This window comes from Phytoactinopolyspora alkaliphila (assembly GCF_010550695.1).
In the GTDB taxonomy this organism is placed as follows: Bacteria; Actinomycetota; Actinomycetes; order Jiangellales; family Jiangellaceae; genus Phytoactinopolyspora; species Phytoactinopolyspora alkaliphila.
Map to the genome: position 1 here is coordinate 173,943 of NZ_JAAGOB010000005.1, position 55,125 is coordinate 229,067.

59 protein-coding genes, 3 tRNA genes and 1 other RNA gene (2 of these 63 running past the window's edge) are annotated in these 55,125 nt (G+C 65.9%); 24 read left to right on the forward strand and 39 right to left on the reverse strand.

Going from position 1 to position 55,125, the window contains the following annotated elements:
• The 5 genes from G1H11_RS10935 to G1H11_RS10955 form a co-directional block, all read left to right on the forward strand.
• Positions 1-58, forward strand: the final stretch of a protein-coding gene (locus G1H11_RS10935) for an ABC transporter permease (RefSeq protein WP_163818599.1). The gene continues 1,598 nt to the left of window position 1, outside the view; the window shows 58 of its 1,656 coding nt (coding positions 1,599-1,656); its start codon lies off the left edge, out of view; its stop codon occupies positions 56-58.
• 125 nt (positions 59-183) lie between these two features.
• Positions 184-933, forward strand: a complete 750-nt coding sequence (locus tag G1H11_RS10940) for a phosphatase PAP2 family protein (protein ID WP_216843658.1) — start codon at positions 184-186, stop codon at positions 931-933.
• 10 nt (positions 934-943) lie between these two features.
• On the forward strand, positions 944-1,924 hold the full coding sequence (bagA, locus tag G1H11_RS10945; protein ID WP_163818600.1) for an ATPase BagA: 981 nt from the start codon (positions 944-946) through the stop codon (positions 1,922-1,924).
• Positions 1,921-3,072, forward strand: coding sequence for an ArsA family ATPase (gene bagB, locus G1H11_RS10950; RefSeq protein WP_216843659.1), 1,152 nt, complete (start codon positions 1,921-1,923; stop codon positions 3,070-3,072). Before bagA ends, bagB begins: the two co-directional genes overlap by 4 nt.
• A 91-nt stretch (positions 3,073-3,163) precedes the next feature.
• Positions 3,164-3,619, forward strand: coding sequence for a hypothetical protein (locus G1H11_RS10955; RefSeq protein WP_163818601.1), 456 nt, complete (start codon positions 3,164-3,166; stop codon positions 3,617-3,619).
• 45 nt (positions 3,620-3,664) lie between these two features.
• Here the strand turns inward: G1H11_RS10955 and G1H11_RS10960 are convergent, their stop codons facing one another.
• The gene (locus G1H11_RS10960) at positions 3,665-6,127 is read right to left on the reverse strand and encodes a transglycosylase domain-containing protein (protein WP_163818602.1); all 2,463 of its coding nucleotides are present in this window, start codon (positions 6,125-6,127) and stop codon (positions 3,665-3,667) included.
• Positions 6,128-6,343: 216 nt separating this feature from the next.
• Between G1H11_RS10960 and G1H11_RS10965 the strand changes: the two genes are divergently transcribed.
• On the forward strand, positions 6,344-6,637 hold the full coding sequence (locus G1H11_RS10965; protein WP_163818603.1) for a WhiB family transcriptional regulator: 294 nt from the start codon (positions 6,344-6,346) through the stop codon (positions 6,635-6,637).
• Positions 6,638-6,703: 66 nt separating this feature from the next.
• On the opposite strand, the gene G1H11_RS10970 is transcribed toward G1H11_RS10965, so the two are convergent.
• On the reverse strand, positions 6,704-7,402 hold the full coding sequence (locus G1H11_RS10970) for a YrzE family protein (protein WP_163818604.1): 699 nt from the start codon (positions 7,400-7,402) through the stop codon (positions 6,704-6,706).
• Between the two features lie 141 nt (positions 7,403-7,543).
• Here G1H11_RS10970 and G1H11_RS10975 point away from each other — a divergent pair, with 141 nt between their 5' ends.
• Positions 7,544-7,825, forward strand: a complete 282-nt coding sequence (locus G1H11_RS10975; RefSeq protein WP_163818605.1) for a hypothetical protein — start codon at positions 7,544-7,546, stop codon at positions 7,823-7,825.
• On the opposite strand, the gene G1H11_RS10980 is transcribed toward G1H11_RS10975, so the two are convergent.
• The 3 genes from G1H11_RS10980 to G1H11_RS10990 all read right to left on the reverse strand — a co-directional run bounded on the left by G1H11_RS10980 (position 7,822) and on the right by G1H11_RS10990 (position 10,020).
• A complete protein-coding gene (locus G1H11_RS10980; protein WP_216843660.1) occupies positions 7,822-8,835 on the reverse strand; it encodes a serine hydrolase domain-containing protein in 1,014 nt (337 codons plus the stop codon). The two genes, G1H11_RS10975 and G1H11_RS10980, sit on opposite strands and share 4 nt — an antisense overlap.
• A gap of 98 nt (positions 8,836-8,933) precedes the next feature.
• Positions 8,934-9,010 (reverse strand) — tRNA-Pro (locus G1H11_RS10985).
• A gap of 89 nt (positions 9,011-9,099) precedes the next feature.
• A complete protein-coding gene (locus G1H11_RS10990) occupies positions 9,100-10,020 on the reverse strand; it encodes a metallophosphoesterase (protein WP_163818606.1) in 921 nt (306 codons plus the stop codon).
• Between the two features lie 74 nt (positions 10,021-10,094).
• On the opposite strand from G1H11_RS10990, the gene G1H11_RS10995 reads away from it, so the two are divergent.
• The gene (locus G1H11_RS10995) at positions 10,095-10,547 is read left to right on the forward strand and encodes a GatB/YqeY domain-containing protein (RefSeq protein ID WP_163818607.1); all 453 of its coding nucleotides are present in this window, start codon (positions 10,095-10,097) and stop codon (positions 10,545-10,547) included.
• Between the two features lie 69 nt (positions 10,548-10,616).
• On the opposite strand, the gene G1H11_RS11000 is transcribed toward G1H11_RS10995, so the two are convergent.
• The 7 genes from G1H11_RS11000 to ffs all read right to left on the reverse strand — a co-directional run bounded on the left by G1H11_RS11000 (position 10,617) and on the right by ffs (position 17,274).
• Positions 10,617-11,687: an aspartate-semialdehyde dehydrogenase gene (locus G1H11_RS11000; protein ID WP_163818608.1), complete on the reverse strand. Its 1,071-nt coding sequence runs from the start codon at positions 11,685-11,687 to the stop codon at positions 10,617-10,619.
• Complete coding sequence (locus G1H11_RS11005) at positions 11,684-12,961, reverse strand: aspartate kinase (RefSeq protein ID WP_163818609.1); 1,278 nt, start codon at positions 12,959-12,961, stop codon at positions 11,684-11,686. The genes G1H11_RS11000 and G1H11_RS11005 overlap by 4 nt, the downstream gene beginning before the upstream one ends.
• 116 nt (positions 12,962-13,077) lie before the next feature.
• Entirely contained in the window at positions 13,078-13,668 is a 591-nt protein-coding gene (locus G1H11_RS11010) for a DUF5063 domain-containing protein (RefSeq protein ID WP_163818610.1), read from the reverse strand.
• Entirely contained in the window at positions 13,661-14,260 is a 600-nt protein-coding gene (gene recR, locus G1H11_RS11015) for a recombination mediator RecR (protein ID WP_163818611.1), read from the reverse strand. Before recR ends, G1H11_RS11010 begins: the two co-directional genes overlap by 8 nt.
• 15 nt (positions 14,261-14,275) lie before the next feature.
• Complete coding sequence (locus G1H11_RS11020) at positions 14,276-14,665, reverse strand: YbaB/EbfC family nucleoid-associated protein (protein WP_163818612.1); 390 nt, start codon at positions 14,663-14,665, stop codon at positions 14,276-14,278.
• Positions 14,666-14,787: 122 nt separating this feature from the next.
• Positions 14,788-17,112 carry a DNA polymerase III subunit gamma and tau gene (locus tag G1H11_RS11025; protein ID WP_163818613.1) on the reverse strand — a complete coding sequence of 775 codons (2,325 nt, stop codon included), beginning with the start codon at positions 17,110-17,112 and terminating at the stop codon, positions 14,788-14,790.
• Positions 17,113-17,177: 65 nt separating this feature from the next.
• An RNA gene (gene ffs, locus G1H11_RS11030) (signal recognition particle sRNA small type) lies at positions 17,178-17,274 on the reverse strand.
• A 125-nt stretch (positions 17,275-17,399) separates the two neighbouring features.
• Between ffs and G1H11_RS11035 the strand changes: the two genes are divergently transcribed.
• Positions 17,400-17,487 (forward strand) — tRNA-Ser (locus G1H11_RS11035).
• A 74-nt stretch (positions 17,488-17,561) separates the two neighbouring features.
• Here G1H11_RS11035 and G1H11_RS11040 read toward each other — a convergent pair.
• The 8 genes from G1H11_RS11040 to G1H11_RS11075 all read right to left on the reverse strand — a co-directional run bounded on the left by G1H11_RS11040 (position 17,562) and on the right by G1H11_RS11075 (position 23,356).
• Positions 17,562-18,812, reverse strand: a complete 1,251-nt coding sequence (locus tag G1H11_RS11040) for a tyrosine-type recombinase/integrase (RefSeq protein ID WP_163818614.1) — start codon at positions 18,810-18,812, stop codon at positions 17,562-17,564.
• A gap of 9 nt (positions 18,813-18,821) precedes the next feature.
• Complete coding sequence (locus tag G1H11_RS11045) at positions 18,822-19,043, reverse strand: excisionase family DNA-binding protein (RefSeq protein WP_216843662.1); 222 nt, start codon at positions 19,041-19,043, stop codon at positions 18,822-18,824.
• A 20-nt stretch (positions 19,044-19,063) separates the two neighbouring features.
• Positions 19,064-20,614, reverse strand: a complete 1,551-nt coding sequence (locus tag G1H11_RS11050) for a replication initiator (protein WP_216843663.1) — start codon at positions 20,612-20,614, stop codon at positions 19,064-19,066.
• Positions 20,611-20,898, reverse strand: coding sequence for a hypothetical protein (locus G1H11_RS11055; RefSeq protein WP_216843664.1), 288 nt, complete (start codon positions 20,896-20,898; stop codon positions 20,611-20,613). The genes G1H11_RS11050 and G1H11_RS11055 overlap by 4 nt, the downstream gene beginning before the upstream one ends.
• Positions 20,895-22,337, reverse strand: coding sequence for an FtsK/SpoIIIE domain-containing protein (locus G1H11_RS11060; protein ID WP_163818616.1), 1,443 nt, complete (start codon positions 22,335-22,337; stop codon positions 20,895-20,897). Before G1H11_RS11060 ends, G1H11_RS11055 begins: the two co-directional genes overlap by 4 nt.
• Entirely contained in the window at positions 22,337-22,582 is a 246-nt protein-coding gene (locus G1H11_RS11065; protein ID WP_163818617.1) for a hypothetical protein, read from the reverse strand. The genes G1H11_RS11060 and G1H11_RS11065 overlap by 1 nt, the downstream gene beginning before the upstream one ends.
• Before the next feature lie 88 nt (positions 22,583-22,670).
• Complete coding sequence (locus tag G1H11_RS11070; RefSeq protein WP_163818618.1) at positions 22,671-22,943, reverse strand: hypothetical protein; 273 nt, start codon at positions 22,941-22,943, stop codon at positions 22,671-22,673.
• Positions 22,940-23,356 carry a plasmid replication, integration and excision activator gene (locus tag G1H11_RS11075; protein WP_163818619.1) on the reverse strand — a complete coding sequence of 139 codons (417 nt, stop codon included), beginning with the start codon at positions 23,354-23,356 and terminating at the stop codon, positions 22,940-22,942. The genes G1H11_RS11070 and G1H11_RS11075 overlap by 4 nt, the downstream gene beginning before the upstream one ends.
• A gap of 220 nt (positions 23,357-23,576) precedes the next feature.
• On the opposite strand from G1H11_RS11075, the gene G1H11_RS11080 reads away from it, so the two are divergent.
• A complete protein-coding gene (locus tag G1H11_RS11080; RefSeq protein WP_163818620.1) occupies positions 23,577-24,731 on the forward strand; it encodes an NsdA family TPR-like regulatory protein in 1,155 nt (384 codons plus the stop codon).
• On the opposite strand, the gene G1H11_RS11085 is transcribed toward G1H11_RS11080, so the two are convergent.
• A complete protein-coding gene (locus G1H11_RS11085; RefSeq protein ID WP_163818621.1) occupies positions 24,691-25,278 on the reverse strand; it encodes an NUDIX domain-containing protein in 588 nt (195 codons plus the stop codon). The genes G1H11_RS11080 and G1H11_RS11085 overlap by 41 nt on opposite strands.
• A 550-nt stretch (positions 25,279-25,828) precedes the next feature.
• Between G1H11_RS11085 and G1H11_RS11090 the strand changes: the two genes are divergently transcribed.
• The gene (locus G1H11_RS11090) at positions 25,829-26,560 is read left to right on the forward strand and encodes a hypothetical protein (RefSeq protein WP_163818622.1); all 732 of its coding nucleotides are present in this window, start codon (positions 25,829-25,831) and stop codon (positions 26,558-26,560) included.
• Between the two features lie 468 nt (positions 26,561-27,028).
• On the opposite strand, the gene G1H11_RS25225 is transcribed toward G1H11_RS11090, so the two are convergent.
• From G1H11_RS25225 to G1H11_RS11130, 8 genes are all read right to left on the reverse strand, one after another.
• A complete protein-coding gene (locus G1H11_RS25225; protein ID WP_216843665.1) occupies positions 27,029-27,583 on the reverse strand; it encodes a hypothetical protein in 555 nt (184 codons plus the stop codon).
• 181 nt (positions 27,584-27,764) lie between these two features.
• On the reverse strand, positions 27,765-28,679 hold the full coding sequence (locus G1H11_RS11100; protein WP_163818623.1) for a DNA-processing protein DprA: 915 nt from the start codon (positions 28,677-28,679) through the stop codon (positions 27,765-27,767).
• A gap of 234 nt (positions 28,680-28,913) precedes the next feature.
• Positions 28,914-29,252, reverse strand: a complete 339-nt coding sequence (locus G1H11_RS11105; protein ID WP_216843666.1) for a winged helix-turn-helix domain-containing protein — start codon at positions 29,250-29,252, stop codon at positions 28,914-28,916.
• A 173-nt stretch (positions 29,253-29,425) separates the two neighbouring features.
• On the reverse strand, positions 29,426-29,587 hold the full coding sequence (locus G1H11_RS11110; RefSeq protein ID WP_163818624.1) for a hypothetical protein: 162 nt from the start codon (positions 29,585-29,587) through the stop codon (positions 29,426-29,428).
• The gene (locus G1H11_RS11115) at positions 29,587-29,928 is read right to left on the reverse strand and encodes a hypothetical protein (protein WP_163818625.1); all 342 of its coding nucleotides are present in this window, start codon (positions 29,926-29,928) and stop codon (positions 29,587-29,589) included. Before G1H11_RS11115 ends, G1H11_RS11110 begins: the two co-directional genes overlap by 1 nt.
• On the reverse strand, positions 29,925-30,233 hold the full coding sequence (locus tag G1H11_RS11120; RefSeq protein ID WP_163818626.1) for a hypothetical protein: 309 nt from the start codon (positions 30,231-30,233) through the stop codon (positions 29,925-29,927). The genes G1H11_RS11115 and G1H11_RS11120 overlap by 4 nt, the downstream gene beginning before the upstream one ends.
• A gap of 545 nt (positions 30,234-30,778) precedes the next feature.
• Complete coding sequence (locus G1H11_RS11125; RefSeq protein WP_163818627.1) at positions 30,779-31,162, reverse strand: DUF5615 family PIN-like protein; 384 nt, start codon at positions 31,160-31,162, stop codon at positions 30,779-30,781.
• The gene (locus G1H11_RS11130; RefSeq protein ID WP_163818628.1) at positions 31,152-31,574 is read right to left on the reverse strand and encodes a DUF433 domain-containing protein; all 423 of its coding nucleotides are present in this window, start codon (positions 31,572-31,574) and stop codon (positions 31,152-31,154) included. The genes G1H11_RS11125 and G1H11_RS11130 overlap by 11 nt, the downstream gene beginning before the upstream one ends.
• Positions 31,575-32,151: 577 nt before the next feature.
• Here G1H11_RS11130 and G1H11_RS11135 point away from each other — a divergent pair.
• Positions 32,152-32,934, forward strand: a complete 783-nt coding sequence (locus tag G1H11_RS11135) for an inositol monophosphatase family protein (protein ID WP_163818629.1) — start codon at positions 32,152-32,154, stop codon at positions 32,932-32,934.
• Positions 32,935-33,056: 122 nt separating this feature from the next.
• Complete coding sequence (locus G1H11_RS11140; protein ID WP_163818824.1) at positions 33,057-33,305, forward strand: hypothetical protein; 249 nt, start codon at positions 33,057-33,059, stop codon at positions 33,303-33,305.
• A 105-nt stretch (positions 33,306-33,410) separates the two neighbouring features.
• Here G1H11_RS11140 and G1H11_RS11145 read toward each other — a convergent pair whose 3' ends face one another.
• Positions 33,411-33,812 (reverse strand): MerR family transcriptional regulator, encoded by a 402-nt coding sequence (locus G1H11_RS11145; protein WP_163818630.1) that lies wholly within the window; start codon positions 33,810-33,812, stop codon positions 33,411-33,413.
• A 57-nt stretch (positions 33,813-33,869) separates the two neighbouring features.
• On the opposite strand from G1H11_RS11145, the gene G1H11_RS11150 reads away from it, so the two are divergent.
• Positions 33,870-35,078 (forward strand): MFS transporter, encoded by a 1,209-nt coding sequence (locus G1H11_RS11150; RefSeq protein WP_216843668.1) that lies wholly within the window; start codon positions 33,870-33,872, stop codon positions 35,076-35,078.
• A 55-nt stretch (positions 35,079-35,133) separates the two neighbouring features.
• Here the strand turns inward: G1H11_RS11150 and G1H11_RS11155 are convergent, their stop codons facing one another.
• Positions 35,134-36,048 carry a nucleoside hydrolase gene (locus G1H11_RS11155; RefSeq protein WP_163818631.1) on the reverse strand — a complete coding sequence of 305 codons (915 nt, stop codon included), beginning with the start codon at positions 36,046-36,048 and terminating at the stop codon, positions 35,134-35,136.
• A 331-nt stretch (positions 36,049-36,379) separates the two neighbouring features.
• Between G1H11_RS11155 and G1H11_RS11160 the strand changes: the two genes are divergently transcribed.
• Both G1H11_RS11160 and G1H11_RS11165 read left to right on the forward strand, forming a co-directional pair.
• Positions 36,380-37,450 (forward strand): Gfo/Idh/MocA family protein, encoded by a 1,071-nt coding sequence (locus G1H11_RS11160; protein WP_163818632.1) that lies wholly within the window; start codon positions 36,380-36,382, stop codon positions 37,448-37,450.
• A gap of 18 nt (positions 37,451-37,468) precedes the next feature.
• Complete coding sequence (locus tag G1H11_RS11165; protein ID WP_163818633.1) at positions 37,469-39,568, forward strand: hypothetical protein; 2,100 nt, start codon at positions 37,469-37,471, stop codon at positions 39,566-39,568.
• An 84-nt stretch (positions 39,569-39,652) separates the two neighbouring features.
• Here the strand turns inward: G1H11_RS11165 and G1H11_RS11170 are convergent, their stop codons facing one another.
• Positions 39,653-40,822: an endo-1,4-beta-xylanase gene (locus tag G1H11_RS11170; protein ID WP_163818634.1), complete on the reverse strand. Its 1,170-nt coding sequence runs from the start codon at positions 40,820-40,822 to the stop codon at positions 39,653-39,655.
• A 362-nt stretch (positions 40,823-41,184) separates the two neighbouring features.
• Here G1H11_RS11170 and G1H11_RS11175 point away from each other — a divergent pair, with 362 nt between their 5' ends.
• The gene (locus tag G1H11_RS11175; RefSeq protein ID WP_163818635.1) at positions 41,185-41,553 is read left to right on the forward strand and encodes a hypothetical protein; all 369 of its coding nucleotides are present in this window, start codon (positions 41,185-41,187) and stop codon (positions 41,551-41,553) included.
• A 38-nt stretch (positions 41,554-41,591) separates the two neighbouring features.
• Here the strand turns inward: G1H11_RS11175 and G1H11_RS27015 are convergent, their stop codons facing one another.
• Genes G1H11_RS27015 through G1H11_RS11190 form a run of 3 tightly spaced genes read right to left on the reverse strand, consistent with a single transcriptional unit; the run spans position 41,592 to position 44,820 of the window.
• The gene (locus G1H11_RS27015) at positions 41,592-42,566 is read right to left on the reverse strand and encodes a carbohydrate ABC transporter permease (protein ID WP_216843669.1); all 975 of its coding nucleotides are present in this window, start codon (positions 42,564-42,566) and stop codon (positions 41,592-41,594) included.
• Entirely contained in the window at positions 42,563-43,534 is a 972-nt protein-coding gene (locus tag G1H11_RS11185) for a carbohydrate ABC transporter permease (RefSeq protein ID WP_163818636.1), read from the reverse strand. Before G1H11_RS11185 ends, G1H11_RS27015 begins: the two co-directional genes overlap by 4 nt.
• A 5-nt stretch (positions 43,535-43,539) precedes the next feature.
• Positions 43,540-44,820, reverse strand: a complete 1,281-nt coding sequence (locus G1H11_RS11190; protein ID WP_163818637.1) for an ABC transporter substrate-binding protein — start codon at positions 44,818-44,820, stop codon at positions 43,540-43,542.
• 335 nt (positions 44,821-45,155) lie between these two features.
• On the opposite strand from G1H11_RS11190, the gene G1H11_RS11195 reads away from it, so the two are divergent.
• The 3 genes from G1H11_RS11195 to G1H11_RS11205 all read left to right on the forward strand — a co-directional run bounded on the left by G1H11_RS11195 (position 45,156) and on the right by G1H11_RS11205 (position 48,851).
• Positions 45,156-45,887 carry a phytanoyl-CoA dioxygenase family protein gene (locus tag G1H11_RS11195; RefSeq protein ID WP_163818638.1) on the forward strand — a complete coding sequence of 244 codons (732 nt, stop codon included), beginning with the start codon at positions 45,156-45,158 and terminating at the stop codon, positions 45,885-45,887.
• Between the two features lie 91 nt (positions 45,888-45,978).
• Positions 45,979-47,874, forward strand: a complete 1,896-nt coding sequence (locus G1H11_RS11200; protein ID WP_163818639.1) for an alpha-amylase family glycosyl hydrolase — start codon at positions 45,979-45,981, stop codon at positions 47,872-47,874.
• The gene (locus tag G1H11_RS11205) at positions 47,871-48,851 is read left to right on the forward strand and encodes an alcohol dehydrogenase catalytic domain-containing protein (protein WP_163818640.1); all 981 of its coding nucleotides are present in this window, start codon (positions 47,871-47,873) and stop codon (positions 48,849-48,851) included. Before G1H11_RS11200 ends, G1H11_RS11205 begins: the two co-directional genes overlap by 4 nt.
• On the opposite strand, the gene G1H11_RS11210 is transcribed toward G1H11_RS11205, so the two are convergent.
• A complete protein-coding gene (locus G1H11_RS11210; RefSeq protein WP_163818641.1) occupies positions 48,843-49,892 on the reverse strand; it encodes a LacI family DNA-binding transcriptional regulator in 1,050 nt (349 codons plus the stop codon). The two genes, G1H11_RS11205 and G1H11_RS11210, sit on opposite strands and share 9 nt — an antisense overlap.
• Positions 49,893-50,119: 227 nt before the next feature.
• Between G1H11_RS11210 and G1H11_RS11215 the strand changes: the two genes are divergently transcribed.
• The 3 genes from G1H11_RS11215 (at position 50,120) to G1H11_RS11225 (ending at position 52,231) form a co-directional block, all read left to right on the forward strand.
• Positions 50,120-51,040 (forward strand): helix-turn-helix domain-containing protein, encoded by a 921-nt coding sequence (locus G1H11_RS11215; RefSeq protein ID WP_163818642.1) that lies wholly within the window; start codon positions 50,120-50,122, stop codon positions 51,038-51,040.
• A gap of 159 nt (positions 51,041-51,199) precedes the next feature.
• Positions 51,200-51,490: a type II toxin-antitoxin system VapB family antitoxin gene (locus G1H11_RS11220; protein ID WP_163818643.1), complete on the forward strand. Its 291-nt coding sequence runs from the start codon at positions 51,200-51,202 to the stop codon at positions 51,488-51,490.
• A 201-nt stretch (positions 51,491-51,691) separates the two neighbouring features.
• Complete coding sequence (locus tag G1H11_RS11225) at positions 51,692-52,231, forward strand: LytR C-terminal domain-containing protein (RefSeq protein ID WP_163818644.1); 540 nt, start codon at positions 51,692-51,694, stop codon at positions 52,229-52,231.
• A gap of 135 nt (positions 52,232-52,366) precedes the next feature.
• Here G1H11_RS11225 and G1H11_RS11230 read toward each other — a convergent pair whose 3' ends face one another.
• From G1H11_RS11230 to tadA, 3 genes are all read right to left on the reverse strand, one after another.
• On the reverse strand, positions 52,367-53,860 hold the full coding sequence (locus G1H11_RS11230) for a potassium/proton antiporter (RefSeq protein ID WP_163818645.1): 1,494 nt from the start codon (positions 53,858-53,860) through the stop codon (positions 52,367-52,369).
• A 180-nt stretch (positions 53,861-54,040) separates the two neighbouring features.
• Positions 54,041-54,130: transfer RNA gene (locus G1H11_RS11235), tRNA-Ser, on the reverse strand.
• A gap of 69 nt (positions 54,131-54,199) precedes the next feature.
• Positions 54,200-54,688 (reverse strand): tRNA adenosine(34) deaminase TadA, encoded by a 489-nt coding sequence (gene tadA / locus G1H11_RS11240; RefSeq protein ID WP_246211244.1) that lies wholly within the window; start codon positions 54,686-54,688, stop codon positions 54,200-54,202.
• A gap of 95 nt (positions 54,689-54,783) precedes the next feature.
• On the opposite strand from tadA, the gene upp reads away from it, so the two are divergent.
• Positions 54,784-55,125 carry the 5' portion of a uracil phosphoribosyltransferase gene (gene upp, locus G1H11_RS11245; RefSeq protein WP_163818646.1) on the forward strand. The gene runs 300 nt beyond the window's last position, so 342 of the gene's 642 nt are visible here — the first part of the coding sequence; the start codon lies at positions 54,784-54,786; its stop codon lies off the right edge, out of view.

Consider the following 55,125-nt stretch of genomic DNA (forward strand, 5'->3'; position numbering starts at 1 on the left):
AGCCTTGACGTGGTTGGGGCTCGCCGGATTCAAGCGACGTGATCTTACGACGACGTGAACGGGCATATCGACAGCTTGTAGGGGAAGATAGGCGGCGTGACTGTTACAGAAGAGAGCCCCGGCCCGGTGCTGGAGGAGGTTTCTCCGGCACCGGGTCGCCCGCCATCCTCGGCATGGAGGCGCGTGCTCAGCCACGTCCGAACGCCGCGTCGGCCAGCTCTGATCGCGGAGTTGCTTCTGGTCGGTGTCACGTACATCGTGTATTCGCTCATTCGCAATTCCGTGCCGGAGCAGGCCGGAGAGGCGATGCGGCGCGGCCTGGAGCTGTGGCGCTTTCAGCAGGGCATCAACGTCGATGCCGAGCTCTGGATCAACCACACCGTCAACGGCGTCCAGTGGCTCGTCGTCCCGATGAACTATTTCTATGCGGTCATGCACTTCCTCGTCACCGGTGCCGTCCTGGTGTGGCTCTACTGGCGGCACCCGGGGCGGTACAGCCCGGCGCGGACTGTTCTGGCCATCACGACGGTGCTGGCCCTGATCGGCTACTACCTCTTCCCGCTGGCACCGCCCCGGCTCCTTCCCGGTGAGGGCTTCGTCGACACCCTTCGGGTCCACGAGACGTGGGGCTCATTGACCTCCGGTGACCTGCAGGCACTGTCCAATCAGTATGCGGCGATGCCGTCCATGCACGCCGGCTGGTCGCTGTGGTGCGGCATCTTCATCGTGATCTTCGCGCGACGACGCTGGATCCAGACGCTGGGGGTGTTGTACCCGCTGGCCACGCTCGTGGTCATCATGGCCACGGCCAACCACTTCGTCCTGGATGCCGTGGGCGGATGGGCCACGCTCGGTATCGGCTTCCTCCTGCAGCGGCTCCTTCACGGCAGGCTGCCCCACGGCTTCGCCCGTGAGGTGCCCGCACTTACGTAGGCTTTCGGGTATGGGCGACTGGGAAGGCGTGCGGCTGCACGTGGTCACCGGCAAGGGCGGAACCGGCAAGACCACGGTGGCCTCGGCGCTGGCGCTGGCGCTGGCCGGCGGAGGACGCAAAGTCTTGCTGGCCGAGGTCGAGGAACGTCAGGGCCTGGCCCAGCTGTTCGACGTGGCGCCGCTGACGTATGCGGAGCGGCGAATCGCTCCCGCAAGCGGGGGCGGCGAGGTCTACGGACTGGCTATCGACGCTCGTGAGGCGATGTACGAGTACCTGGCCATGTTCTACCGGCTGGGACGGGCCGGCCGAGCCCTGGACCGGGTGGGCTTCGTCGACTTCGCCACCACCATCGCGCCCGGGCTGCGGGACGTGCTGCTGACCGGGAAGACGTATGAGGCCGCACGCCGCAAGGACGCACGCGGCGAGCTCGTCTACGACGCCGTGGTGCTGGATGCTCCGCCCACGGGCCGCATCACCCGCTTCCTGGACGTCAACACGTCGGTTTCATCGCTCGCGAGGGTGGGGCCGATCCACCGCCAGGCCAACTCGATCACCACGCTGGTGCACAGCCCGTTGACCGCGGTGCACGTGGTGGCGCTACTCGAGGAGATGCCCGTGCAAGAGACCGTGGACGCCGTGGCCGAGCTGCGCGCGGCCAAGATCCCGCTGGGTGCCGTGATCGTGAACCAGGTTCGGGAGGCGCACCTGGCGGGTCGCGAGCGAACCGCGGCACGGAGCGGCAAGCTGGACCGGGACATGATCGCCGAGGGTCTCAAGGCAGCGGCGTTGCCCTTCTCCAACGTGCTCGTCGACCAGCTGTGCACCGAAGCGGCCGGACATGCTCGCCGGCTCGAGTCCGAGCGGAGGGCACGGCAGGAACTGGCCGCCCTTGACCGGCCCATGTACACGCTGCCGCGCGTACCCGGCGGAATAGATCCCACGGCCGTATACGAGTTCGCGGAGACGTTGACCGAGCAGGGCGCTTCGTGACCGCACATCATCCCCCGCGGCGGCGGGCGCGCCTCGACGTCGACCGGCTTCTCGACGACCCGCGCACCCATGTGATCGTCTGCTGTGGCTCAGGTGGGGTGGGAAAGACGACGACGGCGGCCGCTATGGCTCTCAGGGCCGCTGAGCGCGGCCGCAAGGCCGTAGTGCTGACGATCGATCCGGCCCGCCGGCTGGCACAGTCGATGGGCCTCGCCGAGCTCGACAACACGCCGCGTCCGGTGCGTGGCGTCGACTCCTCCCAGGGTGGCGGGCTCGACGCCATGATGCTCGACATGAAGCGGACGTTCGACGAGGTGGTGGAGGCACACACCACGCCGGACCGGGCCAGGCAGATCCTGGCCAACCCGTTCTATCAGGCGCTCTCCTCCTCGTTCGCCGGAACGCAGGAGTACATGGCCATGGAGAAGCTCGGCCAGTTGCGGCAGCGCGGACAGTGGGACCTCATCGTCGTCGACACACCGCCCTCCAGATCGGCGCTCGACTTCCTCGACGCCCCGGAACGGCTGGGCTCATTCCTCGACGGCCGGCTCATCCGGCTTCTCGGCGGGCCGGCCAGAGCCGGTGGCAAGGCTTACCGGAAGGTCTTCCAGGCCGGCTTCAACGTCGTAACGGGCACACTCACGAAGGTGCTCGGCGGTGACCTCCTGCGCGACGTCCAGACCTTCGTCAACGCACTGGACACGATGTTCGGGGGGTTCCGGGAACGCGCCGACCAGACATACGCCCTGCTGAAGCGACCCGAGACGGCGTTCGTGGTCGTGGCGGTACCGGAACAGGACGCGCTACGGGAGGCGTCGTACTTCGTCGACAGGCTGTCGGAGGACGCGATGCCGCTGGCGGGACTGGTGCTGAACCGGGTGCACCACGCCAGCGGCGGCATCAGTGAGGAGCAGGCCATCGCCGGAGCGGAACGGCTGGAGGAGGCCGGAGAACACCACCTCACCGCCTCCTTGCTCCGGCTGCACGCTGAACGGCTGGAGTCCGCGGCGCGGGACCAGCGCAGCGGGGATCGCTTCGTGGCGGCCCACCCGGAGGTGCCGGTGACGCATGCCGCCGCCCTGGCCGATGATGTTCACGACCTCGCCGGCCTGCGTCAGATCGGCGATCTGATGGCGACACCGACCTGAGGAGCCGACATCATGCTGCAACTGATCGACCTTGTCAGACCTCGTATTTCCCACACGGGCCGCTAGGACTATGAGACCCGGATGGCGCACGGTGGCGGCACTCAGCGTTCTGAGCGCCGCCACGCTGTGTGCCTGCAGCTTGACAGAATCCGCGCTCGACGAGGCGACATCGAGCGCACGGTGGTCAGCGTCGAGTCTCCAGGCGAATCTGTCCGACGTTGCGCCACGCGGGCACGCGGAGATCAAGGACCACATAGAACGCCACAACCGCGCAGATCAGTCAATCCGGTACGGCGACTATCTGGAGATCAATCCGAAAACCGGCGCCGTCGATGCCGTGGTCCCTTCCCGCACCCAAACCGGCGGCGGGTTGTTCGCAGAAGACGAGACTGTCGTGCTCTGCGTCACATTCCTCATCAACCTGGCCGCAGGTGAGGTTTCGATTGTCGACACCGCATGCCCAGATGAAATACGCGACCCCGGCTACGATAATCCTGGCGAGTACGATGTCGGCAGTGCTACTGAAGTGACCCTCGAGGACGAATGATCGGACGGCCACGGCCTCGGCAGTGTCGGTTGATCAGCTAGTGCGTCAGTCCCAGCCGCCGTTGTCGTCATCGTCATCGTCGTCGTTGTTCCCGTTGTTTCCGTTGTCCCCGCCGTTGTTGTCGTTAGGCAGCCGTGGCTCCCGATCCTCCGGGATCCGGAACCTGTTGTCGTCGTCATCATCGTCGTCGTCATCGTTCTGGCCAGGCGGGACGCCGTTGCTGACGGATAGGCGGATGGTGGTTCCGGACGGGGCCTGCGAGCCTGCACCAGGGTTAGTGCGGACGACGCGGCCCTCCGGTAAGTCCGATTGGATCCGCTCCGCCACGGTCGCCGAAAAACCCTCGTCCTGCAGGGTGCTGATCGCTTGGTCGGAACTCATTCCCCGCACGTCGGGAACGGTGAGCGAGATGCCCTGGATGACGCTGCCGTCGGGCTTCTTGAAGTCCTTCTTCGGCTCGTCGTCGAGGACGTCGTCCATGAACTGCTTCCACACCGGGCCGGGCAGGCAGCCACCACAGGCGTTGGCGACGACTTCGCCGTTGAAGCTCATGCCGTGGAGGCTTCGGAGCTGCCCGCCGTTGTCGGGGTCGCCGTCGACGTCGGCCACGGACACTGCGGTGGCCAGCTGAGGCGTGTATCCGACGAACCAGACGGCGATGGCGTCATTGGTGGTGCCGGTCTTGCCTGCCGCGCGGCGGCCGTCGTCGAGCTGCATCCGGCCACCGGTGCCGCCAGAGTTGTGGATGACACCTTCAAGCACGGAGTTGATTGCGTCGGCCACCGGCTTCTCCAGGACCCGTTCGCAGTTTGGTTCGGTGCGGTCGACCAGAACGTCGCCGTTCTTGTCCTTGACCCTCAGCACCGCCGTCGGCTCACAGTGCCGGCCCCGGTTGGCGAAGGTCCCGTATGCCTGGGCCATGCCGAGCGGCGAGGTTTCGTTGGTCCCGAGGACCATCGCGGGCATCACTTCGTAGTCTTTGCCGTCCGCTCGCCCCGCCCCCATCGCCTCGGCCAGCATGGCAGGCTCACACAGACCCGTTTGCACGGCGAGCTGAGCATAGTAGGTGTTGACGGAACCCTCCGTGGCCTCCGGCAGGTTGATGTTTCCGCGGGGGCCGTCGTAGTTCTTCGGTTCCCAGGGGGCCGAGACCGGGTACGGGCCGTCACAGTCCCGGAACTGGTTCTGCGGGATGCTGATCTGCGCTGGTGAGCTGAACCTGGTGTTCAGGCTGATGCCCTGGTTGATGGCCGCAGCCAGGAACCACGCCTTGGCGGCTGAGCCGGGCTGCATACCCACGCTGCCGCCCATGTTCCTGTTGACGGCGTAGTTGATGTTGCTGACGCCTTCGCCTTCGACGCCGTACTTGCGCGAGTTGGCGAGTGCCTTGATGTGCCCGGTCTCGGGCTCCACCGAGGCCAGGGAGCCGACGGCCGTGTCGGTGGGCGCCACCCTCTCCGAGACCGCCTTGTCGGCCGCCTTCTGGACGTCGCGGTCGAGCGTGGTCTCGATGGTCAGCCCGCCGTTGTACAGCGCGTGCTCGCGCTCCTCGGGTGTGTCGCCGAGCTCCTCCATCTGGCGGATCTCGTTGACCACGTAGTCGCAGAAAAACCCGGCGGAGGAGTCGACGCAGCCGTTGGAGATACTGGTGGGATCCAGGTTCAGGTCCGTCTGCCGCGCCTCGGCAGCATCAGCCTCGCTGATCTTCCCCGTTTCGGCCATCCGGCCCAGCACCACGTTGCGGCGCCCCAGTGCGGCCTCCGGGTTGCGGTTGGGATCGTACTGGTTCGGGCTCTGCACGATTCCGGCCAGCATGGCGGCCTGCGTGACCGTCAGCTTCTCCGCACTGGTGGAGAAGTAGGTGCGGGCCGCGGCCTCGACCCCGTACGCCCGGGAGCCGAAGTAGGCGATGTTGAGATAGCGCTCGAGGATCTCCTCCTTGGAGTACTCCTGCTCCACACTGATGGCCATCCGGAGCTCGTCGAGCTTGCGCTTGTAACCGTCGATGCCCTCGCTGGCCAGTACGCTGGCGCGCTCCTCGGAGGACTCCGCCTGGGAGAGTCGCACCTGCTTGACGTACTGCTGGGTGAGCGTGGAGCCACCGCCCTGGGTCTCACCGGCCTCGACGTTGCGGGCCAGGGCTCGCAGTGTGCCCTGGAAGTCGATGGGCCCGCGCTCGAAGAAGCGGTCGTCTTCGATGGCGAGGATGGCGTCGACCATGTTCTCGGAGATCTTGTCCAGCTCGACGTAGTGACGGTTCTCGTCGAAGAACCGCGCCAGGATCTTGCCGTCGGCATCCCGGATGCGCGACGTCTCGGACAGCTCGCCGGGTTCGAAGTCGAGCTCCATCTCCCGGAACCAGTCAGAGCTCTCCCGTGCGCCAAGGCCCAGCGCGCCCACCACCGGCAACGCGAGGCCGGCCATGAGGATGCCGCACAGGGCACTGACACCGATGACAAGGAAGATTCTGCGGATGTTGGACACCACGGCAGCTGGACTGAACCCCATGTCAGAAAGAGTAGTCGTTGATCGTGCTATCACAAACCGCGCCCGGGCGCGCACTCGATATCACACCGGGGGGCTATCGCGCAATGGTCCAACCGAATGACCGCAATCGGTGCGATCAGGGTCTAGCCGTGACTATGATCTTTGCATAGGGTCATACCTAGCAAGTAAAGGTGGCGAGTGGTTGGGCACTTGCCCAGATCACGGGGGTGGTTCTGGATGACACTGGTGAAGGATTGGATGAGCGAGGCGGCGTGCCGAAGCACGGAGCCGGACGAGCTCTTCGTTCCAGGGGCCGCGCAGAACAGGGCGAAGGCGGTGTGCTTCGGATGCCCGGTGCGCACCGAGTGTCTCGCTGACGCGCTCGACAACCGGACGGAGTTCGGTATCTGGGGCGGCATGACGGAGCGAGAGCGGCGGGCGTTGCTGCGTCGTCGTCCCAACATCGACTCGTGGCGAGCGCTTCTCGACGAAGCGCGTAACCGCTACGAAGACATGAGCGTCGCCGGCTGAGCGTAGTGAGTCCCCGCTCCCGGCGAGGGAGCGGGACCACTCAGCTGAATCGGCGCGCGTTTTGGATCATCGCCGTCGTCCCGGGCGGGTGTCGCCAGGCTCACCGTGGCGGGCGTCCGCGTCGGCGTCGCTCAGCCGGGCATCCGGTTCCCTCGGGCGAGCGTCCGTTTCCGTCGCGCGTGCGTCCGCTCCACGATGCCGCGGGTCGGCGTCGTCGCCGCGCGGCCTGTGGTCGCGCTCGTCGGAGTGGGCCTCGTGCCGGCCGTGCCGATGCTCATCGATCGCAGCCGTCTCGGTGACGGCCACCGTCGGGCTTGCCATCCCGCCCCCGATCAGGCCTCCGACACCTGCAGCGATCAAACCGATCAACAGCGAGAGGAACGTCGCCCACAGGGTTCCCGCTCCGAGCTCAGGCAGCGGCGTGGTGAACGTGTCGAACAACCGCAGCGACTGGGGGATCGAGAACGCGGTCGCGACGACGAGAATCAGCCCCCAGACGAGCACGCCGTGCATCAGGCCGGTTCCCGCGCCGGGTGTGCCGGAAAGACCGCCGGCGATGATCCCGGCTACAAGCAGCGCGACCACCGCGGTTGCGAACGCGAACCAGTGCAGGTTGTCCGCTATGGCGTCGACGTTCCCGCCCTCGCCCCACGCGACCCAGAGAGATGACAGCAGAATCATCAGCGCGAACCCGATGACGGCTCCCGCCAGGACCGCACTCCAGCGTACGAGGCTAGGTCCGATCAAGGGCTCTCTGATTGCCATGTCGATCACGCTCCTTCGAAGTTCGCCAGAGCTGATGGAGGCGCAATACCCGTCCAAAATACGAACAAACGGGGACGTTACGGGATCTTAATTGGCTGTCACGACTGGCGATCATGCGAACATATGTTCTACAGTCCCGATATGCGGGGGATGGAGGATCGGGAGCGACCACCACATCTCAAACACGAACAGGCCATACTCAACCATCACTGGCCCAGCCGGCCGCGTGACTATGCGCTGCATGAACCAGGGATCGCGGTCCGGGTACGGCTCATCTGGGAACGTGACGGGGAGCAGTTCATCGAGGGTGTGGCCCGCCGGTGGGATGCCGACCACGTGTATGTGGAGCTCAAAGACACCAGAAGTCAGGCCAACGGCGTCTGGCTGAAGCCGCAGGACGTCTACCGCCGCTCACCGGACTAGTGGAAAAGCTCGGCCATCATCCGGATCACCGGCCAGGCGCCCTCCGAGCTGTTGCCGAGCACGCTGACGGTGGTCGACGTCTCAGGGTCGTGGGTGGACCGGAACGAGGCGCCCGCGTCGTAGCCCTCGATCACGATGGCCCGTCCCGTGCGGTGCAGCCAGAAGCCCATGCCGTATCGCAGATCCTCCGCGGGCACGTCGTGGCGGGGCTGGATCATGGTCGCGACGGTTGCACGCGACACGATGCGGCCGGACATCAACGCCTGCCAGAACCGATGCAGGTCTGCTGCGGATGTGTAGATGCCGCCGTCGCCGTTGCCGAGGACGGGAAGGTGGAGCAAGTTCGACCGATCACCCTCGGCATACAGGTAACCGAGCGCTGCATCGGCAGGCAACTCGTCGGAGCGGAGGAATCCGGTGCCGGCCAGGCCGGCCCGCTCGCACACGTCACGCTCGACGAGCTCATGGAACGGGCGGCCGGCGGCGCGTTCGGCGATGAGCGCCAGGACGACGTATCCACCGTTGCAGTAAGCGAAGCGCTCACCCGGGGTGAAGGACTGCGGATACCCGTCGATAACGGGAACGAACGCCTCGGTGCTGTCCAGCCGGTGTACCGGCACCGGCAGCACGTAGTCTTCGACTTCCCAGTCGGATTCTTCGTCGAGGTAATCGCCGATGCCCGAGGTGTGGGTGAGGAGATGTTCGACGGTGACCTCGTCGTCGATGAGTGGCAGATCGTCGGCGAGGAATCGCCGCACGCGGTCGTCAAGGCCGATGACGTCGTCCTCGACGAGTCGCATCACGGCGAGCGCGGTGAATGCCTTGCTGCCGCTCGCTATCGCAAAGCGAGTGTCGACGGATATCGGGATCCGGTGTGCCCGATGGGCGAAACCGTACGCCCGATCGAAGACTCGCCGGCCATCGACATCGACGGCGACGACTCCGGTGAACGAGTCCTCCGCGGCGGCGGCCGCCAGCGCGTCCTCATCGATCAGCTCATAGCCGGACAATATCTACCTCGCAGTCACGATCTACGCCACTTCGCTGACATGGAACAAGCGAAGGACCCCGACGATGCCGGAATCCTTCATTGACGTGCGAGAATAGCTGGTCGGGGTGACAGGATTTGAACCTGCGACCTCTTCGTCCCGAACGAAGCGCGCTACCAAGCTGCGCCACACCCCGAAACCTGCCGAGTCAGCATATCTGAGAAGGCCGCCGTTCCTGAAATCGGACCGGAAGCGCGCGATCCGGCCCTGCTCCAGGCGGTGGACTCAGCCCTCGACCAGGGTCAGCAACGTTGCCTCAGGGGCGCAGGCGAAGCGCGCCGGTGCGTAGGGGGACGTGCCGAGGCCGGCCGAGACATGCATCCAGGCAGCGCCTGGGCCGCCCTCCGCCGGATGCCGGGACACGCCCTTGACCCGGGCCGGATCGAGATCACAGTTGGTCACGAGTGCGCCGTAGCCCGGGACGCAGAGCTGACCACCGTGCGTGTGCCCGGCCAGCAGGAGCCGGTAGCCGTCGTCGCTCATGGCGTCCAGCACACGCAGATACGGTGCGTGTGAGACCCCGACGGTGAGATCGGCGTCGCCGTCGGCTGTTCCTTCCGGATAGCGATCGCGGCGCAGGTGGGGATCGTCGACGCCGACGAAAGCGAGACGCCGGCCGTCCACGGTGAGCTTGCCGTGGCTGTTGGTCAGGTTCAGCCAGCCGGCGTCGGTGAAGGCGTCGCGTAGCTCTGTCCACGGCAGATCTGGCGCCTGGGGCCGGGCGACGGTGCCCTTCACCGGGAGGAGGTACGAGACGGGGTTCTTCGGCTGCGGGCCGTAATAGTCGTTGGAGCCGAAAACGAAGACTCCGGGCGTGGCGAGCAACGGCTCCAAGGCGTGCAGAACCGCCGGGACGGCCGCGCGGTGAGCCAGATTGTCCCCCGTGTTGACGACGACGTCCGGGTCGAGCGCCGCGAGCCGCCGGACCCACTCGATCTTGCGCGACTGGTGGGGCGTGAGATGCAGATCCGAGATGTGCAGCACCCGCAACGGCCTGCTGCCCGGTGCCAGGACCGGGACGTCGAAACGACGCAGGCGAAAGGCGCGCACCTCATAGCCGGCGGCGTAGGCCAGCCCCCCTGCCGCTAGTCCGGCGAGGCCAAGAGCTGTTCGTTTGGCGAATCCCACTCGCCAAGATTGCCACATGGACCGCGAGATCTTCGCATCCTCATTGTCGATCGATGAAGGTTACGGTCGGCTGACACGGCAGACTATGACGCATGGCTTCTCTCAAAGATCGAATCAAAAGTGATTTGACCGACGCGATGCGCGCCCGCGACGACGTCCGCAAGGGCACGTTGCGGATGGTTCTCTCCGCCATCGGCACCGCGGAGGTCGCCGGACAGTCCGCGAAGGAACTCAGCGATGACGAGATCACGGCCGTCCTGACCCGCGAGCTCAAGCGTCGCAGGGAGGCGGCCGAGGCGTTCCGTTCCGGTGGCCGGGCGGACAGCGCCGACCAGGAGGAAGCTGAAGCGGCCATCATCGCCGAGTACCTTCCGACGCCTCTGTCCGACGCGGAGCTGGCCGACTTGGTCGATCAGGCAGTGGCCGAGGCGGGCGCCGAATCGCCCCGTGACATGGGCAAGGTGATGAAGGTGCTGCAGCCGAAAGTGGCCGGCCGGGCTGAGGGACGCGTCGTCGCCGATGCCGTCAAGGCGCGCCTGAGCTGACGCATCGTTGCGTCCTGCAGAGCGAGGGCCCAGGGCCACGCTTTGCAGGACGCAACGAAACGGCTGCGGTCAGCTGGCGGTGGTCATCTCGGCGGCGACGAGCTCGGCGATCTGGGCGGTGTTCAGAGCGGCGCCCTTGCGCAGGTTGTCGCCGCAGACGAACAGCTCCAGCGAATGCGGGTCATCCAGCGAGCGGCGGACCCTCCCCACCCAGGTGGGGTCGGTGCCCACCACGTCAGCCGGAGTGGGGAACTCGCCACGCGACGGGTCGTCGTACAACACCACGCCGGGAGCGTCACGGAGAATCTCCCACGCCTGCTCGGTGGTGACCTCCCGGGCGAACGTCGCGTGCATAGAGACCGAGTGGGTGGTGACGACCGGGACACGTACGCACGTGGCGGAGACCTTGAGATCGGGAAGGTCCAGGATTTTGCGAGACTCGTTTCGGATCTTCAGCTCTTCCGAACTCCAGCCGTCGTCCTTCAGCGATCCAGCCCAGGGCACGACGTTCAGCGCCAGGGGCGCGGGGAACGGTCCCAGATCATCGCCCACGACCCGGCGTACATCGCCGGGCTGCGATCCGACGTCGCGGTTGCCCGCCACCTTGCTCAGCTGATCGTGCAGGGTGTCGATACCGGCCTGCCCCGCGCCGGAGGCAGCCTGGTACGAGGAGGCGAAAAGCTGAGTCAGCTCGAGCTCGGCGTGCAGCGCGCCGAGCACCACGATCATGGACAGCGTGGTGCAGTTCGGGTTGGCGATGATCCCCTTCGGGCGCGTGCGGGCCGCGCGTGCGTTCACCTCGGGGACCACCAGCGGGACGTCCGGATCCATCCGGAACGCGCCGGAATTGTCCACAGCGACAGCTCCGCGACTGGCCGCCACCGGGGCCCACTCGGCGGAGACTTCGTCCGGCACGTCGAACATCGCGACGTCCACACCGTCGAAGACCTCCGGTGACAGCGCCAGGACCTCGACCTCTTCACCCCTGACTGGAAGCTTGCGGCCAGCCGAGCGCGGCGACGCGATGAGCCTGATCTCACCCCAGACGTTCTGCCGGGTGGACAGGATCTGCCGCATGACAGTGCCGACTGCGCCCGTGGCACCGACGATGGCGAGAGTGGGCAGACGTGTATCGGTCATCGTCCGGTACCTCCATAGACGACGGCCTCGACCTCTTCGGCATCGAGGTCGAAGGCACGATGGATGGCCCCCACGGCAGTATCGACATCTTCCCCTCGCACGACCACCGATATGCGAATTTCAGAGGTAGAAATCATTTCGATGTTGACGCCCGCTTCGGCGAGCGAGCCGAAGAACTTGGCGCTGACTCCCGGGTGGCTACGCATTCCAGCACCGATCAGCGATACCTTGCCGACGCCGTCGTCGTAGCGCAGGGCCTCGAAGCCGACCCTGGCCTGGATTCCGGTCAGTGCCTCCATACCGGCTGGACCATCGGTTGCCGGAAGGGTGAACGAGATGTCCGTGCGGTTGGTGTCGGCCGCCGACACGTTCTGCACGATCATGTCGATGTTCACGCCGGCGTCGGCGATGGCGTGGAAGATCGCCGCTGCCTCGCCGACCTTGTCGGGCACACCGACAACCGTGATCTTCGCCTCGCTTCGGTCGTGCGCGACGCCGGAGATGATCGGCTGCTCCATGTCGGATTGGTCACTTCCTTCGGTCTTGTCAGACACCCATGTCCCGGCCAGCGTGGAGAAGCTGGAGCGGACGTGGATGGGGATGCCGTATCGGCGGGCATACTCCACACAGCGTAGGTGCAGGACTTTCGTCCCGCACGCGGCCATCTCGAGCGTCTCCTCGTAGCTGATCGACGGGATACGCCGGGCGGCTGGCACGATTCGCGGGTCAGCGGTGAAGATGCCGTCGACGTCGGTGTAGATCTCGCAGACATCGGCGCCGAGGGCGGCCGCCAGCGCGACGGCCGTGGTGTCCGAGCCGCCGCGACCGAGCGTGGTGATGTCCTTGCTGTTCTGGCTGACGCCCTGGAACCCCGCGACGATGGCGATGGCGCCGCCGTCGAGGGCCTGCCGGATGCGACCCGGCGTGACGTCGATGATGCGGGCCTTGCCGTGTACCGAGTCGGTGATCACGCCGGCCTGGCTCCCGGTGAACGATCGGGCTTCGTGCCCGAGGTCACTGATGGCCATGGCCAGGACGGCCATCGAGATCCGTTCGCCAGCCGTCAGCAGCATGTCCAGCTCACGTCCGGACGGGACGGGCGAGACCTCTTTGGCCAGGTCGAGTAGCTCGTCGGTGGTATCACCCATAGCCGAGACCACGACCACCACTTCGTGGCCGGCTTTCTTGGTATCGACGATTCGCCGCGCCACTCTCTTGATGGCCGCGGCGTCGGAGACGGAAGATCCGCCGTACTTCTGGACGACCAGGCCCACGGCGCACTCCTTGCGTAAACGTATTTCGTGCCAAGGCAGTCTATGCGAGCTTGCCGCCTGACCGGTGAGTGTCCAGATCGCGGAATGATCGTCCGACAGGAGGGACGCCCGGACGTCTAGCTGTCGACCTCCGCGAGCAAGGACTGCTCGGCCGCTCCGGTGGCGTCGTTGCGCTCATGGTCGAGCCGGGTGTGGGCGATCAGTGAATGCAGGGCACGGAGCGCCGCACCGCAGCTGGATCCCCACGAGGACAGGTAGGAGAACTGCCACCACCACAGCGCCTCGACCGTCCGGCCCGCGCGGAAGTGAGAGAGCCCATGTAGGAGATCCGCCGCGATGCTGGCCAGATCGTCCGAGAGCCGGAAGGCGGTGACCCCGCGGTTGGGGTCGACTGGATCGACGACCTCGACATAGGCATCCACCGGATCCAGCAGCTTGGCGAGGCGCTCGCGGAGCTCGTCGACGTCGGCATCCGGTCCCGTGTCCGGCTCGAACCGATCCTGCGGGACGAGGTCGTTGATGGCACCGAGACGGCCACCGGCCAAGGAGAGCTGGCTGACCTCGAGGAGCAGCAACGACAGTGAGCTGGCTGGATCTGCGCCGCGGGCGATCTCCCGGAGCGCCAGCAGGAAACTCTCGATCTGGTCCGCGATCTCGACGCCGAACTCGGCGTATTCCTCGGCGGACGTGGTTATCTGGTCAGACATCTAGGAGCCTCCTACCCTCGAACGCACGGCCCAGCGTGACCTCATCGGCATACTCCAGGTCCCCGCCAACCGGCAATCCACTCGCCAAGCGTGTCACACGCAATCCCATGGGCTTCACCAGGCGGGCGAGATAGGTGGCCGTGGCCTCGCCCTCAAGGTTCGGATCAGTGGCGATGATGAGCTCCGTAATGGTTCCGTCGGCCAGCCGGGTCATCAGCTCCTTGACACGCAGCTCGTCCGGACCCACACCCTCGATAGGGCTGATGGCGCCACCGAGCACGTGGTAGCGGCCCCGGAACTCGCGGGTACGTTCGATGGCGACGACATCCTTGGATTCCTCGACCACGCAGACGATCGACGGATCCCGGCGCGGGTCACGGCAGATCTGGCACTGTTCGGCCTCCGCGACGTTTCCGCACACGGCGCAGAACCGGACCTTCTCCTTGACCTCCAGCAGGGAGGTGGCGAGGCGGCGGACGTCGTCCGGATCAGCGGCGAGGATGTGGAATGCGATCCGCTGGGCGCTCTTGGGGCCGACACCCGGCAGCCGCCCCAGTTCGTCGATCAGGCCTTGGACGACGCCTTCGTACATGCTCGTGCTCCGTGTCTATGCGCGGTGGCCGGGCGGCGAGTCGGCATCGCCGGGCTCGTCGGCGGACGACGCGGACCCTTCGATCAGCGGTCCACCGGGCGTGCCACCACCCAGCAGTCCTTCGACGTTGGCGTTGATGGAGCCGAGCTGCTGGCTGGCCAGCCGCTGTACCTCGGCCTGTGCGTCACGAACAGCCGCGACCACCAGGTCGCCCAGCGTCTCTGTGTCTTCCGGATCCACGGCTGCCGGGTCGATCCGCATCCCGACCAGCTCACCGCCGCCGGTCATGGTGGCCTGGACCAGGCCGCCCCCGGCGCTGCCGGTGACCTCGCTATCGGCCAGATCTTGCTGCGCGGACATCAGCTCTTCTTGCATCCGCTGGGCCTGCTGCAGCAGCTGGCCCATGTCGAAACCTTCCGAACCACCAGACGGAAACACGGCGGCAACTCCCTCGAGACGGGCGACGTAGAACCTCGAGCCTACGGCACGCGGACGACACGGCGAGCTTGTGCTCCACGGCGTTTGCGTCAGGTGTTGTCCGACTCCGAGATGACGGTGGCTCCCAAGGTACGGGCCAGGAGTTCCTGTTCGGACTCACCGAACATGTCGAGATCGTCGTCATCGAGATCCGCGCCGTGGTCGGCGGAGGCAGATGCGCCTGTCGCGCCGGGCTGCTCCTGGCGCTGTGGGGGACGGCTGCGCTGCTGGATGGCGGCCTTGGCCGCAGCCGCGCGCCCGGCTTGCGCAGGTGGCGCCGGCTGTGCCGCCACAGGCACTGGTGTGGCTGAAGCCGCTTGCGGTTCAGGGGCGTTGTTCTGGGTGGTTGCCGCTCCTGGGGTCGCCTCCGCGGCCGGTGCGGCGGGACGAGCCGGAGCCGCCTCCCAGCTGCTCGACCGGGTGTCCGGAGGGACGTCGGCAGTTCCGGCGCGGGACCCGCCGCCGGTGAACCCTGACGAACCGCCCGTCCCGGCTGCCGCGGCGGCGGGATCGGCGGACGGATCGACGATCGCCTCGATGCGGAGTTCGATGAAGAGGACTTCCTTGATCGCCTGCCTCAGGTAGGACTGGAAGTCCTCCCGGCGGGCGAACGTGTCCCGCAACGTCGGCTGGCGGAAGGCCAGGGTGAGCACGCCGTCGGCGACGTCGGCGACAGCCGATTCCTGGGAGATCAGGCTCCATGGCGTGCGCTTGATCTCCCGGAGCCGGGTCAAGACCTCTGGCCACATGCGCCGGACGTCGGCGACTCCGGCGCCCGCGGGAACCGACCCGGGTGACACCGGCTGGCTGCTCCCGGCCGGTTCGGCCACTGGTGCGGCCGGGGTGGCGGGCGAGGTGGACTGGGGCGCCGGCTCGGCCGGTGGCTGTGGTTCTGGCGGCGGAATCGGCTCCCGGGGCCGGGACGGCTCCGTGGGCGGAACTGGCTCTTGCGGTCGCGGGGGCTCAGCAGGCGGAACCGGCTCACGCGGCCGCGAGGGCTCCGCGGGTGGGACCGGCCCTCCTGGTCGGGCGGGCTCGGGAGGCGGTACCGGCTCGGTGGGCTGCGGCGGCTGCAACGGCGGCAGCGGTTCGGAGGGGGGCGCCGTCTCCATGGGCGGCGTCGGCCGAGACGCCGGTGCCGCTTGCCCGGGCGGAGAGAACGCCGGTGCGTGGGCATCACCCGGCGCGCTGGCGGGAGCTGGTGCCGTGGCGCCTCCCAGCCTTCGCTCAAGCCGGTCCAGGCGTGCCTGGACACCGGAGACGGCGTCGTCGGCGCCGGGAAGCAGCAGCCGGGCACAGACGAGCTCGAGCTGCAGCCGGGTAGGTGTTGCACCCTTCATGGCTGTGATGCCCTCATCGACCACGTTGGCCAGCCGGATGAGATCGAACGGGCCGAACCGGGCCGCCTGGGTGGTCATCCGCTCTGCCTGTTCTTCCGCGGCGTCGATCAAGCCGTGGGTGGCGGCATCGGGTGCGGCCCGCACCACGACCAGGTCCCGGAAGCGTTCCAGGAGATCGGTCAGGAAACGGCGCGGGTCGTGGCCGGAGTCCATGACCCGGTCCACCGCGGCGAACATGGTGGAGCCGTCGTTGTTGGCGATCGCCTCGACCACGTCGTCCAGCAGCGCCGCGTCGGTGAAGCCGAGCAGCTCGACGGCGAGCTGGTACGTGACGCCCTCCTCGCCGGCGCCGGCAATCAGTTGTCCGAGCACCGACTGCGAGTCCCGTGCCGACCCGGCTCCGGCGCGAGCCACCAGCGCGAGCGCCCCCGGCTCGATCGGGACGCCCTCCTGCTCACAGATCCAGGCAAGGTTCTGCTGGAGAACCTTGCTGGGAATCAGCCGGAACGGATAGTGGTGCGTCCGGGACCGGATGGTACCGAGGATCTTGTCCGGCGCCGTGGTGGCGAAGATGAACTTCAGGTGGGCGGGCGGCTCTTCGATGAGCTTAAGCAGCGCGTTGGCGGCCCCCGGACCTAGCTGATGCGCCTCGTCGATGACGTAGATCTTGAATCGGGACGACACCGGTGCGAAGTGGGCCTTCTCTCGCAGCTCACGGGCGTCGTCGACCAGGCCGTGGGTGGCGGCGTCGAGCTCGACGACATCGACACTGCCAGGACCGTTGGGGGCCAGGCTCACACACGACTGGCACGCACCACACGGCTTCGGTGTGGGCCCCTGCTCGCAGTTGAGCGAGCGAGCGAGAATCCGGGCCGACGACGTCTTGCCGCAGCCGCGAGGGCCGGAGAAGAGGTACGCGTGATGGATGCGGTCGTTCTCCAGGGCCCGCATCAGCGGTACTGTCACATGTTCCTGCCCGACGACGTCAGCGAACTGACTCGGCCGGTAGGTGCGGTACAAAGCGAGGGACGACACCCTGGGAACCCTAGCCCCTGACCCCGACACCGTGCATCTGCCACCGTGATGAAGCTGTGGAAAACAGTAAGGACCCCTCGCGCACCCGGAAGAGCCCACCTACCCTTGCTGCCTTCCGGCCCTGGGGGAGTTCGGCGGGATACCGCCACGCGAGGGGTCGGCCCCAAGTGTACCCATAGCCCGGCGCTTCTCCACGCCGAGCCCGTCAGCCGCCCGCGGCAGTGGGGGAATGACCGAACACGCAGCCGATTTCGGCTACAGAGGCATCGTCGGATACGCTCTTCGGCGGAGGATTCGCCTAGTGGCCTATGGCGCACGCTTGGAAAGCGTGTTGGGTGCAAGCCCTCGCGGGTTCGAATCCCGCATCCTCCGCCACACTGAGCAGGACGGACGTCGAGCGCTAACTGAATTGGACCACGCCCGGAGTTCGTCCCGTCTCAGTTTCCGTCTCATTTGTGGTCCGTCCGGCCTGCTACGTCGCCAGATTTCGGCTCGCTATCGGCTGGCCAGATGAGTCCGTCTACCCGGTCAGCGACCTGACGACGGATAGTGTCCGTCACGTGCTGATAGCGAGCAGCCATCGAGGTTGACGACCAGCCCATGACAGCCATGACAGTCCGCTCGGGGACACCCAGCAGCAGGAGGACCGTTGCAGACGTGTGCCTAGCATCGTGAAGGCGTCCGTCATTGACGCCCGCTGCCTTCAGTAACGCCTTCCACTCTCGGTAGTCCGTGTTCGGGGACAGCGCCCGGCCGTCCGGCATCGCGAACACCCAACCTTCGTCACACCAGAGGTCACCAGCCGCGACGCGCTCGGCGTCCTGCCTGTCCTTGTGCGCCCGCAGGAGAGCGACGATCTCACGAGGTAGTCCGATCACACGCTTGCCCGCCCGAGACTTCGTGTCCTTCGTGTCGCGATTCACCTGCACTCGCTGCGGGCAGTACCCAGGCGTCTTACCGCACGTTTCACCGCAACCGTGCGCATACTTCGGGCGCAGACGACTACGGCGCACGCGCAGGACCGCACCCGTCAGGTCGACATCTATCCATCGCAGGCCGAGGGCCTCGCCCTGACGCAACCCGAGTGCAAGCGCGATGGCCCACCGTGTGCTGTTGCGCCGCTCACTCGCGACCTTCAGAATCCGCTTGATCTCATCGACCTCGTATGGCTCTACCTCATGCTCATCCGGGGACGGAGCCTTCGCCAGCATCGCCGGATTCATGGTCAGGTGACCCCGGCGTATCGCCTCATTGAGCGCGGCCCGGATAGTGCGGTGCACGTGGTGAGCCGTACCGGCTGCCTTGCCCTGACTCAGCATCTTGGCATACAGCCGTTCCAGATGTTCGGGCGTCAGCTTGTCGAGCTTGTGCGCCCCAATACCTGGGATGAGGTAGTGGCTGATGTCCACCTTGTAGCCGTCGTGCGTGTAGCCGGAGATGGCCGGTGGCACGGCGATGTTCTCGATCCAGTGCGTCAGCCACTTGTCAACGGTCCAACGTTGCCCGGCCTTGCGGACCCGGCCCGAGTCACGTTCTTTTTCGAGCGCCCGGACCCTTCTGATGACTGCTGCCTCTGTTTTCGCCTGAACGTGACGGCGGTCCGGTTTGCCGTCGTCCTTGATTCCGACCGTGACACGGCCGTGCCAGTCGCCGTCCGCGCCGAGGTAGATACTCGATGCTCCGTTTGGTCTGCGTCCCATCGTTACCTCCTATGCCGCGTGGCGGGTGTGGTCGGCGTCGAGCAGGCCAGTCACGTAGGCCTGCAGGCATTCGAACGGGACGCGGCGTAGCCGTCCGATCTGGACTGATTCCACTTGGCCGGTAGCCAGGAGTTCGCACATCTTGGTTCGGCCGATGTGCAGCACGTGGGCGGCTTCTTCGATGGTCAACAGCAGTCCTTGCGGGTTGCGCTCGGCCACCTGGGCTTCCATCGTGATCGTTTCCTTCCGGGTCATGCCGCTGGTGCGGCCTGGGGGACAGTTGCCGAAAGATCTGGGGTGGGTGGCCCGGCGCGGTTCTTGGCGGCTTCGTATTGCTCTCGCCAGGCCTGTCTTCGGGTGATGGCGTGCGCAATGAGCCGCAGATACGAGGGCGCGTCGGTGTCACCGGGCTTGACGGTTGACCAGTGGTAGCGGGGTTGGCCGTCGGGTCTTGTGGCGGTTGCCGAAAACTCGCCGTGGTCGTCCATCTCGACACCGGCATCGGCCAGGACGGTCCGGACGACGGCCGCGCGGTCGGCCTTGTGCTCGGTAAGGGTCTTGCCGGTCCACTTCCGGGAGACGAGGACACGGCGTCCACCGAGGCCCAAGTGGTCACGGTCATGCGCCTTCGAGCGACACAGACCCGGTGCGAGCCCAGCGCGGGCGTTCTTGGGCTGGATGCCGTACCGCAGCCAGTTCGCGCACGTGGGTGAGCAGGGCAGCCAGCGGACTTCTTCCGCGATCCGGTCGATATGCGCTCGACGAGCGGCCGAGGGTTCATCGTCGTTGGGGTCGTCGGAGATGTTCTTGGTCAGGTATTTGGTGAGATACCCGACGCGCCGGTCAGCCGCGGGAGTCCCGACGAGGATGCCTTGCATGTCGATCTGGGTGCCGAACCGCACCACGTGCGCAGGTTCCGGGTCAACCTCGGCGTCGAGCTGGTCGAGGGCGTCATCCCACGTCGGCAACACCTGCCCGGTGTCAGGGTCGCGATAGCCGGCCGTCTGCTCGTCCCACACCGGTACCCGATCCACGTAGACGGGTTCATCGTGGCGGGGCCACCACACTTGGTGATACGTCGCCGCCACCACCTGCCGGATCAAGGCACGCGGAAACGTCCCTCTCACGGCGGCGTGCAGGTGTGGGGCGAGGCGGCGTTGGGGTTCGACGGCGGCGAAGTACTGCACCGGCACCCCGGTGGCGCGGCGCATGTTCTGCCAGAACCGATCTACCACCTTCGGGAAGTGGAGCGCATCGAGCGCGGCACGGTGGTAGTCATACGAGCCGGGATCCACCGGCACACCCTCGCGGGTCACCCGCCCATAGGAGGGCATAGTGAGGGTGAGGAACATCGACGGCCGGTAGGTCTTGCCGTCCGGGGTATCGAACTCGCGGCCAAGGGTGGTGTGCTGCTTCGGCGGGCGGGGCAGGTCGTCAGCGTCATCACGGCGACGAGTGGAACGCACCCGACGCGACCCGCTGTCATCCCCGTCGCCGTCAGTGTCGGTGTCGTCGTCCTCGGGGCCGGTGTCGTCTTGTGTGTCGTCGTCATCGTTGGTGTTGATCAGTGGCTCAACCGTGAGGTGCCAGCCTTCGCGGCATTGCTGCATCCGCAACCGGCGCGCCCGGTCCGCACACGAGGGACACACGGCCTCGCGGGTGGACCCGCACGGGATCAACACCGTCCGGGTGTCGCCGGTCAGGGTGTCCGTGAGTTTGGACATGATCGGGCGCACGCACACCCGCTCAGCGACTGCGAGCCCCCGAACGGTGTCGTCGTCCAGGCGAGGCAGGGCGCTCACTGGCACCCCTCCAGCAGAGCTACGGCAGCGGCCGGGGTGAGGCCAAGCTCGCCCGCCCACGCAGCCAGCACCGGCCACACCGGAAGACCCGGACGCAGATCCGATTCAGCGGGGACGCTGGCGACGGTTTCCGCGAACGTGACAGCGGTTATCGCCTCATTGCGGCTCAACACCCGGTCCGGCAGCCAGGTCACTTCCCACAGGTCGCCGTCGCAGTCCAACCGTGTCGCCGTGTGGGTCGTGACGTCGCTGGTCATGTACTCAGTAGTGACGATGGTGTTCATGCCGCGACCTCCCCCGCGATGACGTCCAGCGGTGTGGCCCCTATCGAGTGACCGGGCGATGCGTAGGTGTCGCGCATCGCGTGAATGTCGGCGTCGGTCACATGTGCGGCGCGGACGCGGACGGGTTCGCGGTGCCCGTCGATGAGGACGTACCCGACACCGGGGGTGGTTTCGGGGATGCGGTCGCAGTGCGCGCCACGTTCGCGGGCACCGTCCCCGAGGACCATGTCCACCTGACCCCGCTCCGTCAGCCTGAGCGCGATCCGGGTCGGGAACAGGTCCCGCACCGCCACGATCTCCTTACGCGGATCCTGCACCGCCCCCATCACCGAGACTCCGACCGCGCGGCCTTGGGAGAGCACCACGGACAGCGCGGAGGCCATCCGCTTCGACAAGGCCCGGTCCGGCATATACGCGGTCAGGAACGCCAACTCGTCGATCACGAGCAGGACGAACGGCTCGGACGGGCTCGGCTGGTGCAGCCGGGTGATGCCACGCATCCTTGCCGCCCGCTCCTGCACGAGGGTGGCGGCGTCCTCATTCACGGTGACCATGGGTTCGGGGTCGTGGGCGAAGCGGGTGAACATGGCAGCGCCGAGGGCAAGCTCGATGCCGCCTTTCGGGTCCAGCGCCCACACCTGCACCCACCCATCCCGCACACCTGGACCGAGGGCGCGCAGGGTGGACCAGATCACCGACCCCTTCCCCGCACCGGTCGCCCCCACCACCAGGGCATGCGTTCCGAGGAGCCGTAACCGCCACGTGTCCCCGGATTCACACATCCCGACCGGGAGGGCCTCGAGGTCCACCGTCTCGGATGGTTCGAGCGCGGGCACGGTCGCGGCGAGGGCGTCGGCGTGGGCGAAGTGCAGGACGATGACGCCGGGTTTCACCGTCTCGACCCGGCACCCGGTGGCACCGAAGGTGGAGGCGAGTTCGTCGGTTCGGGTTTCGAAGTCGGCCGGGGACTGCCCCATCAGCAGCTTCACCCGCACCCGATCCGTAAAGGCATTGGAGCGGACCCGGACGATGTGCGGTGCGTAGCGTTCGCTGCCCCAGCCGGTGGACAGTCCGCACATGTGCATCGCAGTGCGCCACCTGCGCCGATACACCCAGCCACCGCGCACCCGCGACCGGAACGGATCACCCACGGCGCGGGTAAACGACGAGGGGTGAGTCCACCGCCAGACGCCGAGCACCACCGCCGCGAGCGTGTAGACGGCGAGGAGGACGGCCACGCCGTGAGTTGTTGCGAGCCACGCCGACACGACGAGGAAAGCCGTGGTGCCGGGATGGCGCAGCGCGTACCAGGGAACGAGGAGCGCCAACAGCCCGACACCTTTGGCCAGGGACACGGCGAGGCAGTCGTCGTCACCGGGACGACGCGGGACGTCGTACTCGTCCCCGTTCACCCGGTCTGTCGCCCAACGCACACCCATCACGACTCACCCCCACCCGTTGCCTCGCTCGCGGTGGCCTTGGTGGAGCCGCGTGGACGCCGGGACCGGGCCGGGGGCCGAGTCTTGACGGGTGCCGTGCATGCGTCGCATGCCTGGCCAGGCTCGCTCACGACGAGTTCGTTGCAGACGCCGCAGCGGAACCGCACCGCCGCTACCACGCCATGGCCACGGAGCCCGCCTTGGAACAGCGGCTCGGGCATTGCTGGGTCGGTAGAGTTGGACATGCCAAGGTCCTTCCTTCACAGGTTGGGGTTTGGAAGGCGCGGGGATCGAAGGTTGGGAAGCCGGTCCGATCCCCGCGCCGGTCTTATGTCACGCGACACGACCCGCACCGGCAGGCGAGGCCACGTGGTCGGTTGTCCGGCGAGGAGTGCCGGTGAACGCCTCAGCCGCGTCGTTGACGGCCTGCTGAAGGTGTGTGATCGCGGCGACACTCGTGATGTACAGCGTCACGTGGTTCCCGAGACGAAGCCTGACGTGAGTGCTCACCCGGTCGTCAGCGAGGACCAGCTGCCACGAGGCCGGATTGCCGTAGACATGGATCGCCGTGTCTACCGTGACAGAACCGCTGCCCGCCGCCGTCACGCGGCATCCTTCACAGCCTGGGCGGGCTTGCCGCCGGGTTTGCGCATCCCCGACGCCCGCAGCGAGTACCCCTGACGCGGGCGTGGCCCGTTGGTGTCCACATACGGGGTGATCGTCAACCCGTCGAACTCAACCGGCCGAAACGGCGTCCCCGGCAGCGCCTCAGGTGGGACCGGCTGGACCTCCGCAGCCACCTTCACACTCAGCTCACGCTGACCCTTGCGGGCTTCCGGGTCGGCATCCATCACCGGGACTATCCACACCGGAAGACCTGTGTTCTTGTCCCGCTTCTGCACCGGCTTCTCCCGCGTGGACTGATCGAAGTCCGCTTCCGGCGTGACCTCACCAATCACGAACGCCCCATGTGGGAACACGGCGCTGAACTGGACTGGGATTCCTCCGCTGACTGCCATCTTGCCTCCTCTGTAGTGGGACTTTGTGTGAAGAATACTGACTCACTCAGTATTAGTCAAGGGTCGCCTTGCTCTTCTCGACCGCTGGCTCTTCAATAGGTCGGCAACTCGTGATTTGATTGTCAATCCAGGAGATGACTGCCAACAGAGGACTCGGGGGGACTCCGGGGGGACGCGGTAGGCCAGAGACCCAGCACGTCAGCGGAGGGCGAGCGCGGGCATGGATGCAACTTCGATCAACGCGCTATGCGAACAACGCGGATGGTCGCGTGCTCGCCTGATTCACGAGCTGCGACGTGTGGCGAGCGTTCGACGTGAGTCCCTGCCATCCGACGAGAGCTTGCTGCGCATGGTGCGCGAATGGGCGAACGGGAGACGTGGCCTATCCACCTTCTACGCCGAACTCCTCACCGATGTGTTCGGCGTGCGGTTCGGGACCGGCAAGGTCGAACACAATGGCAGCCCGGACGACAAGCCGACTCCGGCCGCCGAGCAGGCGGATGAGCTAAAACGTCGTCTCGATGCGGCAACGACGATCGACGACAGCCTTGTTGCGCTCTTTGAGGCTCAGACTCAGTCATTGCGGTTGTTGGATCGCCAATTGGGCGCTGCAAACCTGCTGGCGCAGACTGAAGCACACGTGGAACAGATGAGTGCTCTATTGCGCTACTCACTCCCGGGCGCTCAGCGAACTGTTCTCGCCGCAGCTGTCGCGGAGGCCGCAGCACTTGCTGGGTGGCAAGCCCTCGACCTGGGTGATCCCGCGGCGGCATGGCAGCATCACGAGACGGCCAAAGCCGCAGCGCGTGAGTCAGGTAGCGCGGCCATCTTGGCCCATGTAACCGCTCAGCAGGCCTTCGCCTTGCTTGACCTCGATCAGCCGCACGATGCCCGTGCTGTCGTCCTTCATGCTGAGGAGGCTGCCAGAGGTCAGCTCCCTCCTCTGCTCAGCTCGTGGTTGTCGGCAGCGCGAGCCGAGGCGGCCGCTGCTTGCGGGGACGATTGGCAGGCGAGGCAGGCCCTCGATCAGGCGGCGCATCTGTTGCCCGACGACGCGGCTGATCCAGAATTGCCCTTCCTCGTGCTTGATGAAGTGCATTTGCTGCGATGGCAGGGTCATTGTCTTGCTCGCTTGGGATCCGCCGATGCCATTGACCAACTGTCCGACGCGCTGCGCGATCTCGATTCCAGCTTCACGCGCGCAGCCGCCGGCCTTCATTGCGATATAGCACTTGCCCACGCGGTGCGGGGTGATCTAGCGCTTGCCACGTCGCAAGCTCAAGAGGCGTCGAGGTTGGCGGCGCAAACCGGATCAGTCCGGCAGCGCCGCAGAATCAAGAGCTTTCTGAGCCGGGAGCCCGATCCCGGCCACTGATAGCGAGCACGTGAAGCAATGCAACGAGCGTTCCCGAGTTGCGGATCTCACCGGAACTGATCAGGTCAGCTACCCGAGCGAGGGGAACCCATTCCATCCGCTGCATCTCCGTGGTCTCAGTTGGCGCGCCCACCTGGCGCCCGCCACGGGCGAGAAACACATGATGGGGACACGTCACGGTACCGATCATCGGCTCGAACGTGACCACCTGCTCCAGAGAGTCCGGCCGGTAGCCAGTCTCTTCCTCTAGCTCACGGGCAGCCGTATCCGACGCAGATTCGCCTTCGTCGATCAGGCCGCCTGGGAGCTCCCAATTCCATATGTTCGGAACGAAACGATGCCGCCACAGGAGCAAGGCGCGCTCGTTCGTATCGTCCAGCAACACGGTCATTGCTGCAGCGGGCATCCATACCTTGTGATGCTCGAAACGCTGCCCATCTGGCAGTTGAACGTCCACCAAGCCGAGACGGACCCACTTGCTCTCGTACAGCGTTCGCTCACCGTGCGCGATCCACCGCGTATCCGACTCAGGCTGCTTGGGCTCCACGCCCCCGACCGTACCCGAGACGGTGGACTAATCTGAACGATCATCCTGATATGCACGGTCTGGGGTTGGCCGACCACCGACACCGGGGCGAGGGCGCGAGCGATGCCACTCAACGATCCGCCCCGGACGCCACATGTGGGTTCGGCCAACCGTCATGTCAGGCTCGGGCATCTGGCCCCGGAGACGGTACGAACTGACCGTTCCTATCCTCAAGCCCAGGTAGGCGGCAACGTCTGACGTCGTCCACCATTCAGCCTGATCATCAGGTGCGTCCGCCACGCCCACCATTGTCACTCATGGGACTGTCCAGTGCACGCCCGTGCACCAAATATCACCCACGCCGACGTCCAGCCATGAAGACCCGTAGCAGGTGGAAGACGAAAACACGCCTGACTGTGGCAGGTTCCCAAGGAGTACTGACCACCTACACTGTTGCCGTCTTGGGGGGTGGAGACGCCTCGTCTCGTTGCCATCAGAGTTCGAGTGGGTAACCGCAATGCAGCCATTCTCAGCTGAGGCGAGTTCAAGCTGGATAGGTTACGCTCGTAACATGATCCCAGCGAACGGCTCTATCGAGCTTCCCATCTGGGCATTGGCTATGTTCATCATCTTGCCGTCAGCCGTCACAGGGTTGTCTAGCTGGCTAATCGCTCGCGGCAATCATAGGCGGCAAGAAAGAAGCCAGCTTCGCGAGCGTGAGCGCGCCGCAGCCACGACGCTCTCGCGGGCCGTCACGCATTATTTGACAGACACAGAAAATTGGGACGGAAAAGATCCCGCAAGGATCGAAGCCGGGACGCTCGCGATTGTGAAGATCGCAGATGAGATTTTGGATGACTTGCCAAAAAAGGTCGAGCCAGTTACAGCGACGATCCAGGCTTGCTTTACGACATCGATTGCATGGCGAGAAATTTGCGACGCAGTCGTGGTTTCAGATGAAGACAAGAGAGAATTTGCTTCTATCATATTCTTTAATCTAGTGGAATCACATGGCGCGCTCCTTGAGGCCCGCATGAAAACTAAGGTGGTTCCACAAGAGTTCGTTGAACTGGCCAGTAGACCTATGGAGTACATCGACAGATACAAAGGCAACCTGTTTGATGAAGCTGACGCTATCATAGCCGATATGAAGAGGGGTACGAGCAAAGATAACGTTCCGCAAGAGGTAGCAGAATCAGAACAAAAGGCGATCATTGACCGCATAGCAAGGCTAATGGGATCAACACGCATCCAGGGCACATCTACAGGCAACTCTGATCGTCAAGATCAACCACATGAGTGACCGTCCGAGCTTAAATAGCCAGCGATTGAGTCATAGTCCCGTGCGGGCACTACGCGTGGCCTTTTCTCAGCGGTGGACTTACAAAATGCAGACCCCTTGGGGAACTTTTCGGGACGGTTGGACCCACTACCCTGTCGGACATGCACAGCTAGGGCAAAGCCTCAAATGGCTACGAACCGCTACGCGCAGCCATGGAAAAGTTCACGCCCGACGCCACTCAGGGCGGTTCCGGCAGCAACACGCCTCACGCGTCGACCGGGTAGCGCGTTGAGGGACTAGGTCCAACCAATAGACACTGCCGAGTTGACCTCTTTGAGATCAAGGCGGCGCTGACGCGCCGCACGCGGGCTCGCTTCGGGCATGCGGCCTTGCGGCCGGTCCCTCCGCGACGCCCGCCCGATTGACCCTATTCACCGAACTGAGGCGCGGCAGGCGTCCGGCGTGGCGGGACAGGCTGGGATGCGTCTATCAGGCGGGGCGTCCAACGACGCAGCGAGACAGATCGAACGTCGTCGACCTTCTCAAGTGGCTAATCAGGGCCTGCGAGTCCGGCCAGGACGGGTTTACCCAGCGCCCTAATACGACGGCCGCCACCTTATTTGCTCCGGCATCCTTTAGGGCATGTGAGAGCGACTGTACACGCGCACCTGTTGTCCAGGTGTCGTCGAGCAGCAGAATATTCGCTTCAGGTGGAAGGTCCTCGACGACGAATCTGTCCGGATGAAAGTCGCGATCATCAGCCGGGTAGCAGTCGTTCGCGCGCGCGTTGATAGGCGGCAGGGTCATGCTGCCGTCTATCAACGCTTGGAGCGGGTGGGTGCCCGGCCGAGCGCGTGTGCTTGGAACCACTGCGTAGTGTGTGAACTGTGCAGGTGCGATAGCCGTGGACAGACAAATCCGGTGCTTTCTCAAAAATACGAGGATCAGGGCCGTCAGTGCAGCCTTTGCGCTCGCGGTAGGTCTTGAACTTTTGTACATTACCAGGTTGAAGGCGTGTTGCTCGTTCTGGATTGCGTAAGACACAGGTACAACCAGATCAGCCGCATTTGCCCCTGCTTGCCGATGCTGGTTGCACTGATAGCAGCGTGAGTAATCTGGCCGGATTCCCGTGAAGCACACGCGACAGATTCCTGGGCCAGGCGGAAGTGGATTTCTAAGGAATATTCCCTGCTGGCGGACGGATGCGAGATATGGCTCAAGCGGATCAGATCTGGACACGATTAGCCAAGCTTCTGAGCTTCTCGTAGCCTGACATTGCGTCGTCCACAAGGCATTCCACTACCGAAAGAAGTTCAGCGAGGGAATCAACGACGTGCACGCCTGGAAGCATGCTATATTCACGTGCCCAATCATGTTCGAGTAGCTCGCGTGGCATTACGACCGGGCGGCCATGTTTCAGGGCAAGCCGCGCCTGAATGCGTGCGCCGCTCTTCCAGGGAGCTTCGATCACCGCTGTCGCCGATGCGTATCCGCTCATCACGGCATTTCGCATTGGGAACGTCTTCTTCGTGGGCGGGCTGTCGGGCCAAAACTGGCTCATTAGTAGGCCGCTCGACGCAATACGCTCTTGGAGTTGTGCGTTCTGCGATGGATAGTGTTCACGGATGCCAGTACCTAGTACGGCAGCAGTCCGACCGCCCGTGGCTAAGGCTGCTTCGTGAGCGGCCGTATCGATACCTAGAGCTAGGCCGCTAACTACTGTGATGCCGCTCTTCGCCAGCGCTGTCGCAACCGAATGAGCAATCTCCAAGCCTCGTTCGCTTGCTCGGCGGGTGCCGACAACTGCAACGCTTCGGCGATCCGGGACAACCGTACCCCGAGTGAAGAGAAGAGGTGGCATCTCGTGGACATCGCGAAGCTGTTCGGGGTAGGTATCCTCGTAGAACGCGTGCACGCCGATACCTTCGCCCTCCCATTTGTGGATTAGTCGGGCAGCCTCACGTACAGCGTCATCGACGTGGCCGAGGGCAAACAGGGGGTCTTGGCCACTGGTCCGCCGATCAAGTACGTCGTGCACGTTTCCGCGATCGACGATCTCGGCCGTTACTTCTGACCAGCGAACATGTGGCTCTCGAAGCAGCGCGACTAGGGCTGCCTTCTCGACAATATCCGGGGTCATACGTTGATACTAGTCATCTCGAGATTCGCAGGTGAGCCCATATCATGGTGGAGGGACATCGTGTCGTCCAGAACAGCCTGACAGCCCGCGTGGAGTCGTATGGCGGCCGTTCCCCTCGTCGCGGCCATTCTGCGGCCTTCACTTCGCGGGTCAAGGGCGCTCGCTGCGCTCGCGTCACTCCGTGATGATCTGCGATCACCCTGGACCCGCTGCGTTGCGGCCTACGGATGGCAGCTATGAGGGGAATGGCTCGAAGTGGCCCCGGCCTCCGGTTCCGCTGTCGTGGGTGGTTGCGTTGCGGGCGTCGGGGTGGCGGATGTAGGTGCCTTTGTGCCGCAGGGTGATCACGAGGCCTCGGGCGCGTAGTACCCGTGCGGTCTTGCGGATGGTTCCGAGCGAGACGCCGTACTCGGCGGCGAGGTCTCGCTCACCCGGTATCCGTGCACCGGGGCGCAGCTCACCGACGTCGATGCGGGCGGTGATGTGGTCGGCCACTCGCACGTACAGGTATCCCGGCCCGGCGTCGTCGGGGTTGAAGGCAGGAATGTCGTGCCTGGCCGTGTAGTCGATCACCAGCCGTCGCCTCCCGGTTCGCTGTGTCGTCGGTGACGGCCACAGACCCCGCCCAGTCAACCGAGGTAGGGGGACCGGGCGGGGGTGTGTGGCCGGCCCGTCATGCTGGTGACGCTACCGATGTGCGACGGGTGGGGCAGCGGCCCGAACAGGCAGAGAAACGAGACGTGGTGTCACTGTGTGTGACGGTCGTGTTCGTGGCGCAGGGTGTCCCGCACGGCGGTCGCTCGGACCACGGCCTCATACGCCCGGTCGTTCGCTGCTTCCAGCGCGGCGTGCACGGCGTGCAGTTCGGCCAGCAACGCTTCGGTGAGCATCAACGAATCAGCGGCCATCACGACTCACCCCCACCATCCCGCTCCCGCAGCGCATCAAGGGTGGCGCGCAGGTCGGTCAGGGCCTGGTCGAGCCGATCCGCTACCTCGCGCACATCGGCCTGGGTGGCCGCGACGTTCTCCTGGTGCTGGAGCCGTTTCGCCTGGCTGCGCTCCGTCTCGACCTCTAGCTGGGTTTGAACACCGAGTGCGTGGCACACGCGGCCGAGTTCCAGCGCCATCTGATCGGTGCGCAGGTCCAGCACATTCAACACGTGATCGACATGGCGGGCGTGTTTGCGCCACCCCACAGCCTCACGCAGCTCCGCCAGGGCGTCCCGGATCGCCTCGACGTCCATCACCGCTCACCACCCCGAGCGAGGAGCTGATGGGCACGCTGATGCGACACACCGAGAATGGTGCCGATGTCGCGCAGCGCTAACCCCATTTCACCGGCGAGCATGCGTGCCGCCGTGGCCCGTTCGTCGGCGGCAGCACGATTCGCCCATCTCGCGGTATCACGCAGCACACGCGCCCGAGCGATCCGTTCACGCACCACCACCGGCAACACCGGGCGCACATCCACATCCACCACGGCGACCGGGACACCAAGGGCCTCGGAGAGGATTCGGCGTTGGTCCCGTACGGCAGCGGCCAGACTCGACACCCGGCAACGCGCCGACGAGTCCTGATCACACTCAACAAGCCACACGCACCCATCCCGTCGAGCAGTACAGGTGAACGTGTGTAGATTCTCTTCCACGGCTGAACCTCCAAGCAGGTTCGGTCCAGGCCCCGCCACGGAGTGTCCGCTCCAAGGCGGGGCCGCCTTCAAAGACTGATGTCACATGCGATGCAGGGCCGGGCAGGACACAGCACTGTCACATTCGGCCCGCCGTCTCATTTCCCGTCTCATTCGCAGGCGTTCATGGAGGTTCACTTGAGCGCCCTTCTGTCTTCTGACCACGCATTCGGACCCGCCTGAACGCGTGCGGATGGCCGATAGCAGGCTTGGAAAGCGTGTTGGGTGCAAGCCCTCGCGGGTTCGAATCCCGCATCCTCCGCCACACTGAGCAGGACGGACGCCGCATAGCGCTCACAGCGAGCCGGAACCGGCGTCCGTCTGGTCTCATTTCTGGTCTCATTTGGTGTCGTCGCGGTCCATCTGGCCGCGCGTTTTCTCTGCGTCCTCAGTCGCGCCCGCACTTGCTGCTAGCCGGAGTTGGATAGCCACCAAACAAGCGGATCTTCACCCAGACCTTCCGGAGGTTCGCCGGCCAATGCGACGAGGGCCTTGCGTAGCTTGTTCAACCCTGGCCGGGTACGAGGAAACCGGGCATGGTGGCAATAGACCACGCCGACATGGCTGGGAACCATGGCGATGGCGGCACTGAATGTGGTGACGTCCTCGGTGACGACCACCCGGTCCTCAGCGACCGCCGCCTCAAGAACCCGCCGATCGTCAACGCCACGCAGCTCTGGCCTGTGCGCATTCAGTGCCACGGTGTCGACACCTTCGGCGGTCAGTTCCTCTGCTAGCCATGCCGGGTAGTGCTCGTCCAGCAGGAGCCGGATCTCAGCCCGCTTAGACGGCATCGAGAGCTCGCCGACGCTCCCACGCCGCCATTGCCTCGTCCTGGCTGGCGTGCTGGCGCTCGATCAGCTCGTCGATCTCCTGGCGGTAGTCCGCCCAATACGCCAAGGCGGCCTCAACATCGGCCAGTGACAACCCGAGCGCATCCGCGACCACCGCAGCCGAACGCTCGACCTTGTCATGCTGCAACCACGACTCAGCCACGGTCCACACCTGCGGTCCCACAGCCAGCGCGGCGCGTCGCTCACCAGTCACCGTGGTCACAAACACGATCCCCGGATGCGCCTCCATGCGCAGCCACTCGCGCACCGCGCCCACGACCACGCTCGACTTTTTCGCCCCAGACCGGCGCGCATAGTCGGCCAAGCTCTTGTCCACCTGATCAGGAAACCGCACATTCGTAGGAGATGTCATGCACTACAATGTAGCAACTAATGCCCGATACGCGTCTAGGCCGTCATTCCGTCTTTCTAGGCCGCCTCGTTGCAACGGGTCCCGGTCGTGCTGTTGCCGAGTTGACTTCTTTGAGATCAAGGGCGGCTCGCTCGCGCTCGCCGCGTTGGGTGCAAGCCCTCGCGGGTTCGAATCCCGCATCCTCCGCCACACTGAGTAGGACGGACGTCGAGCACTATCTGAGAGGGACCACGCCCGGAGTTCGTCCCGTCTCAGTCTCCGTCTCATTTGTGGTCCGTCCGCCCTGTTACGTCGCCAGATTTCGGCTCGCTATCGGCCGGCCATGCAGCGCTGATGCGCCTCTGTGGCCAGCTGTCTGCAGAAGCGGTGGACCGACTGCAGATCCGCACTTACGACGAAACCGTGCGGTTCAACATCACGATCGCTGACGGACACCGGGCCATGGTTCAGCCCTAACTGCATCACACGCGTGGCCTGGACTCGCCAACCTTCCTCTTCGAGGTCAGCGACGACGAACCGCACGGCATCTTCCCGATCTTCGAACGCGTTGTCACCGAGGCGTGGGACGGTGGGCGTGATGTTGACGCATGAACAGGCATCGGCCGCTGCCATAGACAGGGCGCTCGACGTGCTAGCCAAAGGTCGAGCAATGGAGCGCTCCTACAAGTCCGACCGTGACTTCGCCACCACCACGGACTTCACGATCGAGGACGAGGTGCGTTCACTCCTAGGCGAGCTGACTCCTGACATCGGGTTCCTCGGTGAAGAACGCGGCCGCACCGGTCCACGAGAGTCCTACTGGTGTCTTGACCCCATCGACGGCACCACGAACTTCAGCCGAGGCCTGCCCACCTTTGGGATCGCGCTGGCGCTCATTGAACACGAGACACCAGCACACGGCGAGATTGTCCTACCTGACCACCGGGAGCGATACGCCACCCGCGACGGCCGAGCGTACCGCGACAACGAGCACCTACAAGCCAGCCAGACGTCAAGTGTTGCTGACTCGGTGGTCGCAGTCGGGGACTTCGCGACCGGGCCTGCCAGCCGAGACGAGAACCGAGACCGCCTCAGGGTCCTTGGCCACATGGCCAACACAGTCGGCAGAGTCCGCATGCTCGGCTCCGCCGCCACCGACCTCGCATGGCTAGCCGCCGGACGGCTCGACGCCGTTGTCATCCACTCCAACAACTCGTGGGACGTCGCCGCTGGAGTCGCGCTCGCTCGCACAGCAGGCGCGATCATCACCCACCACGACGGCAGCCCATACACCCTGACCGGCCCCAACATCCTCGCCGCAGCACCCAGAGTCCACAACGCCATACTCGCCATGCTTAACGACCCCCCGACGCGACCCTGAAGCGTAAAGGCGTTCTTGACGCGACGACGAACAAGGCTCCCGGATCATCCACGCCGACGTCTTACGTCCGAAGTTCTACGACTACTTGAACAGGTGAGGTGATAGACATGGCAGACATCAAGATGCAGAACGACAGCGACGTTGAACGCTGGCTCGACAGTCTCGACCCGGCCACCACCCCTGCCCGCGACGGTGCCCGCATGCGCCGTATCGCCGCCGCCCGCCAGAACATGGCCGACGCCGAGCAGGAGCTACGAGACGCCGTCGCAGAAGCCCGCGCCGCTGGAGACACCTGGTCCATGATCGGCATAGCCCTCGGGACGACGCGTCAGGCCGCGTTCCAGCGCTTCGGCAAACACGTCGGCGAGTAGCCAGCAGCAGCGAAGCCAGTTGCCGAGTTGACCTCTTTGAGATCAAGGCGGCGCTGACGCGCCGCACCGCCCGGCCTCGCGCCGGGCGCATCGCCCGGTGGCCGGTTATCCGGCCGAGGCGGTACTGGGTACGCGCTGTTGCTGCAGGAGCACCTCGTGGTGGGAGCGCTTGAGGTAGCTGCGGATCGCGTCGCGGCTGCGGGTGAGGCAGGCGATCCGGTCTTCGATGGGAACGAGTTCAGCAGCAAGCTGTTCGGCCACGTTCCGCGGGCAGGTCGGCTCACCGCGGGTGGCCGCGTCCTCGGTATCGAGGAGCACCCTGACCAGCCGTGTGGGGATACCTGCCCGCACCAGGCTGGCGACGCGGGTGACTCGTTCGACGTGCGCCTCCGTGTAGGCGCGGTACCCGTTGTCCTCCCGGTCTGTGGTCACCAGACCCTGCTGCTCGTAATACCGGATCAACCGCGGCGCCACACCCGTCCGCTCGGCCAGTTCACCGATCTTCATGCTGAATCACCGCCAAGGCTTGACATTGACATCAATGTCAAACTTTACCGTGGTCGCATGACCACAACAACCATGCATCCTGCCGCGGCAGCGAAGTCCTCCCTTCCGTGGCCCGCACTCCTCACTCTCGGCGCGACGACCCTCGTCATGGTCACCGCCGAGATGCTTCCCACAGCCGTGCTCGTCCCGATGAGCCGAGGCCTCGGCGTCGCCGAGCCGCTGGTCGGGCAGCTTGTCGCCGCGTGGGCACTCACCGTCGTGGTGGCCAGCTTGCCCCTCACGTATCTCACCCGCAGGATCGACCGGCGCACCCTCATCCTCGCAGGCATCGTCTTGCTGGCGGCCTCGTCGCTCCTGACCGCCGTCGCGCCGGTGTATGCCGTGGCGCTCGCGGCTCGCCTCGTGGGGGCCGTGTCGGTCGGACTGCTGTGGGCCACCGCCAACGCCCACGTGGCCGACCTAGTGGAGGACAAGGACCTCGGCCAGGCGGTCGCTGTCGTGCTCGGTGGTGCAACGTTGGGGATGGTGGTCGGCACCCCTGTCGCGCGGCTGATCGCAGACGCGTCGAGTTGGCGTGCGGCCTTCGTGGTGCTGGCCGTGGCGGCACTCGGAACAGGTCTGCTGGTACGCGCCCTGGTTCCCGCCCGTCCCCGGCGGGCGGCTGCCTCCGCCGACGATCCTGGGCCCGCACGCGGCCCGCTCGGCCCGACCTTGGTCGTGGTCACGCTGGTCGGCCTCCTGCTCGTCGGGCACTATGGCGCCTACACCTTCATCACCAGACTCGGCGAGCGGGCCGCGGCTCTCTTGCCGGGCGAGATGAGCGGTCTGCTGCTCGCTTTCGGCCTCGCCTCCGCGGCCGGCGTGGCACTGGCCGGCCGGCTGGCCCGCCGCACCACACTCGGACTGATCGCCGCCTCGACGGCTACGGCCTTCATGCTCCTGGCCCTGACGTGGGCCGAGTCACCGGTCTCAGGCCTCGTCACGATCCTCGCGCTGGGTCTTGCCAGCGGCGCCGTACCACCACTCGCACAGACCGAGATCCTCCGCCTTGCAGGCACCGGGCACCGGGACCTGGCCGCGGCGTTGATCCCCGTCGTATTCAACGGCGGTATCGCTATCGGCGCGGCGGCTGCAAGCCTGCTCGTCGGACGGGCCGGGCCTGCGGCGTTGCCAATCCCAGCCGCGGCCATCGCGGCGATCGCCGCGCTCGGCCTGGGAATCGCCGCGGCCCGCCGCCAGTTCAGGGCCGGGGAAAGGCATGCGTGACAACCGTCGGCCTCCGAGCCGGCAGCGAAGGTGGGTGGCCCGGAGCGTCGTGAGGTCACGCCGATACCGCGTGGGACAGGCGTCGCCGGATGGAGTCAGCCGCCCTCTCGACGTCGACGCGAACGGCACGATGTACGCCGGCCGAGCCTGCGGATCGCTCGAGGACCCCGAGCCGCTCACCCTCCTCGATGACGGTCCAGCTACCTGCCTCCAGCGTGAACAGGTCGGGCTCGAGCATTGCCAGCACGGCAAGGGGATCGTGCGGACTGGATCCCGCTGTCTCCCTGAAGCGCCACCAGCCGCGGACCTGCTGGTCCACTAGGGTCGCCAACGGTGAGCCCGAGCGGGTGATCTCGTCGAGATCGGACTCGCTCAGGGCAACCGTCGTGGTCACGTCCAGCCCGACGAAGACGGACGGGATGCCCGACGCGAGTACCGTCCGGGCCGCGGCGGCGTCACACCGGATGTTGTGCTCCGGCTCGCCGCGGGAGAACTCGCCGCCCATGACGACGAGCCTGCGCACCGCGTCCTTCCAGCCCGGGTCACGCTCCAGCGCGGCAGCGACGTTGGTGAGAGGACCGATGGCGACGACGGTCAGCTGCCCGGGATGTTGCCGGGTCGCTTCGATCAGTGCGTCGACGCCTCCGAGCGGGCTGATCTCCTCGGCCTCCAGGTCGTCGATGCCCTGGCCCTCGTGGCCCGCCCACCAGACGTCGCGCCCGGACAGCGGGTCGGCCAGCCCCTCGTGCACCGGTACGTCGTCGCAGCCCATGAGGCGTAGAACCCGGTTGGCCATGCGCGCGCGGAGGGCGACGTCACCGTACACCGTGGTGACACCACGGAGGTCGACGCGTGGATCATCGGCGAGAAGAATGAGGGCCAGCAGGTCGTCGACGTCCGAGCCGATGTCGGTGTCGAGCACCACCGGCCCGATCCCGTCTGCGGGCGGCGTGATCGGCGGTTGAGCCATGGACGTTCCTTCCTGGGTCGGCATCGCAGACGCGGAACCAGTATGTGCGGCATCGGGCTCCGGGTCGAGCGCTGCGTCTCTCACCGAAGTTAAATCGAGCACGGCGGAAGATAGGAGGAGCGGAGGTGGCGGCGCCGACCATATATTCGCATTTCAGAGACGTAGCGGAGGGCTGCGCATCGCCGCCATGCCGGGGTCTGTAGACGAATCGCACCGTGGGGATTGTGGGAGGGCATGTGACGCTCGATCGGCAGTATCCGAGACCTGGGAGCGACGACGTCACGAAGCCTGACGACGTCACGAGTCACGACCGAGTCGCAAGGCCCGGACAATGAGCCCGGCTCCTCTGAAAGTCGGTGTGGTCGGCCTCGGCGAAGTAGCGCAGGTCGTCCATCTGCCTATCCTGTCGAGCCGTCCCGACCTGTTCGAGATCGCGGCGGTCTGTGACGTCTCGCCCAACCTGGTGTCCTTGCTTGGTGAGCGCTATGGCGTGCCAGGGCGCTACATCGACGCCGACTCGTTCATGGCCCATGATCTGGATGCGGTCATGGTGCTCACCAGCGACGAGTACCACACCGACCTGGTCATCGCAGCGTGCCGCGCGGGCAAGCACGTGTTCGTGGAGAAGCCGATCTGCCTAAACCTCCGCGACGGAGAGGCGATCCTCAAAGAGAGGAACAACGCCGGTGTGCAGGTGATGGTGGGGTACATGCGCCGCTACGCTCCGGCGTTCCTGCAGGCCGTCGACGAGGTACGCAGCTGGGACGCCGTGAACCACGCGTCGCTGCGCGACATCATCGGCCAGAACCGTCTGCTGATCGACCAGAGCAGCGTGGTGGCCCGGTTCGACGTCCCGGCCGAGGTGGCCGCGGACCGGGACCGTCGCGCCCGGGAGCAGGTGGCCGAAGCCATCGGTGACGTCCCGTCGGATCTGGTGCGTGCCTACCGGATGCTGTGCGGCTTGGCGATACATGACATCTCGGCCATGCGGGAGATCCTCGGCTCTCCCGTGTCCGTCCGGGCGGCCGCCCAGTGGAGCGGCGGCGGGTTCATGAGCATCCTCTTCGACTACGGCACCTACTGCGCCAGTCTCGACGTCGGCGTCGACCTGCAGAAGCGATTCGACTGCCACATCGAGGTGGGCTCGGAGCTCAAGACGATCAAGGTGCAGTACGACACTCCGTACATCAGGCACCTCCCCACCACATTGCACGTAGCCGAGACGGACGCGGAGGCGCACTCACAGATGATCGTGCGCCCGACGTTCAAGGACGCCTACGTGTTCGAGCTGGAGACGTTCCACGAGGTGGCGTCGAGCGGTCTCCAGCCGAAGACGGACATCGAGGACTCGTTACGCGACCTGGAGCTTTTTCAGCACGTCGTGGCCGCATTCCAGCGATAACAGCAGAGGTGAGATCCGATGGAACGCGGCGTGTACTTCGATGCCTGGTTTCCCCGCCAGCATTGCTATCACCCCAGTCTGCCGCCGCGGCGGCTGCGGATGGTGGACGATCTGGTCGACTACCGGGCGACCTTGCTGGTGTGGTCGGCGCTGGGCGGCGGTTCCCTGTCCTTGCCGTACCTGGAGCAGGAGGCGTTCGGCCCGGTCGACGCGCGGTCACGGTTCTACGGCTTCGTGAACGACAGCGAGTTCATCGATGAGTGTCACACACACGGCATCAAGGTGTTCGGCATCGTCTTCGAAGCTCAGGGATGGGAGTTCCCGGTGGAGCTCAACGACTCCGAGGACACCGTCCTGGCCCTCAACGAACTGCGCGGCACCGGCCACCGTGACTGGATGGGGCTGCGGGAGTTCTCACAGAACCGCTACCCGAACCTGTGGAAGCCGCTCGAGGCGTACTTCCCCGGTGGGCTCGTCAACAGTGACGGGGAACCGGTCACCGACCTGATCGACGAGTGCTGTGCTCGGGACATCCACCAGGTGGCGTGCCACGCGCACTGGGTGGAGTGCCCGGACCGTGAGCACCAGTGCTACTACATGGACCGCAACAATCCGGTCTGGCGGGAGTACCTGAAGGCGGTGATCCGCATCCAGGTCGATGCCGGCGTCGACGGTGTCCAGCTGGACGAGGCGGAGCTTCCGATGGGGGCCCTACAGTACGGCGCATGCTTCTGCAAGGACTGCATGAAGGGTTTTCGCGCCTTCCTCCTGGAGCAGCCACCGGGGGAACGGAGCCCGGAGCTGGCCGGCGTGGACCTGGAGTCGTTTCATTACGGCGACTGGCTGCTGGAACGCGGCCACGACTTCAAGACCGACCAGCATCTGGCGCCGCTGTTCGACCTTTACCACCGCTTCCAGCGTGCCGCCGTCAAACGGTACTTCGGGGAGCTCGCGACCTATGCGCGTGAGTACGGTCGCGAACAGGGCAGAGAGGTGCTCGTTTCGGGCAACTTCTTCAACCTGTACCCGCACTACTACGCGCTCGTGGACGACGTCGACCTCGTGATCACCGAGATGCGTAACACGACCTACCGGCAACCGGCCTGGTACCGGTACGTGGCCGGCTTCGCGGGCGACAAGGACGTGGTGGTGGTGGAGAACCCCTACGGCGGGGTGGTGCCGGAGCTCGTCGAGGCGCTGTCGAAGGGCCGCGGCCACGATCTGTTCCAGCTGTCGTTGTACGAGGGTGCCGCCATGGGCGCCAACATGACCGTCCCGTACGGCGCGTGGATGGGCAGCCGGATCGAGGATTCCTTCTATGCGCCGCACGAGGTCGCCACCGAGGTGCAGAACTTCCTCGCCGACCACGACCGGCTGTTCAGCCGCCAGACGTACAACGACATCGCGGTGGCGTTCAGCACGGAGAGCAACGCCGGCCTGATCGCCGCGCAGGACCGGAGCGACAACGTGCTCAACCTCTCCGACCACTCGGTGGAGGTTCCGTTCCGTGTGGTGACGACGGTGCTCGCCGACGCGGCGGTCCCGTACGACGTCGTCATGTTCCCCGACGGTTCCTACGCGCCGGACCGGGTCGACGCGCGCACGCTCGGCCGGTACTCGACCCTCGTATTGCCGAACTGCACGTGGATGACTGCCGGCCAGATGTCGGCCGTGCGTGGCTACCTTGAGAGCGGCGGGCGGGTCGTCGTCGTCGGCGAGTTCGCGACAGACGTGCCCACTCCCGGACGCGACGCGATCCTGGCGCATCCGAACACGACACGAGCCACGGCACGGGACGTGGCCGGACTGCTTCCCGTGGGCCGGCAGGTCGAGATCGCCGCCGATGTCGCTGTCAACATCCATCGCCTCGCCGACGACGTCGCCGCGGTGCACATCGTCAACTACGACTACGCATCCGAACTGGACCAGGTGGTGCCGAAGTTCGACGTCGACCTGATCATCCGGCTACCCAAGCAGGCCACGCACGCCACCCTGGTCCGGCCGGGCTCCGCGAACGTGGAACTCACGTGCGTGCCCAAACAGGGGGGTGTGCTGCTGCACATCGACGAGATCGGCCTCTACGGCGTGGTCGTGCTGCATGACGGCCGCTGGGCGTGAGCCGGACGGGTCCTGGGCGGGAGCCGGGCGGGGTCGTGTGCACAAAGGGGGCGCGGCCGTCATGGCCGCGCCCCGGGGGTCGGATCACCAGATCGGCGTGCGTATCGGCGCGTTGAGCAAGGCGTTGCTTACCGCGTCATAGGCCGGCTTCGGCTGCAGGTCCGCGTCGAACGGCAGCGGCCTGCGGGGCGTGCCGTCCCGCCGCGGACGGTCCTCCTCCAGCCAGCTGTACCGGTCGGAGAGGCCGAAGTTCATCACCACCTTGACCGCGGGCTCGTCGAGCGCTACGTCGAGGTAGCGCGCGTACACGTCGGCGACGCCCGGGTCGATGGCGCTGCCGCGCAGTCCGTCGTCCAGGACATCCATCTCGGTGATCATGATCGGAAGACCACGCGCGGCGATCTCGGCGAGGAAGGCCCGGTACGCGCTCTGGTTGAATCGAGAGGCGAAGGACTTCGCCTCCAGGTGAGCCTGGATGCCGACGCCCTGCACCGGCACTCCCTGGCCCAGCAGATAGTCGATCGCCTGCAGGTAGGCAGCCCGCCGGTCCGCCGCCTCGGAGCGCCGTGACGATGTCTCGAATCCGAACTCGTTGATCAGCAGCAACGCGTCCGGGTCCTCCGCCTGGGCGAGGTGGAACGACTCCGCCACGTACGACGGGCCGATGGTGGCGTACCAGGGAACGCCGTCCCGCAGCATGTTGGCGTCGCTGTCGTAGGGATCGGTGACCTCGTTGGCTACGAGCCAGGTCTTCACCCGGCCCCGGTACCGGGCCACCATGGCCTGGATGGTGGGGAAGAGCGTGTCGCGTGCCTCCTGCTCAGACATACCCCACAGGTCATCGTCGGTCCATCCTTCACCGAACCCCTCGTCCCAGGCGAGATGGGCGGCGAAGACGTGCTGATTGTTGGCTTCCGCGTACGCGATGATCCGATCGGCGTGCGAGAAGTCCAGCGGGGAGCCCGGTGTCGGCTTCAGCCGCCACCAGAGCAGGTCGTCCTCAGTGAACATGATTCCCGCCTCGCGCTGGAACAGCGCGCTGTAGTCAGGATCCGGCTCCACCTGCCAGGTGGTGGTTGACGCGCCGTAGATGATTCCACGGCTCAGCGCCTGATCCCGCAACGGCGTTCCCGCGAGGCGGCGATACCCGGCGTTCGCGGCCGGGGCCGTGGACACACCGAGCGCGCCGGCAGCGGCTAGCCCGCCGGCACCCAAGAGCGCCGAACGACGCGTGATTCTCCGGTCATTGCGCATAGTTCCCCTTCCGGGTCGAACATGAGAGGGCTCGGCTCTGCGGCACGCAGGAGGTCGTCCGAATTCGTCGAACGACAGTGGCGATCGCACGGAGGATGATTCGACGTCTGCACAAGCGTAAGAATTCTCGGGCACCCGGCGCCGCGCCTTTGTTCGGCAGTAGTGGATGGAACTTCGGGAACTCGACGTAGTTCTGCGGGGAGGGCCGGCCGGCCGCCGGGGGTAAGACAGCCCCAGCTTTCGTGCGTCTGGGTAGTGCCGCGGGGTGGCGCGGGGCACTAGACTAACTGCGGCGTTGGAGAACTGTACCGACTAGCTAGTAATGGTGAACGGGTGAGGGCAATGGTTATCGTTTAATGAATATGCGACCGTTGGTCACGGCGGCGCCTTGGTGTGCCCTTGTCAGTGGGTATCTGGCGGGCTTGCTGTACGTCTATCAAGTGTTCGTGGTGCTGATGGTGGGCAACGAGCCGCATTACCAGTGCTCTGAAGAGCGTTTTGGCATTTTCGAACCCCAGCGAGCGCCAGCAATGACGGGGCTGGAGAGCGGATATTTTCATCCGAAGGCGCTTTGTCAATGGGCCGACGGTGTCGTCGTCTCGATGATTCCGCGGGGTGTCGAGCACGCCTACGACGTGCTGTTCGTCGTCACCTGTGTCTCAGTCGCAGTTGCACTTGCCGGTGGGGTCGTGAGATTGAGGAGAAGACGACACGCATCGAAGTCTCGATGAAGAGTAATTTGCCCTGGACTCGATATCTATGGAGCTGCTCAGCCTTTGAGTCCGCTGAGGGAGATTCCCTTGATGAAATGGCGCTGGAAGATCATGAAAATGACGAGTACGGGAATGGTGGCGACCACCGAGCCCGCCATCAGCATGTCCCACGCCGTCCGGTTCTTCACGACGAAGAGCGCGAGCCCCAGGGGCATCGTGTAGTGCTCAGGGCTGGAGATGATGATAAGCGGCCACAGAAAGTCCTCCCACGCGTAGATGAACGTGAAGATCGCGGTCGCGGCCAGTGCGGGCCCGGAGAGCGGAAGTACCACGCGCCAGAAGACCCGGAACTCCCCGGCGCCGTCGACACGTGCGGCGTCCAGCAGCTCGTCGGGAATCGTGAGCATGTATTGCCTGAGCAGGAAGATGCCGAAGGCGCTCACCGAGCCGGGAAGGATCAGTCCGTAGTAGGAATCCAGCCAGCCATGGCCGCCTTGCCCGAGGATGTCGTTGCCGCCGAAGAGCGGGATGTGCTTGAGGACCAGATAGTTCGGGATCAGGGTGATCTGCGGTGGCACCATCAAGGTGGCGAGGAAGAGCAGGAATATCGTGTCGCGACCCGGGAAGGTCCGCTTGGCGAACACATAGGCGGCCATGGCGTTGAAGAACAGCTGCAGGACCGTGATGGAGCTGGCCACGAAGACGCTGTTGGCGAACCACCGAAGGACATCCGCGGATGCTCCGGACCTCGTGCTCTCCGTAGGGATCCCGAAGAACGTCTTGTAGTTGTCCAGAGTGGGGTCCTCGGGAATCCATTGCGGCGGCCACGAGAAGATGTCGCCCACGTGCTGGAACGACGCGCTGACGAGCCACGCGAACGGTGCCACGAAGAGCAGGGCGCCGGGCACCAGGATCGCGTAGGCCAGCAGGACCGGCAGCGAGCGCCGGCCGCGGCCCTGGCCAGAACCGGTCCGGCGGTCGGCGGACCCGGCACGGCCGCGGACTCTCAACGCACCGAGGGGAGAGGTCACTCGTATGCCCTTCGGTAGAGGCGGAGTTGCAGGAGCGTGAAGACGAAAAGCATCGCGAACAGTGCGTAGGCGAGCGTGCTCGCGTATCCCATCTCGTAGAACTTGAAGGCCGCCTCGTAGATGTAGAACATCATCGTGGTGGTGCGATCGACCGGGCCGCCCTGCGTCATGACGAAGATCTGCGTGAAGATCTGGAACGAACCGATGATCCCCATCACCATGAGGAACAGCGTGGCCGGCCGGAGCATGGGAATGGTCACATACCGCAGCCGTGCCCACGCGCCGGCGCCGTCGACCTTGGCGGCGTCGTAGAGCTCTTCCGGCACGGCCTGCAGCGCGGCGAGGTACACCACCATCGAGAAGCCGACGCCGGCCCACACACTCATCAGAATGATCGAGGGCATGGCCAGGTTCTTGTCGGCGAGCCAGAGCAGCGGCTCTTCGATCAGGTTCGCCTTCAGAAGGTAATAGTTGAAGAGCCCGAAATCGCCGTTGTACAGCCACTTCCAGATGATGGCGACGACGACGAACGGGGTCACCACCGGAAGGAAGTACATGACCCGCAGGATGCCGCGTGCCCGCAAGGGCTGATTGAGCAGCAGCGCGACGACGAGCCCGACCATCATGGTCAGTGGGACGGAGGCTCCGGTGAAATACGCCGTGTTGTAGACCGAGCGGCGGAAGCGCTCGTCGTCGAGCAGATCCCGGTAGTTGCCCAGCCCGACGAACGGCTTGTCGGGCTGGATGATGCTCCACTCGTGGAACGTCAGGTAGAACGCGAAACCCAGCGCGAAAAGGGTGAACACGGAGAACAGCAGAAGCCCGGGCGCCAGGAAGAGGTACGCGTCCCAACTGCGCGCCATCCGCCACAGCGTGCGGCGCCAGCCCTTGGCCGGCCGCTGGCCGGCTGCCCAGGGTCGCGCGCGCCCGGACGTCCGGTCCGGGCGCGCACCGACGTTCGTTCTCATCGTCCTCATTCAGCGAGGATCTGGTTCGCCGCCTCGGCGGCCGCGTCGACCGCCTCGGCGCCGGTCTTCTCGCCGTAGATCGCCTTCCCAAGCTCCTCGTTGAGGGTCTCTTCCACCTCTGCCCACTTGGGATTGTGGATGACGTTGCCCTTGCCGCAGGTCATCGCCTCAGCGAAGCCTTCGAGAACGGGCTTCGCCTCGATCAGTTCCGGCGAGTCGAGCAGGCTCTGGTACGGCGGGAGGAGTGTGCCCTCGGACTCGAAGGTCCACTCGGCGACGTTGTCGGGATGACCGAGGAACTCGATCCATGTCCACGCCGCGTCGGCGTTCTCGGTTCCGGCGAAGATGACCAGGGCGTCCCCGGCGATGGTGGTGGCACAGCCCGCGTCCCCCTCCGGCAACGGAGCGGTGGCCCACTTGTCGGAGATGTCCGGGAACTCTTCGTCCAGAACACCGGCGAACCAGGCACCTGCCATGTACATGGCCACCTGGCCATTGGCGAAGGCGATGCGCCCGTCGTAGGAGTTCGAGTTGAGGTGGTCCGGAGCGGAGACGTCGGCCAGCCCGGCGTACAGCTCCGCGGCAGCCTTACCGGCGTCGGAGTTGAACTCGACGGTCGACCCGTCCTCACTGAGCAGTTCACCCCCGGCCTGCCACAGCCACGGATACCAGTAATAGGCCGCCTCGGGTGCGAAGATCTGGTAGCCGTACTGTTGCTCACCTGGCTTGGTCAATGTCTCCGCCGCGTCCTGGAACTGTTCCCACGTGGTGGGCGGGCCTTCGATTCCGGCCTCGTCGAACAGATCGGTCCGATAGAACAGCCCGGTGGACTCTCCGTCGAAGGGCAGGCCGTAGAAGCTGTCTTCGTAGCTGGCGAAGGCCCTGAACGCCTCGACGTAATCGTCCGGAACGATCGCGTCGCTGTGCTCGAGGTAGCCGTCCAGATTGACCAGAGCATCGCGTGACGCGAAGGTCACGACATCACTGGCGTCGACATAGGCCACGTCCGGCGGGTTGCCGCCGGCAATCTGCGTGGTCAGCTTCTGTCGTGCCTGCTCTGCGGGCACGTCATGGAACTCGACCGTGATGTTCGGGTGTTCCTCCTGGAACTTCTCGTACAGCCGCTGCATGCCTTCCTCGGAGCCTACCCAGGACGAGAAAGTGATCGTCACGGGTTCGTCCGGTTCCTCGACAGGTCCGGCCGCACCGGGTTCGTCGGCCTGGCCGCCATCAGAGCCACAGTTCACCGCAGCCGCCGACAACATGACGGCAATGCCGAGCGTCATTGCTCGGCGACGTACAGATTTCTGCCTCACTTTGCCTCCTGGTTCGTCGGGCGCACGCTTGCGGCATGGCCAGACGCGGACGCCAGAGTGCTCGGCCATGGCCACGTCTTGCCAGGAGAATAACGGGGTTCAGCCACTCGATATCAGGGTGCGAGCCAAACCCCCAAACATAGATCGAGGAGAGCGGAAAATAAGTCGAGCAGGTCGCCGCACGGCTGTCCTAGTGTCCGTAACCGGGGCAGTCGCGCTGAGACCGGCGCGCCTCACGAACAGGTGGTCACGGCGGCAGGAACAGCCTGTTCGCACGGCGCCCAGTGGAAAGAAGGAGACTATAGATGCGACAGCTATCGTCGGAAGAAGTCGAGGCGTTCCGGAAGAACGGATACCTACTCCACAACGAGCAACTGTTCTCCGCCGAAAAGTTCGACCGCCTGTCGGACATCTTCGCCGAGCATCTCGCGGACAAGGGCGAGAAGCTCAGCGACGAACTCGACACACCGCACTTCCGGGACCCACGCCTGCTCGAGTTCCTCCTCGCCGACGAGGTACTGGATCTCGTTGAGCCGCTGATCGGACCGAATATCGCCTTGTGGTCGAGCCATTTCATCTCCAAGGAGCCACACACCGGGCGGGCGACGCCATGGCATGAGGACTCCGCCTACTGGGAGGGACGGTTGAGCGCCTACGACCGGATCGTGACGGTATGGCTCTCCCTCGACGGCAGCGACCGGGAGAACGGCTGCATGCGCGTCATCCCGGGCACCCACTCGAACGGATTCTCGGAGTATTCGCCTGTGGACCAGTCGGTGAATACGTTCCACGCCGAGATCGTCGATGTCGACGAGTCGAAGGGCGTGGACTTCGAACTCAAGCCCGGCGAGTGCTCACTGCATGACGGCCGCATCATCCACGGCGCTCATGCCAACACCAGCTCGCGGCGGCGAACCGGCTACACGATGCGGTACTTCCCGACGTCCGTGCGGGTGTACCCCGAGAAGAACCCGGGCTGGAAGATCTGGCTCGGCCGAGGTGCCGACGAGGCCGGCAACGTATACGCCAACGCCTGACGGGTCGAGGGCTTCAGTGGCGAGGGCGTCAGCTGGGTCTGATCCAGCCGGGCGGCCTGATCCAGCCGGGCAGTGGGATCCCGCCGGGCGGGTGGATCGGGCGGAAGCGGACGTGGTCTGGGAACAGTGTGACGGCGACGTGTGGGCGTGGAGCAAGAGGGTCGCCGGCAGCAGCGCCGCACACGACGTGCTGGCCCTGCGAGTGCGGGGCAAGGAGTTCCCAGTGACCAGGTCGGACCGGCGGTTCTGGGCCACGGTGCCGTTGGCGCCGGGCACCAACGCGGTCGAGGCTGTCACCTCGGACTCCTCCGGTCGCCGAACGGTGGGAACGGTCATGTACGAGGTCCCGCTCCGGGCAGCGCCGACCGCCCGGATCGGCATCGCCGTGACGAGCGGGCAGGTTGTCCTGGACGCGGCCGGCAGCACACCGAACATGTCCACACGTGCGCCGCTGGCAGAATGCTACTGGTCCGAACGGGACAGCAACCCGGCCCGGCTGCCGTTGCTGGGCGCGCAGGCCGCCGGCGCCGGGAACGTCGTCAGGGGCAGCACCATACGGATCACTCCTCCCACGGTTGATGGGGAGTATTACGTGCGCTTGCGTGTGGTCGACGAGTACGGCGAGGAAGACTGCGCGACGACGTCCTTCGCCGTGGTGGAGGGCCGGCCGCGGATACCCGATCACGACGTGGAGGCTCCGCGCTGGATCCGGGACGCGCTCGTCTACGGGGTGCTTCCGGCCCGATTCGGCGAGCCGCCCCTGAAGTCCACGATCGCCAGGCTGGATTACCTCAGCGACCTGGGAGTAAACACGTTGTGGATCGCGCCGGCGACCGCGACGATCCCGCGGCATGCCGGCTACGACGTCGTCGACTATTTCTCGATCCGCGAGGACTACGGCACTGAGGAAGATTTCCGCGAGCTGGTCGTCCAGGCGCACTCCCGCGGCATGCGGGTGCTCATGGACGTCGTCCCCAATCACACCTCCGAGCTGCACCGGTACTATCAGGACGCGCTGGGACGGGGCCGGCGATCCGTGCATTGGCACCTGTACCACCGGGACCGCTCGGGAAATGCCACCCACTACTTCGACTGGGTTCACCTTCCCAACCTGGACTTCGGCAATCCGGAGGTGCGCACGTTCGTCACTGAGGCGCTGTCGTTCTGGATCCGCGAGTACGACGTGGACGGTTATCGGGTGGACGCGGCCTGGGGCATCAAGGAGCGCGGGCCGGACTTCTGGCCCCAGCTGCGCCGCGAGCTCAAGCGGATCAAGCCGGACGTCTTCCTACTGGCCGAAGCGAGCGCCCGGGATCCCTACTATGCCGGCAACGGCTTCGACGCCGCGTACGACTGGAACCACGACCTGGGTCATTGGGCGTGGGAAGACGTGTGGGTCTCGCCAGACGGTCTGGTCGAGCGGTTACACGCCGCGCTGACGAACAACGGATCGGGATACCCGGCCGGCTCACTGGTCTTCCGATTCCTCAACAACAACGACACCGGTGAACGCTTCGTCGTCCGGCACGGCCCGGGACTGACCCGGGTGGCGGCGGCCCTGATGGTCACCGTGCCTGGCATACCCGGCGCGTACACGGGCGACGAGATCGGCGCCGACTATCACCCGTATGCCGGCACACAGCCGCTGGGCTGGGACGACGACCCGTTCCGGCTACGGGCCTACTACACCGGGTTGTTCAGGCTCCGGCAGGAACTGCAGAATCTGCGCACGGGCGGTTTCGCCCGGCTCGAGGCGGAACCCCAGGACAAGGTCTACGCCTACCTGCGATGGTCCGACGACGCTGTGCCGGTAGCGGTCGTCCTGAACTGGCACGACGAGCCCGTCAGGGCGAATGTGACACTCCCGTCACGCTTCCCGCCCGGCACCGAGGTGACAGACCGGCTTCACGGCGGCCGGTTCACCGCTTCGGACGGAGTACTGATGGTCGACCTCCCGGCTTACACGGCACGGATACTCTCACCATGACCGCGACTGACGATACGAGGCGTCCCATGAAGCTCGCTGCCCTGAAAGCGCCCTTCACGTTCGAGCTCCTCGACGAGCCGGTGCCGGCAGTCGCACCGGACGAGGTGCTGGTCCGCGTGGAGGTGTGCGGCGTATGCACGTCGGAACTGGATGCCTGGCAGGGTCGGGGAGACACACCTCTCCCGTACTTTCCGGGCCACGAGGTCAGCGGTGTCGTCGAGGAACTGGGTACCGAGGTGACATCGGTGTCCGTCGGCGATCCGGTGGCCGTCTGGGTCACTGAGCGCGGCTTCGCCGAGTACGTGGCCGTCAAAGCCGAGCACTGCTTTCCGGCTGGTGGCGTCCCGCTCGACCTCGCCCTGGCCGAGCCTCTCGCCTGCGCGGTGAATGCCGTGGAGCTCGCCGACGTGTGTCTGGGGGACGACGTCGTCCTGATCGGCGCCGGTTTCATGGGCCACCTGGTTCAACAGCTGGTGATGTTGCGCGGTGTCCGCCACGTGATCGTCGCCGACACCCGCCCGGACGTTCTGGAACGGGCTCTCCGGCTCGGCGCCACCCATGTCGTCGACGTCGGGGTGGAGTCGTTGCCCGCCGTCGTGGCCGACATCACCGACGGCGCCGGCGCAGACGTCAGTTTCGAGATCACCGGAGCTCAGGGCCCGCTCGGCGTACTCGGCGACGTGACCAGGATGAGCGGGAAGATCGCCCTGGTCGGTTTCCACCAGGGGGAGAACCGGCAGCTTCCGCTCGGCCAGTGGAACTGGAAGGCCTTTACCCTTGTCAACGCCCATTTCCGTGAGGTGCCGACCATCCTGCGGGGCATGTCGGTGGGCATGCGGTTGCTCAGGTCGCGGCGGTTGTCTCTGGACGGCCTGGTCACACACCGGGTCGAGCTGGCCGACATCGGGGACGCGTTTGGGCTCGCGCAAGACAAGCCCGCCGGTTTCGTGAAAGCGGTTGTGACCTGCTCACGCTGACTGGCGTTCCACGAGGCGACACGGCAGCAGGACCGTGCGCCGGGCGCCTGTTCGTTCGTCGCCGATCCGGCTGAGCAGGAGATCGCCGGCCGCGTTGCCGGCGTCGTAGGCTGGATTGGTCACTGTCGTGAGCGGGGGAGTCACGAGTGACGCCGCCTCGATGTCGTCGAAGCCGACGAGCGCGATGTCGTCGGGAACCGACAAACCGCGTTCCCGGATGACATCCATGGCGCCGATGGCCATCAGATCGTTGGCGCAGAACACGGCGTCGGGAGCTGGCTGCCGGGTCAGCAGTTCCCGCATGGCGTCCCGGCCACCCTGCCGCGTCCACTGGCCGGGCAACGTCAGGTCTTCCCGGAATTCCAGGCCGGCATCGAGGAGTGCGTTCCGGTAGCCCGCGGTCCGGGCGACACCGGAGTCGACGGTGCCCTTGATCATGGCCACCCGGCGTGCCCCCCGTTCGATGAGATACGACGTGGCCAGCCGAGAACCCTCCTCGTCGTCGGCGGCGACGACATCCACCTCGGGGTGGTCGATGCTCCCGCCGATGCAGACGAACGGGGTGCCCAGCCGCACCGGCTCGGCAACCTGGCCCGTGACGACGTGTTCAGACGCCATGGCGACACCGTCGACACCCCGGTCCAGCACGTCCTGCAGGTACTTCTCTTCCCTGTCCACCAGGGCGTCGGTGTTGCAGATGTAGGTGCCGTACCCGGCGTCGTTCACCGTGTCCGCGAGCCCGCGGGCGAGAGCGGTGTAGAAGGGGTTCATGATGTCCGGCACGATCACGGCGATCATGTGGGACCGCTTGGTACGAAGATTGCGTGCCACGAAGCTCGGCCGGTAGCCCAGCTCGCGGACGGCCTGGTGCACTCGTTCCGCCGTGATCGCGGAGACCCGCCGGTTGCCGGAGAGCACATGGGAGACCGTCGTCGGGCTCACTCGCGCGGCGTGGGCTACCTGCGCGATAGTGACTCGGCCCGGATCCGGGCGCTTGCCCTCGGTGCGCTCGTCCGCGGACGTTCTGTCAGATGTGGGCATCACATCTCGTCCCCTTCATCCCTGGCAGCCGGTGTCGCGGGACCCGCGGTAGGGCTCTTGACAGCTATGAAGCCGGTTCATAAGCTAGCACAAATCGGTTGCCAAATCGATTTGTACTCCTGTTGCGGCGCCGACGCCGCTGTTCGCGACAGGACGCGCACGGTGCTCCTGGGCGGCGTCGAGGAGCCGCCCGGGCCGGGTGGCTCCCGCAGAGGGAGGCGAGCTCGGTGACCACGCCTACGCTGGAGCGCTACACCCGGGACCAGTTCCTCGTGCCGGAGGCACAGATCCGCATCTTGCAGCAACAGGTGCATCGGGCAGGAGTCCACTGGCACGAGTTCTACGAGCTTGTCTATGTGGTCGACGGAACGGCGAGCCACGTCGTCAACGGAGCACGGCACCGGCTCGCTCCGGGCAGCGCGTTCATTCTGACGCCGGCGGATTTCCACGAGATCGTGACCACCCCCGGAGAAGTGCTCGTGTGTTACAACGTGATCATCGATCCGGCTGCTCTGGACGGCGAACTCGAAGGCCTGGTGCCACCGGCCGACGCCGAGTCGGTCTGGATGGTGGATGATTTCACCGAAGCACGCGCCGACTTCGAGCGGCTCTGGGACGAGTCGCAATCCGAGCGCCCGGGGACGGCCGTGGTCATGTATGCCCTTCTTCAGTGCGTACTGATCGCGCTCGCCCGGCGGTGCAGCGCCAACCGTTCCGGGTACGACGACGCTCTGCCGAAAGAGACCGATGCCGGTATCCGCCGGGCGATTCTCTACGTGGACCAGCACTTCCGTGAACCGTTGACCCTCGCCGGCGTCGCCGCTCAGGCCCATCTGTCGCCGAACTACTTCAGCGAGCGTTTTCACGAGACGACCGGGGTCTCGTTCCAGACCTACCTGCAGCGCCGGCGGCTCCGATTTGCGCGGTCTCTCCTGGCCGCGACCAATCTGGGCGTGACCGAGGTGTGCCATGCGGCCGGCTTCAACAGCCTCTCGCACTTCGGACGTTCGTATCGCCGCAGATACGGCCATTCGCCCTCCGTCGGCAGAACCCAGCGCGCGGGGGTCCAGGATGGTAGCGGCGGCTGGGCAGCGGACACGACCCCGTGGCGGCTGGGCGGGCGGGACGAGGCGCTCGTCGCCGGGTGACGCGATGCGTGGCGCCCGGCCGGTCGCGTACGCGCCGCGATGCGTCGCGCCCTGGTCGCGGTCGCGCTTACCCCGCGATGGCGGCGCGATGTGTGAAGGAGCCCGTCGGACCGTGGGTCGGTGGACGTCCTGGCCCCGGTGCTTTATAGACTACGCGAGGTGATTTTCAAGCGTGTAGGCGACGGACGTCCGTATCCGGACCATGACACGCCCCTGCGTGAATGGGCGGAGCTGCCTCCCCGGCCGCTTCGTCTCGACGAGCTGATCACCGTCAAGCGGAACCTGGACCTCGAGACGCTGCTGGCCAGCGACTCGACGTTCTTCGGCGATCTCTTCCCGCACGTGGTCGAGTGGAAGGGTGAACTCTATCTGGAAGACGGGTTGCACCGTGCGTTGCGAGCGGCTCTCCAGCAGCGCCCGGTCATCCATGCCCGAGTCCTTGAGCTTTGACAGAGTCGGAACGCAGCCGTTGTCGAAGGGCGCCCGACGTGACACGGCGGCTTGGTGCGTGCGTGCCGGGTGAACCGCGTCGTCACGGGTTAGGCTTCAGGGCTGGAAGCACGCTTGCTGTCTCCGGTCTCCGGCCTGGCGCGGGCGCTGCCCTCTCGCGCAGGCGCCGGGACCTGGCGAGGGAACGGACGCGGAGGATCAATGGAGTCCGAAGAACCGATCGACGAGTACGAGGCCGCACCTCGGCAGACGTGGCGGCACGTCCGCACCGGGATCACGCTGCTCGTGCTCGTGGCGTTCGTGGTCGGAGCAGCGTGGTACAGCTGGAACAACGTCGTCGCGCCGACCGACGACGACACGTCCACCACGCCGGTCGCTACCGACTGTCCCACCGTCGTCCCGACGGACGCGCCTCCACCTGAAGAGATCGAGCTCAACGTCTACAACGCCACCAGCCGTAGCGGCCTTGCGCAGCAGGTGGCCTCGCAGATGCGGGACCGAGGCTTCACCATCATGGATGTCGACAACGATCCCCTCGGCGCCACGATCGAGGGATCGGCCGAGGTCCGCGCCCATCCGGAACACGAAATCGCCGCTAGCCTGGTCGCCACCATGGTGCCGGGTGCGGTGCTGGTTCCCGACGAGCGGGAGAACGCGACGGTGGACCTGGTCCTCGGCGAGAACTTCGACGACCTGGCGGCCGAAGCCGAGCCCGACGCCACCGCCGACGCCTGCGCCTGATTCCGATACGCGCCGCGAGGCGAACACCGGTACGCGCCGCGAGGCGAACACCGGCCGCGCCGCGAGGCGAACACCGGCCGCGCCGCGAGGCGAACACCGGACCCGTCAGGACCGAGCGCATCGTCCGTTCTCGAATCAGCGTCCGTCCTCGCCGAACCAGCCGGCCAGGCGGCCGCGTCGTCCCACCGCGCGGAGCCGCCTCTCGGTGGCCGAACGAAGCTGGCGTGGTGCCACGAGCAGCAGCTCGTCGCCGCGCCGGAGCTTGGTCTGACGTTCGGGGACCTCGGTCTTTCCATCCCGTACCAGCAGCGGAGCGGTGACGCCGGACGGAAGGCGGAGCTCGTTGATGCTGACACCGTGCAGCTTGGACCCGTCTGGAATCCTGACCTGGATCAGGTCGGCCTCGATCCGCTCCAGCGGTGCGGATTCGAGCTCGGCGTCGTGTGCCGCCACCCCGGGGCCGACACCGAGCCGGTTCGCCACCCACGGCAGGGCCGGAGCCTGGAGCAGTGTGAAGACGACCGCCACGATGAACACGACCGCGAACAACCAGTCGGCGCCCTCGACCCCCTGGGCAAGCGGGATGGTGGCGAGGACAACCGGGATGGCTCCCCGTAGTCCGGCGAAAGACAGGAAGAGCTGGTCGGCCAGTGGAACCCTGAACAGAACCGTCGAGATCCACACGGCCATCGGGCGGGCGACGAAGGTCAGCACCGCGCCGGCGATGACCGCGGCCACGAACGCCTCGGGCATCCTGGACGGTGACGAGAGCATGCCGAGCATCACGAACAGCCCGATCTGTGCCACCCAGGCGAGACCTTCGGCGAAGGACCGGGTGGCGGCGCGGTGCGGCAGCCTGGAGTTCCCGAGTATCAAGGCGGCGATGTACACGGCCGCGAATCCGCTCGCGTTGGCCATCGCCCCGGTGGCGTAGGAAAGCACCGCCACCGTCATCACCATCAGGGGGTAGAGCCCGGACGCGGGCAACGCGATACGGACCAGCACGATCGAGGCGAGCCTGCCCAGCGCGTAGCCGATGCCTGCACCCACCACGAGCTGGTACGCGATCAGCAGCGCGGCCATGCCGATGCCGTCCTCCGCCACCCGCCCGGTGCTGACGAGGACCACCAGCACGATGGTCGGCGCGTCGTTGAGTCCTGACTCCGCTTCCAGCGCACTCGACAGGCGTTTGGCGAGCGGCACCCTCCGCAGAGTGGAGAAGACGGCGGCGGCGTCGGTGGGAGCGAACACGGCGCCGAGGAGGATGGCCAGGATCCAATCGAGGCCGAGGAGGTAGTGACCGACGACGGCCACCACGGCCGTGCTGATCCCCACGCCCACCGTGGCCAGCGCTACGCCGACGCCCAGGGCGGGCCGGACGTCTTCCCAGCGCGTGGTCAGCCCGCCCTCGGCCAGGATGACGATGAGCGCGGCGTACGCAAGAGACTGCGCCACGTTCGGATCGTCGAACTGGATGCCCAGGCCTGACTCGCCGATACCGACACCGAGAAGCAGATACAAGACGAGGAACGGCAGCCCGAACCGGACACTGGCCCGGACGGCAAGGATAGCCGCGACCATGACGAGCGCACCCACGAGCAGGAACACGTTGAGGGTCGTGACGTCCACGCCCTCCCCCTTCCTGTCCGTCCCGGCGCGGGAGGAAGCACAAGCGTCCCATGGACAGGGCCGCGAGTGCCTCAAACTGGCGGTGCGCCGGTCCGCATCCGTGATGCGGAATGCCGCCGTACTACCCGGGAAGCGAACAGCCCGTCCATCCGGACGTCCGGGGGACGGGCTGCTTCGCCGTGGCGGTAGCGGTGGGATTTGAACCCACGGAGGAGTTGCCCCCTCACACGCTTTCGAGGCGTGCTCCTTAGGCCGCTCGGACACGCTACCGCGGACGAGGTTACCGGACGGCGGGCCCGGTGACGAAATCCGGTGCCCGGCAGGGAACGCGGGAAACGGTCAGGGATCGCGCTGGCCGGCGAAGAAGTCATGGAGCACGGCCGCACACTCTACGGCGAGTACTCCGCCGATCACCTCGGGCTGGTGATTGAGCCGCCGGTCGCGGAGGAGATCCCAGAGCGACCCGGCCGCTCCGGCCTTGGGATCCACCGCCCCGTAGACCACCCGGGCGACGCGGGAGAGGACGAGCGCCCCGGAACACATGGCACACGGCTCGAGGGTGACCACCACGGTGACTCCGTCAAGGCGCCACGAACCCACGGAGCTGGCGGCCGCCCGGAGGGCGAGCACCTCCGCGTGTGCGGTGGGGTCGTGATCCTTCTCACGGCGGTTGTGGCCGCGGCTGATGATCTCTCCGTCCGGGCCCAGGACCACCGCACCGACGGGTACGTCACCGGTGCTCAGAGCCAGCCTTGCCTCGCCGAGCGCCGCTCGCATGGCGGGAGCGTAGGACCGGATCATCGCGGCACGGGGCGTCGGGGACGGCATGGACGAAGCCTAGTGCCCGGGAATCGCCGGCGACCAAGGATCATCACTGATGGCCGGATCAGGACCCGGGCCAAGCCTCATGGCATGCTGTTCGTATGCGCCTGCTTGCCGTCGACCACCCGCTCGTCGCCCATAAGCTCGCGGTGCTGCGCGACAAGCACACCAACTCGGCGACCTTCCGCCAGCTCACCGATGAACTGGTCACCTTGCTGGCCTATGAGGCGACGCGGGACGCCAGGGTAGCGGAGATCGAGCTGGAGACGCCGGTGGCCACGGCCAAGGGCGTCAAGCTGTCGGCCCCTAAGCCCATGGTGGTGCCCATCCTGCGCGCCGGTCTCGGCATGCTGGACGGCATGACACGCCTCCTGCCGACGGCGGAGGTGGGCTTCCTCGGCATGATCCGCAACGAGGAGACGCTGCAGGCCACCACGTACGCC

Bases quoted from the DNA above. Each gene is read 5' to 3' on its own strand.
- bagA (WP_163818600.1), top strand. From the start codon at position 944: ATGGGCGACTGGGAAGGCGTGCGGCTGCACGTGGTCACCGGCAAGGGC.
- G1H11_RS10960 (WP_163818602.1), bottom strand. From the start codon at position 6,127: ATGGGGTTCAGTCCAGCTGCCGTGGTGTCCAACATCCGCAGAATCTTC.
- G1H11_RS10965 (WP_163818603.1), top strand. From the start codon at position 6,344: ATGACACTGGTGAAGGATTGGATGAGCGAGGCGGCGTGCCGAAGCACG.
- G1H11_RS10970 (WP_163818604.1), bottom strand. From the start codon at position 7,402: ATGGCAATCAGAGAGCCCTTGATCGGACCTAGCCTCGTACGCTGGAGT.
- G1H11_RS10975 (WP_163818605.1), top strand. From the start codon at position 7,544: ATGCGGGGGATGGAGGATCGGGAGCGACCACCACATCTCAAACACGAA.
- G1H11_RS10990 (WP_163818606.1), bottom strand. From the start codon at position 10,020: ATGTGGCAATCTTGGCGAGTGGGATTCGCCAAACGAACAGCTCTTGGC.
- G1H11_RS10995 (WP_163818607.1), top strand. From the start codon at position 10,095: ATGGCTTCTCTCAAAGATCGAATCAAAAGTGATTTGACCGACGCGATG.
- G1H11_RS11000 (WP_163818608.1), bottom strand. From the start codon at position 11,687: ATGACCGATACACGTCTGCCCACTCTCGCCATCGTCGGTGCCACGGGC.
- G1H11_RS11010 (WP_163818610.1), bottom strand. From the start codon at position 13,668: ATGTCTGACCAGATAACCACGTCCGCCGAGGAATACGCCGAGTTCGGC.
- recR (WP_163818611.1), bottom strand. From the start codon at position 14,260: ATGTACGAAGGCGTCGTCCAAGGCCTGATCGACGAACTGGGGCGGCTG.
- G1H11_RS11020 (WP_163818612.1), bottom strand. From the start codon at position 14,665: ATGGGCCAGCTGCTGCAGCAGGCCCAGCGGATGCAAGAAGAGCTGATG.
- G1H11_RS11040 (WP_163818614.1), bottom strand. From the start codon at position 18,812: ATGGGACGCAGACCAAACGGAGCATCGAGTATCTACCTCGGCGCGGAC.
- G1H11_RS11045 (WP_216843662.1), bottom strand. From the start codon at position 19,043: ATGGAAGCCCAGGTGGCCGAGCGCAACCCGCAAGGACTGCTGTTGACC.
- G1H11_RS11055 (WP_216843664.1), bottom strand. From the start codon at position 20,898: ATGAACACCATCGTCACTACTGAGTACATGACCAGCGACGTCACGACC.
- G1H11_RS11060 (WP_163818616.1), bottom strand. From the start codon at position 22,337: ATGGGTGTGCGTTGGGCGACAGACCGGGTGAACGGGGACGAGTACGAC.
- G1H11_RS11065 (WP_163818617.1), bottom strand. From the start codon at position 22,582: ATGTCCAACTCTACCGACCCAGCAATGCCCGAGCCGCTGTTCCAAGGC.
- G1H11_RS11075 (WP_163818619.1), bottom strand. From the start codon at position 23,356: ATGGCAGTCAGCGGAGGAATCCCAGTCCAGTTCAGCGCCGTGTTCCCA.
- G1H11_RS11080 (WP_163818620.1), top strand. From the start codon at position 23,577: ATGGATGCAACTTCGATCAACGCGCTATGCGAACAACGCGGATGGTCG.
- G1H11_RS11090 (WP_163818622.1), top strand. From the start codon at position 25,829: ATGATCCCAGCGAACGGCTCTATCGAGCTTCCCATCTGGGCATTGGCT.
- G1H11_RS11100 (WP_163818623.1), bottom strand. From the start codon at position 28,679: ATGACCCCGGATATTGTCGAGAAGGCAGCCCTAGTCGCGCTGCTTCGA.
- G1H11_RS11110 (WP_163818624.1), bottom strand. From the start codon at position 29,587: ATGGCCGCTGATTCGTTGATGCTCACCGAAGCGTTGCTGGCCGAACTG.
- G1H11_RS11125 (WP_163818627.1), bottom strand. From the start codon at position 31,162: ATGCCGTCTAAGCGGGCTGAGATCCGGCTCCTGCTGGACGAGCACTAC.
- G1H11_RS11130 (WP_163818628.1), bottom strand. From the start codon at position 31,574: ATGACATCTCCTACGAATGTGCGGTTTCCTGATCAGGTGGACAAGAGC.
- G1H11_RS11135 (WP_163818629.1), top strand. From the start codon at position 32,152: ATGTTGACGCATGAACAGGCATCGGCCGCTGCCATAGACAGGGCGCTC.
- G1H11_RS11140 (WP_163818824.1), top strand. From the start codon at position 33,057: ATGCAGAACGACAGCGACGTTGAACGCTGGCTCGACAGTCTCGACCCG.
- G1H11_RS11145 (WP_163818630.1), bottom strand. From the start codon at position 33,812: ATGAAGATCGGTGAACTGGCCGAGCGGACGGGTGTGGCGCCGCGGTTG.
- G1H11_RS11150 (WP_216843668.1), top strand. From the start codon at position 33,870: ATGACCACAACAACCATGCATCCTGCCGCGGCAGCGAAGTCCTCCCTT.
- G1H11_RS11155 (WP_163818631.1), bottom strand. From the start codon at position 36,048: ATGGCTCAACCGCCGATCACGCCGCCCGCAGACGGGATCGGGCCGGTG.
- G1H11_RS11160 (WP_163818632.1), top strand. From the start codon at position 36,380: ATGAGCCCGGCTCCTCTGAAAGTCGGTGTGGTCGGCCTCGGCGAAGTA.
- G1H11_RS11165 (WP_163818633.1), top strand. From the start codon at position 37,469: ATGGAACGCGGCGTGTACTTCGATGCCTGGTTTCCCCGCCAGCATTGC.
- G1H11_RS11170 (WP_163818634.1), bottom strand. From the start codon at position 40,822: ATGCGCAATGACCGGAGAATCACGCGTCGTTCGGCGCTCTTGGGTGCC.
- G1H11_RS11175 (WP_163818635.1), top strand. From the start codon at position 41,185: ATGCGACCGTTGGTCACGGCGGCGCCTTGGTGTGCCCTTGTCAGTGGG.
- G1H11_RS11185 (WP_163818636.1), bottom strand. From the start codon at position 43,534: ATGAGAACGAACGTCGGTGCGCGCCCGGACCGGACGTCCGGGCGCGCG.
- G1H11_RS11190 (WP_163818637.1), bottom strand. From the start codon at position 44,820: ATGACGCTCGGCATTGCCGTCATGTTGTCGGCGGCTGCGGTGAACTGT.
- G1H11_RS11195 (WP_163818638.1), top strand. From the start codon at position 45,156: ATGCGACAGCTATCGTCGGAAGAAGTCGAGGCGTTCCGGAAGAACGGA.
- G1H11_RS11205 (WP_163818640.1), top strand. From the start codon at position 47,871: ATGACCGCGACTGACGATACGAGGCGTCCCATGAAGCTCGCTGCCCTG.
- G1H11_RS11210 (WP_163818641.1), bottom strand. From the start codon at position 49,892: ATGCCCACATCTGACAGAACGTCCGCGGACGAGCGCACCGAGGGCAAG.
- G1H11_RS11225 (WP_163818644.1), top strand. From the start codon at position 51,692: ATGGAGTCCGAAGAACCGATCGACGAGTACGAGGCCGCACCTCGGCAG.
- tadA (WP_246211244.1), bottom strand. From the start codon at position 54,688: ATGCCGTCCCCGACGCCCCGTGCCGCGATGATCCGGTCCTACGCTCCC.